This window comes from Halostagnicola kamekurae (assembly GCF_900116205.1).
GTDB lineage: Archaea > Halobacteriota > Halobacteria > Halobacteriales > Natrialbaceae > Halostagnicola > Halostagnicola kamekurae.
Genome location: NZ_FOZS01000008.1, coordinates 1 through 48,751, shown reverse-complemented (window position 1 = coordinate 48,751; position 48,751 = coordinate 1). Strand labels below are relative to the sequence as shown.

Below are 48,751 nucleotides of genomic sequence, written 5' to 3'. Positions count from 1 at the left end.
TTCCCCCGAATCTCTGCTGGCGAAACGATTGGACTCATTCACAGTGCCACTATGTAGGTCCAACCCAACGCCCTATGGCGATTCACCAGAGCCGAGATATTTCACGACCGTATACAGACCCTCTCATAGCCCGTGAGCGCTGAAACTGGCTCGAACCTAATGGACGACGAGCTCTACGTATCCGGTATTGAACCAACAAAACATCTCTTGGGGTACACACTCTTGGCGACGTTCTTAGAGGGACGTCCCAGCCAACATAGACTCGAGTTATTACGTACGACAATTTATATAGGAAAGTGCAGCCAGACACCTCCATGTCCGGAGAACGAGACGACGATCTCCTGATCGCAGTGGCACTGACTCGGTTTTCCGTCCAGTTCGAAGAGGCAGATCTCGAGTTGAGTGAGTATGCATGGCAGTTAGCCGCTGACCGGCTCATTGAGTATGATGTGGAACCGGTTACTGCGATTGAGGAACTGCAGATCGGAGACCACTAATTGATGAATGCGCTTTCAGCCGAGGCAAAATTGGGCGGCAGTCAGCCCAGGGAAGATGATTCTGCTCTGTTTCTGCCCGTTAGAATTCCAATAGTATAAGTGACTACCCGACAACAATCAAGATGGAAACTGCGCTTCAACCAGTCGCCAAGGGGCATGCGCTGAAATGCCCCGGGTGGTGAAGCACCCGAGGCGCGGTTTCTAACCCGATACGGGTTGAAACCATGTTTGCGTTGATTCTACCGAGATATAAACGTCTCGCACGACAGCCGTACCGCTATCAGCTAGCCGGCGCACCCAAGAAACTGCGCGTGGGGTGTCGATGAGCGACCAGCCACCAGATACAGACGAGCGCAAACCGTCGTTTTTGCCGCGGTGCCCGCGGTGTGACACCCCGGTTACTCGAGTCACAAGCCGTGGGCCAACCGAGCACATCTGCTCGCCGTGTGGCTGCCAGGTTGGTTCACCTGACCTCTAAGTAATCGCTCGAGGCTAATTGATTACCCTCGAGTGGTTTCGTTTGTATTATCCCTGACAGGAGATGATTGTACAGTATGTACTTCCTCGAAAATCTGAGGGGGACAATTGTGGATAGCGACAATAGGCGTGAACTACTGGCGTGATTGGGTACTGATGAAGACTCACTCCGATGCAGTAGTAGATTCATCGAGTAGGACAGTGACGGTATCCGGTGTCACAGCAATCCGAATACCTTCAACGGTGAATCTGACTTCAGGGTTCCCACTCGAGGTAGCGCACACTTGCTTGAGTGCCTCGATGTCGACGTAATCGTACAGTTGGTAGGAATAAGGATCGAGACCACATGCTTCCAGAGTGTCGACGATTTCGACGACTAGTTCGGTTGATTGTTCGTCTCTACTTGCCGATGATCGTTCCATTGAATCGATCTAGACTTAGAATTTGCGATGGTTAAAGGTTTGGAGTTAATTGTGGAAGCGATAAGATCCTATGGTTGACGGAACGCATCGTGGATAGTGTCGGCGCAAGCAGCAGTGAGTATGCGCTTTGATGCCGACTGGATGTCACGCGCCGATGATCGGATTCTCGAGCACCTCGCTGATGATGGGCCTGATACGCCCAAAGAGATGGCTGACAGCGACCGTGTGCGCTTCTCCCGGCAACACATCAACGCCCGGTGTAAGAAACTCGTCGGATATGGGCTTCTTGTTCACCTCGGGAACGGTGTCTACGATATTACTCGTGGGGGAGAACACTATCTCGCTGGCGAACTCGATGCTCGAGACCTCGAACTCGAGTAACGGGGTAGCTATCAGCATAGTTCCCATAACCTATGGGAATATGATAGGGGGCTGCGGAACCTGCGGAAATAGTGGTGTGTCCTCCGGAACCTCCGGAAACGGTGGTGTGTCCCAATTAGCAGAATCGAGTTTAGTGAATCGTCATATGGCGTCAGGTTAGACTCTCATAGTGACGCTTCGACTGAGTCCAAGCGCTTCACCATCAGAGATTCGACGGAAACCAAAGCCAGAATTATCCAAGAGTAGTACATTGAGCTGCCTGATATAGAGTCGGAAGTCAATGATGAGTTGGAAGTGTTGGTTTGATAGTGGTTCGCTGGAGAGACTGTTGTAACATGACTACACCAACCGAGACAATTACCATCGAAAACGTGGTTGGATCAACAGGTATTGATCAAGAACTCGATCTCGAACAGTTAGGTGAAGATCTTACTGGAGTCAAATACGATCCTGAACAATTTCCTGGGCTTGTCTATCGGACACAGGATCCAAACGCTACTGCACTCATTTTCCGGTCTGGGAAAATCGTCTGTACTGGTGCAAATAGCGAAGAAGAAGTCCGAGAATCACTCTCCATTGTCTCCGAGACTCTGCGAGAGCTCGGCATCGAAGTCACTGAGACACCTCCCATCGAAATTCAAAACATCGTCGCAAGCGTCGACTTCGGCACCCGGTTTAATCTCAACGCGATCGCCATCGGACTTGGTCTCGAAGACGTCGAGTATGAGCCAGAGCAGTTTCCGGGATTAGTGTATCGTCTTGAGGATCCATCGGCGGTCGCACTCCTTTTTGGTAGTGGAAAAGCCGTTATCACTGGTGCGAAGACCACCGATGCAGTAGCCCACACAACGAACGCCGTTGAAACAAGACTCACAGACCTCGGTTTGTTCCAGTAACTACGATCCCGACATTCACTTGCACTTGCTCTCGAGGGCATCATCTACTCGTATTGCCTGAGATACTTCTCGCTTCACTACTCGCATCTACGGGTGGGGCTTGTTTGTGGACTCCCAGTCTGCTGATCCGGATAGGATCGGATAGGTGCGTCCCGTTCTTGGTTACCGTTCCAGCTGCAGGGTGAGTTGACTATTACCCACTTCGAAGGACGTTTGCCTTCAGGTACAGTTAGGCAGTGTACATATGCACTGCTCAGTTATCGTTCAGTGCAACAAACGAGCCGTTCCCACAGCAGCAAACTGATCTATTTCCTGCTCGCGTTAACTTTCCACCAGGGAGTCGGAGCGCTGGATAGATCGCCCCACACTGTGCGCATCGTATGGCAACCTCCTCTATACGACTCTGCTCAGTCATCGTGGATGGATTGAGCAACATCAAATAGGTGTATAGAAGTACTGGTGATCCATGATTTCTGATTTGGTGAACCCTCTCGAGATCAAGCATTGAGGGAATTCCCCTCGACAACCTGTAGAGAAGACAAGGACTGAATTCCGACAGTCAACAGTCCGATTTGGTCCGAACTGAGATGTTTGTCACCCCTGGAAGGCTGAGGGGCGTTCGCTGAATGGTGCGTCCCTCGTCGAGAACAATGACTTCGAGCGACAGCTCAGTGGTATCCTTCGATGAGTCGGATACCAGACGAGACGAGATGCATAGCACGATGGAAACCTGGGCGGAAGACCTTGTCGAGCAGGTCGACGAGGTAGTCTCGAGCGATCAGTTCCAGGAGTGGCTCGACGTCCAGAGCCACTTCCATGATTACTCTTATCGCAATACACTCCTCATCACTCGCCAGTGTCCAAAAGCGACTCGAGTCGCGGGCTACCGAACGTGGCAAAGTGAGTTCGACCGGTACGTGAAAGAGGGCGAAACAGCGATCTGGATCTGGGCGCCGATCATCGCCAAGCAGTGTCCCGAGTGTGAGAACTCGCCGTCGTACCACGAACGGAGTGAGTGTGAGTACGATGAGACGCCATCCGAAGCGTGGTCGAAAGGCCTGGTGGGCTTTCGGCCTGCACCAGTATTCGACATTTCTCAGACCGAAGGCGAGCCGCTTCCGGAACTCGAGACCGACGCAACTGGCGATGCTGATGAACTGGTGCCAGCACTTCTCGAGGGATCGAAAGCACTTGACGTGGATGTCGAAGTCATCTCCAAGCCGGCGTGGACACATGGCGACGCAAAGGGCGTATGTCAGTACCGATCTCCTACAAAACAGCCACTCGTCGAAGTGCAAAATCGTGAGAACAGCGCAGCTTTCGCTGTCACACTCGTTCACGAGTACGCTCACGCACTCTTACACGGTGACGTCGATAGTGAGATTGAGCGCTCGAAACGCGAACTCGAGGCGGAAGCAGTGGGCTACATCGTCGGGCGGTACTTCGGGCTGGATACCAGTGGATCGGCGTTTTACCTTGCGGCGTGGGAAGGCGACGAGCCAGAAGCGATTCTCGACCGCCTCGAGCGGATTAGTTCGACAGCGGGGGAAATCATCGACGCCGTCGACGAGGTGGGTGCGGATGAGTGAACGACAACTGCTCCTCGAGATCGTCGATGCACTCGAGAAGCAGGGACTCAACCCTGATGAGTTCCAACTTTACCAGTGGGTCGATATTGAAGCGCTCGAACGGCTCTTTGACTCATCAGATGCCGATCTCGAAGTCCGGTTCGCGGTAGCTGAGTTCCATGTCCTCGTTACGCAGTCCGAGGTGCAGGTAGTTTCGAGTTCAGAAGCGGAACTCAATCAAAGAAATCGAGGCGAGGAGAGTTGTTGATAATCCCGAGAGACCATAGTTCGCTTCCGCGTTAGTTCTCGGGTATCGTTACCCGGAGTTCGTCATTAACCTCGTAGAGATAGCCGCGATCAATGAGTCGGGACACTGCATGAGTCGCATCTCCCGTTTCGAGATCGAGCTCTTCAGAATTCCGAAGCACCTTGAGAGCACGCTCTCGTGAAATTGACTGTCTATCTTGGGATTCCGTTGTGTTGTGACTGTTTGCAGCGAGGAGTTCGTAGGCGTCCATAATCCACCCTGATAGCGGTGGGCGTGGATCAGTGAGATCGGTCATCACAACGTCGTACCACATCTTCACGCGCAACTCGCTTAAGAATATTCCCCGATAGTATGTAGAATTGACTCTCAAGAGAGTCAACGAGTCTCGAAAAGCTGGGTGGTACACTGGAAACCTCCATCAGGAGTGAGAACAACAGCGGCATCTGATCACTCGCTACGAAAGGGTTTTTGTGCGCCTGAATGGCTGAGGCGCATTACTGGCGCCTCGAGATAACTGATGAGTACAGACCAACCAACTCAGCGTGGTCACTACCAAGGCCACAAGCATAACTATCCCCACAGTAGCCAGCGAGAACGACAGCATTCCGGTGATATCGCACAATTGAACGGACACGTACTCATCGCTATCGACGAGTGGCCGCCGGGCACAGAGCCAACACCACACGAAGGCAACTTACCAACGGGCTTGAGTATCGAACACGATACTGGAGCTGCCGGAACTGCGGCCACGAACGAAATCGTCGCGACAACTTCAACATCCCATGTGAAACCCACATCTACCAACACCCTTCAAAGCGTGTGACTACTCCCTCGAGGAACTGAAGGCGGCGCCGGGGGCGATCGTGCCCATCGCGGACGTGCCGGACGTCCTGGTCGATGAGGTGACGGTCGAAGGCGAGATTACCCAACTCTGGGATCCGAGTGATACGTCGATTTCTCAGGTCGGGTTGATCGAGGACAACAGTGGGAAGATCAAGTTCACCATCTGGGACGTCTCTCGGAAGACGGTCGTGAGCGAAGGTGAGACGGTCCGGTTCCGGGCCGTCAAGAAGAACTGATACCAGGGGCGGTGCAGCATCGCCATCACGGGCTGGAGCAGGATCGAATTCCCAGAGCGCGGTTGGTGGTGGGAAGAGTAGGCGAGCGCGACACCGTTCTTTTTGCTGTGTGCCGGACCGACCCTAGCCCCGCCGCCCCACCCTCCGGTCCGTGCTCGCTTCGCTGCGCGCGCAGCCACGACCTAGAGTACTCGCGCTTAAATCGATATCATAGGATTCAATTGAGATACCACTCAATTGTCCAAGTCTATTGAGGCGGTCGGTGATTCCTCACCCGCGAACGTCTCCAGCAAGTACAGCACGCTGAACCCGAGGTTCTCATGGATCCAGTCCTGATTCGAGTAGATGTCCGTGAAGTCGCCGGTCACGAAGTGGCTGATACCGATTTCCTCCTTCAGGAACACGGCGTCACAGATCAACGCGATATCTGCGTTGTTCTTCATGTGGACTGGCCACTCCTTCAACCGCTTCTCGACGTCGGGATACTCGCGGTCCCGCATCGGTTCCAGATAGACACGGGCCTCGATCTGGTCCTTGTGCTTGATCGACCGCTCCATCAAGACGTCCTTCAGCTTCCGAGCAGCCTCCCGAGCTGTCCGCCGAGTGAGCTCGCCCTCCTTCTCGAAGTACCACTCAAAGTACTTCTGGAGCCGAGGCCGCACCTCCTTCTCCTCGGACTCCTTCATGTCGAACCGGTCGACGTACTCGTCCATCACCGTCTCAATATCGAGCTCGTCGTCACTGTAGGTTTGCAGCATCTTCCCGAACTGCCTCAGCTTCAACCGGAGCTTCGCCCGTTTCTCCCCGTATAGGCCTTCGTCCCGGTCTAGCCGGATGTCGGCGGAACGCCGACTGTTGTCCCCGGTGCTGGAGCAGTACTCGTAGACGGCGTTCTTCCCGGTGTAGATCGTGTTGTCGGTGTCGAACAATCGTTTGGCGTCAGGGTACCACCGGTCATTGATGAAGGTGAGTCCGAGCAGGCAGTTGGTGTCTACGAAGTACCGGGTCATGGAGGGGGTTTGGTTAGGGGGCGGGTGAGAGACCGAGGAGGGCGATTGCGACTCCGTCAGCGGCTTCGGACACTACTTGGTTCTCTTCCAGGTCTGTGTGTAGCCGGGAGCGTTCTCGCTCTATCAGTTCGAGTTCCTTCCGGATATCCTCTTGTCGGCCTTCGAGGTCCTGCGTGTCTAGTTCCTCGGCGATCTCTTCGGGGGTCAACCCGGTGTTTTCGCGTTGGGCGAGGTCGATGCAGAAGATGGTCCAGAACAATTCAGAGACCTTCAGGGCCTTCTGCGGCCGGTACTCTTCGGCATCAAGTTCAGCACTTACGACCGAGTACCAGAGATCCAGGTCCTGCTCCAGCCACGGGTAGTCGTCGACCGGGAAGGTATCGATGATATCGAAGACCGTGTTGATGACTGCTTCCCTGCTGGAGTCTACTTCGGGGTAATCTGGTTTGTCGTCGATAGCGTCACTGAGCTGTTTGTCGAGTCGTCGGTAGTGGCGTTGGACGTCGTAAGGCACGTCCTCGTACATGTCATCGGTCAGCCCCTCCGTATTTTGTTCGTACAGACGGTTGAGTGCTCGGGAGAGTGCGAGACGGGCCTTTGTTTCTTCCTCCTGGGGAAGGCTAACCTGGGAAGCCGAAAGGCTACAGCGGACTTCTCGGCCGCCGTCACTCCAATCTACTGTAACCGGGGACCCACTGGTCTTCGCCATCGTTCCGAACTTGTACCAGAAGTGCTGGATGTCCGTGTCCAATCCGACGTCGTCGAGTTCCTTGTCCGCGAAGTAGAGCAGTTTATAGAAGGTTTTAGGGCGTAACGGGTTCGAGTAGAATCTCTCATCCAAGAGAAGGGCCGTTACCTCCCCTACGCTCAGTGTAGAGGTCATGCTTATTCGAAGCTAACAGCACCCCATCTAATTACTGTATTGAAAACAGTGAATATGGATCATGAACCCCCCAAAACCGTGGCCAGGCATCCAATTCTCGGCCTGAATACGAAACCGTTCACTGCGACGAAATGATTTAGGTACTCCATTGCGAGGTTCGACATAACGTGGCGCTCACCAACCTCCTAGGCGAACGCGAGGCCCTCGCTAAAAACTCGGAAATCTACGGTGACAAGGTCCAAGAGTACATGGAGGCGATGGGATACTACATCACGGAAACATCGCCCACCCATGGCGGGCTTGTCGACCAGAAATACGAACTCCCAGAGATCAGGGGCGACCGGGAGGTCTGGGTCGAGCTGAAGTGGACAGACCAACGCCGTCATGGGAAGAAATTCCTTGAGGAGATGGGGAAGTACTTCCTCCACTACATGGACCGGCCTCCTGAGAAACGGTTCGATGTGGCCATATTCGGGCGGAACCTCGAGAACTTCAAAGAGTGGCGGAAGATCTTCGACGTCACTAAGCAGACCGACGAAGCAATTCAGGAGTTTTACGAGCGAGTCTGCAAGAACGACAAACTCTCGGAGGACCACCGGAGGAAGATCAAGAGCTATCCGATGGACGATTTCGAGGAGTTCCTGAGTGACACCCACGTCTACCAGGCCGACTACGACTCGCTCCTGATGAAGATCGAGGAGTTTGAGAAAGACGACCGGTTCAAACCCGACTTCTTCCAGCGTGAAGCCGAACCCATCACCGACAGGTCAGAGCTGACCACCAACCTCGTCGAGATAACAGAGTACCCTGAAACTCTGTACATCGGAGATCAGGTGGAGGGAGCGACACAAGAGGTCGCATTCAAGCTACGCCCCTTCACGGTACCGACGTGGTTCAAGTCGAACAAGGTGTACAGCCTGTTGCCGCCAGAGGAAATGCCAAGAGCGGTCAAACAGTTCATCGACCCGGACACGGTCGAGGAGACCAGGTTCCGGTCGTGGGTAGAAGCCGACCAGGGGAACGCGGATATCGGGAAACGACTGATCCGAGCCGTTGTCCTCTCCAAGGGTGAAGACCGTGGCTGCATCGCGATAAACTACCGTAGCGACTACCACCTCTACTTCCCACACGAAGACCCCGAAGCGGAGGTCCGAGAAGAAGAGGGACGACAGGTCACCAGGTACTTCGGTGACGGAGATTCCCCGTTCTATCGACACCACTCACTCCGTATCGGCATCCTCGAATACTCGGGGCAGTACTTCCTGACCCTGAAACCAGCTATCCTGTTCACCTCCAACGGGAAAGAGAACCGGATCACCGGGGAACAAGCCAAACCGTTACACGACAGGTTCAGCCCCAGCCGACATGGGAACAACCGGAAAACACGGAGCCGGATCAACCACTGGTGGAAAATCCTGGACTACGGCGACCCCAAACAGGACGAGCTGGATATCGGGACAGAACCCGTGATGCTCAAAGTCAACAAAAGACCGCCCAGAGACACCGACGAACGGGACGACGCCATGCAGAACAAGTGGCTAGGAGAGTTCCAATGAACGGGTTCACAGCCGAAGTCCTCGACGAACCAGGCTTGATGTTCGCCAACGGCGAGGAAGCCATCGACCCCCGAGTCGGGCTAATGGAGTACGGCCCGAGAACACCGTCCGGCAGATCCGAACACCAAGTCATCAACATCGGATACATCGGATCTGGCCGGTCTCTCGGCGCAATCGAGAAACTGTTCAAGGACATGGAGCTGGCGATCACCGCCGACGAAGACAAGTCGAAGCGGTGGAAACCACCGTTCCCTGGCCTCGGCGAGCGATCGTCGCTGAACTTTACGTTCAACACGCAGAAGCGGTGGCGGCAGACGATTACTCGAGGCGAGATCCGGGACTTGAACCAGATCCGCAGCCGGAAAGACCGGTTGGAAGAAGCGGTCGAGATCATCAAGATCAACCTCGAAGTCCTGTACGCTAAGGAGACGCCGCCTGACGTCGTGTTCATCGCGATTCCCGAAGCGATGTGGGACGCATGCACTCCATCCCACCAGGACCATGCCCGGATGCAGTCAGAGACCAGCGACTTCCATAACCGAATCAAGTTGCTGGGGATGGAAGTCGGGTTGCCGACCCAGCTGATGCAGCCGAAGACCCTCCGCGGTGAGGACGTCCAGGACAAATCCGAGATCGCCTGGAACATCGCGGTCGGAACACTGTACAAGGCGCAACGCGGCCATCCCTGGAAACTAACTGAGCTGGAGGACGGAACATGCTTCGCCGGGATCTCCTTCTACAAAGAGCGAGGCGGAGACCAATCCCGGACACGGACAGCTATGGCCCAAGTCTTCCTGGAGACGGGGGAGAACTTCATCCTTCGAGGTGACCCCGTCGAAGGAGAGAAACACGGTCCGGGGAACAACCATCTCGCGGAAGACGACGCCGAGCAACTGGTCAAGAAGATTCTCAGGCACTACCGTAGCCACAAGAAGACTGAGCCGCGACGGCTGGTGCTTCACAAGCGGTCGGAGTTCTGGGAAGAGGAGCGAGGGGGCTTCATCAAAGGTGCTGGGAACATCGAGTTGATGGACTTCGTCACGGTCCGAGAGCGGCACCCAGTCCGTGCCTTGAGTTCCGGGATTTATCCGGCGCTTCGAGGCACAATGGTCTCCGCACCGAACAACGAGGAGCACTACCTGTACACGAAGGGGTACATCCCGGCGTTGTCGACGTATCCAGCATCGAACATCCCGGAGCCGATCGTGGTCAAGCCGGATCCGGAGGTCAGTGATTCATCGCCACAGAAGCTGTGCCGAGAAATGCTGGCGTTCACGAAACTGGACTGGAACACTTCGGATTTCTGCACGAAGCTTCCGGTTACAATCGGAATCTCAGATGCCGTTGGGAACATTCTGGCTGAAGCCGAAGCTCAAAACACCAGTCTGGACATCCATTACTACCATTATATGTAGAACATCAGCTGGATTGTGTTCTAGTTGACTGGAGTACCGATACCTTCGGTTTCTGTCGGCCCCTGAATAGCTGAGGGGCTCGCTGTAAAGGCGAGTTCCCTGAACACGGTGAGAACGATGGCAACCAGAGATATCTACGAAACTGGCTTCGACGAAGACGTCCGAACGGAATCGAGTGCGAACCAGTGTCCGGAGTGCGACGGCCGAGTCACCACGAACGCGGTCGAAACGGTCTGCGAGGACTGTGGCCTGGTCATCGACGAACAGCGTATCGATCATGGGCCGGAGTGGCGGGCGTACGACGACGAGGAGTGCGAACGAACGGGTGCCCCGCTCACTGCGGCTCGCCACGATCGCGGCCTGTCGACGGAGATCGGTCGCGGCACCGACGCGAAGGGGAACGAGATCTCCGGGCAGAAGCGACGGCGACTCGCACGGATGCGCCGTGAGCAGACCCGGGGTCGCTGGCGGTCGAAAGCGGAACGAAATCTCGCCCACGGACTGGGCGAAGTGCGTCGGCTGGCGAGCGCGCTCGACCTCTCCGATTCGGTTCGTGACCAAGCGTGTCAGCTCTTCCGGAGCGCCCAGAACGAGGATCTGCTTCGAGGCAGGTCCATCGAGGCCATCGCCGCGGCCAGCGTCTACGGGGCCTGCCGGTGCAACGGCCTCTCGCGGTTAGTGGACGACGTCAGCGAGATGGCCCACGTCGCGGAGTCACGGGTCACGAACGCGTACAAAACGCTGAACGAAGAGCTGGGCCTCCCCGCTGAGCCCGTCTCCCCCAGCATGTTCGTGCCGCGACTCGCCTCGGACCTCGAGTGTCCGGACGAGATCCGACAGCGGGCCCGAGCCCTCGCGGAACAGGCCGAGAAGCGCGGCGTCACGACGGGCGTCCATCCGGCTGGGTTCGCAGCGGCCTGCCTCTACAAGGCTTGTCGCGAAGAGGGGCGATGGTTGACGCAATCCGAGGCCGCGGACGTGGCGAACGCCTCGAAGGCGACTGTCCGGGCACACCGGGATACGTTGGAGGAACAGGTCGCCTAAGGCTGATCACGGTCTCTCCGTCTGTACTGCACATCGTTCGATCCACGCTACGATTTAAACACGAAGACGAGCCATGTTCTCTGTAGACTGCTCTATGAACGGTCGTTATTCCGACTTTGAGGAACTGCGGCCGACCGGCGAGGCGTCCCACATTCCGGACACGAGGCTGGACGACGGGTGTGAGGGTGCCCCCCGGCGGCAGCGCGTCGCGACGAGCGCTGGTGGCTACCCTGATGCGCCAACGGCCGCCGACGGCGAGTGCCGGTCCTGTGGGGCGTCAGTCCCAGACGGCCAGACGAAATGCCGGTTCTGTCTCACCAACCATCTCGGAAGTGACACCACTAGCACGAACGAGTCAGCGTCGACGACGTTCCTCGGCATCGTCCACCTGGTCGTCGAGTCGACCACGTTCTACGGCGCCGTTGCGAAGGGCGGCGCCGCGGCGAACCTCCTCTCCGCCAACGAGGCGGAGCCGGCCGTCGACGACTACACACTCCTCTACGACCTCGACGAGGCACCGGCGCGCCAGCTGGCCGAGCAATGGCCCTCACTTCCCGACGCGGTACAGGTGTCGTCAGAGGAGGGAGAGCGGCTTCTCAGTGTCGCCCGTGACCGTGCTGGGTGGCACGGGCAGGGAACATCGGAGCGTCAGGAGCAGGCCCCGACGCGACTCTACGACCAGCGTGGGGACGGCATCCGCGACGCGTCGCGTCTCGACGCGGTCCTCGACGACGCCGACGACGCGGTGTGGCTGGTTCCAGCGATAGCGCTGACCGAATCCACTAACGAGGCTGCGGCTGATCACCAGGAGTCGTCGGTACCGACGACGCAGGAACTCGAGTGTCAAACCTGTGGACGGGCGACCGACCATCGGTTCAAGACGCATGAGTCGGTCCCGGATGCGGCGTGGACGGGGCAACCGATCTGGGAGTGTCGGGTGTGTGACTCAGCTCGCTACGGCCCCAATCTCGAGTAGCCCCGTGCTGGGCGTCGATTAACCAACAGCCTGCGAGTACCGTCGAGGTCCGTTGGTTAAGGCCGCGATCTCCTGCGAGCCCGACGCCAGTCTCGATGGTGGGTCTTTCCGCGCCAGCGAGCGGTGAGGCGCTTCCGATGGAGCAAGAGTTCAAACAGGGCTACCGGATGCATCGTATACTCAGCAATCTCAACCGACTCGACGTCGACCGATTGGACGACGCGGATCGAGAGCGAGTCGAGACCGCGAGAGACCTCCTGGAAGAGGTGAGCCTTCTCACGCGGCCGAGCGACGGAGCCGGGGCGGACGCCCACGCAGATTCCTAACTGGAGTCCCGGCCACGACCAGGGAGGCAACTCTCGCGTCGGTTTATCGCCCCCCGACAGGGGTGCGGGGGCGACCCCGTGAAGTCCAGACATGGCGACACTGCAAGCTGCGACGACGTCGACTGGCGCGATCGTATCGGATCCACAGGCAGTCCGCGAGCTCTGTGAGAGCTACTGCTTCGGGACGCTCAACTGGGAGGTGACCGAAGACGGAGATCTCACCATCTGGGGGTACGACGATTTCGAAGTGTACGAGGCGCGGGAGAACGGCCTCCCGGACTACGAGGGCGGCATCGTGACCCACGAATTCCTGCGAGAACTCGCCGACCACCTCGAAGCCGACGAAGAGTTCGATATCCAGACGGCGGGGTTCACCAAGTGCCGCTTCCCAGTCTTGGCGAAGAGGTACGTCGTTCGCGACGGCGAAGTCCTCCACGCGGACCTCAGTTCCCCCGACCCGATCGACGAGTAGCAGTAGTTTCCGATACTGTTTCTTTATTTAGAGTGAGAGCTGAAACAGCTGGTCAGTACAGAGCATAGATGCATCAGAGCGGTCACTACAGGGACGTGAGCAAACGGAGTGAAAACGATCTCCGGCAGTTATATTGGATTAATTAACATTTTCGGCGTCTTTCCACTGGTTCATAATGTCGTTCCTAAGACGGCCAGAGTCGTACTGGAAGCGTTTCCCCGTTTGGACGCCTTCGGCGACCTCTTTTACGTCATCGGCATAATCCGGGTCCCAGCCTTTTTCAGCGACTAACCAGGCTCTGATTGCTTCAGGATCGAAGCTGATGCCGTTGCTATGGAGGGTTTTGAAGATCTCGATACAGGTAGCACGATCTGACGAATGCGTGATCCCAGTCGAGGTGTTGACCAATGCATCGAGCGTGTCGACAGCTTCCTTGGCGACCGGATCATCGATTTCTGGTGCATCGCCACTCGCATCTGATTGGAGTGCTGACGCGCCCCAGGTATCGATCCAGAACTGGACGGTGTCCTTCGACCAAGGCACGACGAGCACATCGGTCACACCATACATTCCGTCAATCTTGTCCAGCAGGTCTTTGTCTGGGTAGATAGCAAGGACAGGACCGCTTTGCCACCCCGATGGATCAATCCGTTTCGTCATCAGCTGGATCTCTGCTTCACCGACGCCGACCGGCTTCTTTTTATTCAACGCCTTTGCTGCCTGGTCACCGATCACAGTAGATACGACACCGTCCAGCTGCTTTTTCGTGTTTACTGCCAAGACAGCATCTCGTTTCTCTCCATGCTGCTCACCGAGCTGTTGCACCCACGCGAAGGCCAGTTCGACAGCCTCCTCATTTGGCCCCTCGGAATCGATGAACCAAGATGTCCTGTCGTTTTGACTCATAATTCGGTACTTCTCAGCAACTCTTGAAAAATCAGGTGGGTATGTCTGATTGAGGCTGCTCTCCTACGACTTATAATACTGGTCTGTGAATACTTGCAGTGATAGGATGTCGGTTGGGCAGTACGTGACTGAGCGGTTCATCGGGAAGCTCATCCTTGCCTGGCTTGCTGCCTTGATTCTCGCAGGGATCGGAACCGTCTATACACCTTTTTCGCTCGTGGAGATTGCTGGTGTGATCGGTATGTTAGGCACTCTGGGTATTCTAGCGATCCAAGTCCACAACACGTCGAACAATAGAGTCGAGCCGGAGGGCGCTGGCGAGTACGTGGACGGGACTGATCGGTCCGATACCAGTGACGATGTGGTGAATGGGGATGGAGATGGGGCATCGACGGAGCATGACGTAGGTGCGACAGAGGGGTTATCGGCGACCGAGCGGCGGGTCCAGAATGAATTGATCCGTGAGTCATATCGTAGGTTTACAGAGCAGCCGTTTACGTTCTGGCCGAGTCCACAAGGTGAACGGCTACGCAGCTATCTCAACGATGAATTCGAGGACGTTGATGAGGACGTGATCGATAAGGTGTGGCGGTTCTCAAAGGATGATGGGTTCTTCAAGCGGCGGCCAGGGAAGCGGTCACTGACGATTACACCGACGACGCTGTGGCGAGCAAAAGAGTTGGGTGAGGAACTCTTGTTGGATGACGCGGTTCAGGATGAAATCCTGGACGTGTTACTCCAGTCATACCGATCGGATCCTACCTATCCACGGGTTGATCGTGACGAGTTGATTGAGGCAGTGGGCCGGTCGTCAGACGTCGTGGATCATAACCTCTGGTTGCTCCGAGAGAAAGGATACGTCGAGACACAAGCCTACATCAATTCGAGTGACGGCGGGTACAGTGAGGTGGAAATCACCAAGCTCGGGCGGCAGGTCAGTCAGTAACCCACTTCAGTTGAATTGACGTTCAAGGAACCGCTGAGCCGCAGTCTGAGACATAACTTCCCACGATGGGAAATCCGTGTGCTCGTCGACATAGGTATCGAACTCATCCTCCGGGATGCCCTCGAAATCGTCCTCGTCCTCAACATCCCATTGACTTGCCTCAAGCAACGCTTCGAAAGAGTCGAATTCTGTGTACAGCTGCATGAACTCCTCTGTGAACAATTGCTCGAGCGGGATCTCATTCTGCTCGTTCATCCGGAGCCCTGACTGCTCCTCTAACGCCTTCTCTATGTTCTTCTTGAACTCGCCGGCGTCAATGTCCATACACGCATTTACACTGACTTCGTTCAAATAACTAAGCAATTCTACTTACCGATTTAGCCGCCCCGAATTCACTACTCATCCCGAATAAAGAAGCCTCGATAGCAACTACTGGTAGCGTTGTTCGTCCCCCGGGAGGGGTGCGGGGCGGTCCAGTCGCGGTCGCCCCGTGAGGTGATTGCTCGATGGGACACCGCGCACTCGTTGCGTATGAACGCACAGACGGACAGTACACGCTCCACTACAGCCATTGGGGCGCAGCGAACCTGAAGCTCAAGCACCGAATCTCGGCTGAGTCGCCGTTCGGTGGCGACGACACCGACTCCAAGTGGGCGAAACAGCTGCTGGCGGAACTGGCCGATGGCCTCGAGGCAGATGCGGTCGACGGCTACCTCGCCGGCGAGGATCGACCGTCGACGGTCGTCGAACCGAAGCCCCGCGCCACCGGGCTCACCCTCGACGAGATCGTCGCGGACCATCTCGACTACCTCCACCACGAGGCGTTCTTCGTGGTGTCGACGACGTTCGAGGTGACCGCCTACCGGACGCTGTGGTTCGGGCTCCAGTACGACTCGGAGACGGTCGAACAGGGAGAGACGGTCGGGAACGGCGCGCTCGCGACGGTGCGCTGGTACGACGGCGAGCCGGTCGGCGACGGCCACCTGCAGGGCCAGTTCGCGGCCCTCAAAGACGTCGTCGGCGACATGCTCGACAAGGGCGTCTTCACGCCGTCGACGGCGAGACAGTACCTGAAACGGAAGCTGGCCGAGCGAGTCGGAGACCGACAGGAGCTGCTCATTCCGACCGGAGAGTCACCCTTCGAGAAGGCGAGCCTGAACCACTCCTAGTTCGATCTGCTTCGTGGCAGGTCCTGTTTTTCAGGGGTCAGAATGGGTGAGCCCCACCATAGGCTCGTGATTCGATGACCTCAGACGACGACCCGTTTCACGACTGCGAGTTGGATCTCGAGGCGATCCTCGGGACACACACCTTCAAAGACGTCCTGTTCACCGACGAGACAGAAACCCCGGTGAACGTGCTCACCGGCGAGACACCGGCACATTCGCAAGCAACCGTCGAGGAAGCGAAGGAGTTCGCTGCGAGTATCGACACGGAGACGCCCCAAATCGCACTCCCCGCATCCGTCGAGTCGCAGGTCGAAACACAGGGCAAGCCCTACACGGCGGCCGCTTTCTTCCACTTCAAGGCGACTGGCTCGATCGAACGCCACCGCGCCTACCACGCCGCCTATAAGACAGACGCATTCGTCGTCAACTTCGAGGCTGACTACGAATCGGCCGACCTGACCATCACTGTCGAACGAGCGGACGAGGCCTGAGAATCCACCGTCACGAGCAGGTTTTTCGAGCGCCGGCGATGGGTGCCGGCGCAGCTGGAGCGAGCAGCGACCCCCGGTGCGTCGGCGTTTCGAGGTGTTCGAGATGCATATGGTCATATACACACTAGTAGAGGAATCGACCCACGGCGACGCGCTGGCCACCGGAAAGACGGTGTTCGACCGTCTGGTCGGTGCGGACCCACACGCCGGCGCCGTCTACGACTACTACGTCACGTTCGACGAGGAGGACACGTCCGTTGCGGGGAAGGCGCGATGGGGTGAGCTCCCGACTACAGCCCCCGTCGACTCTGATGACGGCGAAGACCTGCTCGAGCGTGGCTGGGAGGCGACGAAGGAAGAGTTCGAGCGCAATCTCGACCGGGTGAAAGAGGCCATCGACGAGCTCTCCGACGAAGAGATCATGCGCGGCGAGGACCTCGCCCGGCACGCCTTCCATCAGGTCGGTGCGTACGACGGCCCGACGATCTTCCTGTACACCGAACACGGAACCGGCATTCGCCACCGTGGACAGCTGGATCGACTCCTCGAGGAGAGTGAAGAGCTCTGGATCGTGCCCGCTGACGTCCACTTCTAACCAATGCCCAGAATCACTAACTGGCGACGTGAGAGCCGCTCGCCGGCACTCGCGTATCGAAACACCGAGACCAGTGCGCGAGCCGTCCTGCATCGAGCGCCGGACTCATACCGGTACAAGTGGCGTGGAGCCATCCTCGTCGACGGCTATCCGGTCTGGTCGCGGGGGTACGAGACGAAGGACGCGAAGTCATTCCGTGACGAGCTCCGGGAGCGGCTCGCTCCGGACCTTAGCTGTCCGGAGTGTCCGAACGACGACGTTCGCGTCGGCGAGAAGGCTGCAGAGGGGGCGAAGGTCCAGCGGTGGTACGGACTGCCCCGACTGTGGGTACGAAGCCCCCTCACGCATCGTCTACGGCGCCGAACGGTGAGAGGGTGAGCGCCAGGCGCTGTTTTTCAGCCGGGCACAAGGGGTGGCCCGGTACGACCGGGTTAGTCAACCAATGACCCTTGAAGTACTTGACCGACACAGCGAGGCACTGTTCGAGTTCCTCTGGTGCCCCGTCTGCGGGCAGGAAGTGTTCACCCACATCCCCTTCGAGGGGGTGTTCTGCAAGAACTGCAACACCCAAGTCGAACTCCAAGAGTCCCGAGAGACACGCGGCTACGAGGAGGCCGTTCTCGCCTGCTTCGATACAAGCACGACCTGGAACCTTCACGTCGACGAGAAACTGCGACGCGACCTGCCTGATGGGTCGGCGCGCGTGAAGATCCTCGGCGCACCGGGCGCCTACGAGGCTGACTGGTGGAGCCCGGAACCCGGTGAGGACTGGGAGCCTGTCGACCGAGGCGAGTTCGACGACGTCGAAGAACCATCAGAGGTGTCGCACCTGGCGTAGAGCACGGTTAGTAGTTGTCGCAAATATAATTCCTTGATTTATACTATAGGTAGAAATATGGAAATCATCCTCCACTGAACTAGACTGGAAATTTAATCGGCTGAGAATCGACCGATTCCTTATAATTCGCCTAGGGTGAAGGAAGCATCTCGTAGTGCGTTATCCAACTCTTGATTCAACTCGGATACAGAGTAGTCATTGGATGTGGCTCTTAGATAAGCTAAGATAACATTAGCGAGAAGTTCCCGGAGCTGGGTGAGATATTCTTCGGGATGTACAAACGACTGAGAGTCTCGGTCAACACCGGGGTTCAAGATATCAGTAAGGTATTCGTCCTCATGAACCAGCTTGCCACGATGTTCATACGCCGTTTTAATGCGCTCTCTCGCCTCTTGTCTATCAATTCCTGCAAACTCATCGAGTAAGAGACTTGCTCTCAGGCTCATTCGAGATCTCTTGGTTCCCGGGTGCGGCCCTCGAAGAAGTAGCCCCTCACACGCAATCATACAGTCAAGCAATCTATCACCTGGGTATGGCTTCACGTACATTTCATTGAAACGCCGAAGTGAGGTTGAGAGTTCGTACTCGGGGTCCAGCCGGATGTCACTACATAGCTGGGACCACAAATTTTGAAAGTCCTCTTGATCGTCTTCTGTTAGAGAGTAACTTTCCCGCGAAAGTGATGGTTCTCGTTCACCCTCATCAAGACCAAGAACCTCGGGAATACCAAGGCGATACGTTTGCCACCCGGACGAAACCTCAAACGCTCGATCGAATCCGACAGACCCTTTTTTTGGCCCGAAAAGTCGGAGAGCCGTAACAATCCGTTTTCCCAGTTGTTCCCCTGGTGCGTCCATCATCTCATGTGGGATAGCAGTATTATCGGTTGATGAACTTACTTCTGCGTGGATAACCCATTGACCAGAATGAATCAAATCGGAGGGATTCCGATGACGGTAGTTATATTCAAATGTTCTCAGTGCATTTGCAGTGTCCTCGTTTAGCGTAGAGAGAGATACTGAATCTACCCGGTGATATGTTCCTCGGTGGTGAATCTCGATATCAGAGTTCAGTGGGATATTTTCATCCGAATCAAATCCCCTCGGCCCAGTAAAGTTAATTAGCGGAATGATGATCTCGTAACTGCGTAGACCAGTTTCGTAGTTGGGTCGAAATTCGTTCTCGAATGCTACATTGAATGCCTTTTCATCAAATTCGACATCACCAACGTAGTTCAACACATCTCCGGCAAAGTTGAAAACAACATTCTCATGGTGAAGAACTCGTGACTCCCGTTCTGAGGGTAGATCAGCAGGATCTCCGAGGACCGTGGTGGGGATCTCCTCATCGTCAATAGAATCATCCTTCGGAAATGCATTTCCAGAGTCAATTAGCCATTCCGCGACGTCCCTGAAGAATTCGTCTTGGCGGTTCGAATACAATGTAATCAGTTCTCTGGGAACAGAGATCTGGTGTACATCAGGCGTCGATTCGTTGCTCAACAATATTTCCTTCTCAGGAATACGATACCCCTCTGATACGACATCCTCGGCTACGCTTTCAATAAATTCCTGTGCGGCCTCACGAATGTGTGGCTTTACTTCATCGATATCAACATCGGTCATATGATAACCAGAGCTCTGCTACATTGATAATTGCTGTTTTAGCTGTGTTGCGGCGCTATTTGCTCGGTGAAGTTGCTTCTTTATGACGTGTTTCCCTCGAAACGGATAGTTCTGGTAGCCGAGGTTGCGGAACACGTCCTCCATCACGTCCTCAAACTCGAACCCCAAGAGATCGTCCAGTACAGCCATCCTCAATTATGTGGACAGTACGTTGCAACTGCCAAATACGTTGCCGAACGCTACGCCGTCCTGTTTGTGGAACCCCTGAGAGGGGTGCGGGGGTCACCGAACCGCCCGCGAGCAACGAATGAACAGGAATGTACCTGTAGCAAGTTCGGAATCGGTTCCAGTCGCATCGCCCGGTCAGTCTCACCGAGACGCAGTCGAGTACGTCGGCTTCCGCGTCGACGGCCAAGCCGTCGTGCTGAACCTCTCGGAGCATCGGCGACTCCCCTCGAGCGCAGTCTGGACATCGTCAACCACAGTCCAAGCGGGTTCGAGTGGGGGTACAGTGGTAGCGGGCCCGCCCAACTTGCGTGCGCGCTCCTTCTCGACTACTACGACGATGAGCAGTTCGCCCGTGACCACTACATCGCGTTCCGGAATCAGGTGGTCTCACAACTGGAGTGCGACGATGCAGCGGCGTGCTGGCATCTCACTGGCGAGAAGATCGACGCCGCGATGGCGACCCTTACCGACGACGTCGTCGCGATCGACGATGTACTCGCTCCCCGAGTCAGTCGTCACCTCGTACATCCCGTCAGCGTCCCAGACCATGCCCGCATCGTCCATCACGGTCATGGGCGTGGTGAGCGCTTCCGAGTCCCGCTCGTCGATGACCTCGAGGCCGGTTGACTGAGCGACCGCCATTATAGCTCCAGCACCCCGGTTGACTCGCCGCCGCCGAAGTCCGCGGGTTCGGAGCGCGTCGGTTCGTCACGAGTCTGTTCGTGTGCGTGTTCTTCGAATTCGTCCGCGGCCGCTCGAAGCGCGGCCGCAACCTGTTTCGGATGGACGCTGCGTCAGAGCGGGTTGAGGAGTTGACTGAAGAAAGCCTTGATGCCGGTATTCTGGAGTTCAGTGATGCGTGGGAAGAAGCGTATAACGAGATGAACTCTAACCTAGACCTAGAAATCAGCGTCAATGAGGAAGGACGGGTGCAGTTCCCAGGCAGGAATAGTCTCCGAGAATACGATCGAGGCGGCAATCTCAGCGGATCCGAACTACAACTACTGAACATCTCCTTCGTCTGTACACTAAGCCGGTTTGCTGTCGAAAACGATGTTACCCAGTGGGAAACGATCGTGCTGGACGAACCACTTTCGAACCTTCAGGAAGAAGAAAACCGGGAAGCTGCAATAGACTACATCACTGGCCTGGACCAGCAGTTGATTGTCACAACATCTAATCAGGACTTGGATTCAGAGTTCAACAAGGTAGAAGTCCTGCAGCGTTCGCCGCTTCAAATGACTTTAGGTGATTACCTATGACCGATGAAGACGGGGTATTCCATCCCCGATTGATGATGCTGGCCGACTTCGATGGGGAAATTGAGGGACGGCTGAAGTTTCACAAGTCTCTCTACCAGTACCGGAACTCCGAATCAAGCTCTGAGGACTGGGCGTTCAGGAGAGAAGAGCACGGCCCTCTCGACCCTGGATTCTCCAGCCGAATGCAGGCCTACGAGGACTTAGATCTGGCAGAGGTTGACGAGGACGAAGAGCCACACCGCTTCAGCATTACGTCCAAAGGCAAGCGGTTTGCACGCGGATTGAGCAACGGCCTGTCCAAGCTCCGTGACGGGTTCGACGAACAAAGAGACTCCTTGAAAGACATCGCATCTCGAAACAAGGACCGAACAGGTTCAGAAATCGAACAGGACGAAGACGTACAGGAGGCCAAGGACGAACCGTACCAGACAGACGTATGATTCTGCGGCAGCCCAGCCTGTCCCTGTATGAACTACTTTTCCCAAATTAACTCTGCAATCTCTTCTGCCAGTTCGTCAAAGAATTTATTCAGGGAAAAAGTAGATTGGCCGGCTTGTTCTGCTCTTTTCTCTTCCCGCCTACCCCGGTTGGAAGCCTGTCGGTAGTAATTTTTTATTAGTAGAGTCCAAATGCACGACAGAGTGAGTTACAAGCAGTCTACATTAAAGAAGCTCTGGGCAGCGTCAGGGAATCAATGTGGGTATCCTGACTGTGAGAATGAGGTCGTGGATATTGAGACGGAGACAGTGGTCGGTGAAATCTGCCATATCCGTGCTCAAAGTGAGGGAGGGCCGCGATACGACCCTAGTCTAAGCGATGAGGAGATTGATGAATATTCTAATCTCATTCTTCTATGTCCAACTCATCATACCCATATCGACAAGAACCCGGAAGACTATCCTATTGAGGAGCTTGAACGGTGGAAGAAAGAGCAGGAGGCGATGTCTACCTCTCCGACGGAGCTCTCTGATCAGCTTCTGACTGAGCTCCAGTTAACGGATTCTAAATTTGAGACGGAAGTAGAGGTCACTATTTCGAACGCTAAAGACCGGTATAATCCTGAGCTGCACGTTGATACGGGTAATTCCGGCATTTTCGAACCTTTGGGACGGACGGATGAATTTGATGCAAGTGTTCAAAGCCGGTTGGATGACCTTGATGAAGAGGCATCCAGCCTGTTTACTGAGCGGTACAATTCAATTCTGAAGGATGTTGATAAAGATGCTTTCCAGGATTTGCGTGAGGCCGTAGACAAGATTCCGGAAGTCCTTGAGAGTATAGACGAGGTGTCTGCGAGGATTCCATTTGATGACCTTCAACAGGCTCTTGACCAGGCTGAGGAGAGTATCCAAGATTTAGAGCCCGGTCTTAGGCAGAAAGACGAAGAAGCGTCGATGGAAGATCCTGGAAATCATATTCTATATCACTTCCGGCAGGTACGAACTGAGATATATAATCTCCAAAATTTCGTGGAAAGCCGGGAGCTACGGGTAGCTGAGGCTTCTGGGTTGAAACTGCTTGGAGACGCTGGCATTGGGAAGACTCATACGCTTTGTAACGTGGCCCGGTCTCGTGTTGAGGAAGGCTATCCTACGGTCTTCCTTCTTGGTGAGAATTTCGCGGACCAGGATATTTGGACGCAGATTATTGACCGGTTCGGGTTGAATTGTACGACAGACGATTTCTTGGGAGCTCTCAATTCACTTGGTGAATCTTGCGGTGTTCGTTCTCTGATTTTGATTGACGCACTTAATGAGAGCCCGAACCCGAGAATTTGGCCTAAGCGCCTCCCCGGCGTATTACGGAAATTACAGGAGTATCCGTATGTTGGGATTTGTGTGAGTTGCAGGTCTGGTTATGAGGATTTGGTCTTGCCGGACGCCATAGGCGAAGACCAGTTGGTAGAAGCTTGGCATGGCGGATTTAGTAAAGTCGAGTATGAGGCGGTCCGCACCTTCTTTGATGCTCATGGTATTGAGCACTCTTCGATTCCCGTTCTTAAGCGCGAGTTTCAGGTACCGCTGTTTCTGAAGTTGTTCTGTGAAAATCTGGAAAGAAAAGGAAAGAGTCGGGTTTCACACGGTTCGGAAGGGTTGACTGAGATTTTCGAGGGATATATTGATGGTGTGCATGAACGACTCTGGCGAGAGTTGGACTACGATCCGGGTGTGAACAAGGTTCAGCAGGCAGTTGATGACTTGGCCCGGGAGATGGCTGAGCGTGGTAATGGAACAAAGCGGTTGCCGAAGCAAGATGCCAAAGAGATTGTTGATGATCTGCTACCTGGCCGATCCTACTCTGAGAGTCTCTATCGGCATCTGTTGAGCGAAGGAGTGATTTCTGAAGTAGCTTCATTCAACGAGGATAACGGGGAATCTGTGAGGTTTTCTTATGACAAATTTGCCGACCATAAACTTGCTCAGCAGTACCTCGATTTATACGTAGATGAAGATCTTGAACGTGATTTCTCCGAGAATGATGAATTGCAGGAGTTATTCGACAACCCAGATTTGTACACTGGCCTGATTCAGGCGTTTGCGGTTCATCTGCCTGAGCAGCATGATGTAGAGCTTTTTGACTTAGTTGAATTGAGTGAGATTCTGAAGCCTGTGATCAAGAGCTTGGGTTGGCGGGACCCAGATTCGCTAACTACTCCAGAGGGCGAATTAAGGGAGGAGGTTCACGATTATCTGTGGAGTGAGATCCAACTTCTTGATGAGGTAAATGAGTTATGGCGAGTTCTTCTTACTTTGGCGACAAGCACTGAGCATCCACTGAATGCGGAGTACCTTCATGAAGTGCTGTGGGATCAGCCAATTGCTGGACGCGATAACAACTGGTCGAAGTTTCTTCATGAAGAGTTTGATGAGGAGACCTCCGAAGTCTTTCGGCTCATCAATTGGGGGTTCTCTTTGGAGCATGAGTCAGTAGAATCAGAGGAATTGAAGAGACTGATGTCGATCTCTTTATCTTGGTTTTTCTCTTGTCCGAATCGATATGTCCGGGATCGAGCAACCAAGTCACTGGTCAATGTGGTAGGGTCTGACCTGCGGGTGTACATTGATCTGATTGAACGATTCCAAGAGGTGAATGATCCGTATATTCTGGAGCGGGTTTACGCAGCAGCTTACGGCGGGGTTCTCAGGAACAGGCAGCAAGAATCGGCGGCCGAAGTTGCAGAGCTTGTTTATGAATCAGAGTTTGAAAACGGAAACCCAGTACCTAATGTGTTATCTCGGGATTATGCGCGTGGAATTATTGAGGCTGCTGTTAGTCTGGACAGGGATTTTGAGGTCGACATTGAAAGGGTTAGGCCGCCCTACAATAGTTCATTCAGTATCGATATACCGGATTCTGAGGAGTTAGAGGATTTGGTCACGGAGCGGTTGGAAGATGCTGATTATGAGGTCGAGGCCAATTTTTGGTATGGCTTAGCTGGTTCAGGGTTCGAGGGAGATGGACGCAGTGACTTTGCCCGATATGTTCTGGACACTAACCACGACAGTTCCCACGTTCATGGGTATGACATCTCGGGTGAGGAGGCGTTACGTTGGATTACAAAGCGTGTATTCGAACTTGGTTGGGATCCAGATCTCTTTGGCGAGTTTGACCATTACCTGAATCGATGGTCGAATCATGGTAGAGGAACGAGGAAGCCGGAGAAATTCAGTAAAAAATACCAGTGGATTGCTTATCACGAGTTGATCGCCTGGGTTATCGACAATTGCGAAATCGCTGATTCATCCAGAGAAGAGCCATACAACGGGCCTTGGGTTCAATGGGATAGAAATATCGATCCCTCAGTATTGGACCCCGAACTTGACGCTGAGCTATCTCTCGATGATGTGGTTGAGTATAATTGCCGCATTGAGGAGGAGCCGATTGAAGAGTGGATTCAAAATCACGATGGGTTCCCTCCGGTGGATTCGATGCTGGATATTTCTGTCGATGGGGAAGGATGGGTCCCGCTGTACGGAATGTACAAGTGGAAAGCAGAGGAGGGTAATGATTCGGAAATTGAGCGGGACGTGTTCTGCCGAATTGATCCGGTGATTGTCGATCAGGAGGATAAACAAGAGTTGGTTGATTGGATTAAAGAGGAGTGGGTGAAGAGTGATGAGATGAGAAGTACGCTGGGTTCTCTTCCAACTCTGACGCAGGTTTTCAGAGGCGAGTATCCGTGGCATCCCATAGTTGAGGATCGATGGGAAGGAGACAGCTCAATAATAATCGGAAGTCCGGTTGATATCGAGCATACGGCAATCGACCTTTTCTGGGAGGCAGAATACGACTGCTCGATAAATGATAAGTACGGAATGTATGCCCCATCCCCCTATCTCGCCGATTTACTTGATCTCGAATGGAACGTAGGCACCATGCAGTTCACTCAATCGGGTTCCGACCCTGTTTGTGTAGCTGATATTTCTGAAGCACAGGGAGTTCATGATAGAATTAATTCTATGTCGATGATTGGTGCGAGCGATACTATCCTAGATGAATTGGAGGCGGAGGGTTTGGAGATCGTTTGGCCTGTCCAGGGAGAAAAACGTGTTATCTCGACCGGTATGGGCGGGAATCAGATGGGTAAGTCACAGATCAGGGCAGTGTACTATTTGAACGATGAAGGAGAATTCACTGGGACCGTAGAGACCGACTTTCATAGTTGGGACTAAACACAAATCTAGTCAGAGCCGTTGCTGAATCTGGTTCCGGAATACCTCGAATTTCTGCTCCAGTTCTTGAACTTGGTTTTCGAGGCGTGGGCTCTCTCTACGAGTGTGGCTCAAGTTTCCGTAGTTGTCCGGGGATTCCTGTTCGGTCTGTTTGAGGTACTGTTCTGCTTTCTTGGTGATTCCCCCGTTTGGGTGCTTGGGACACCCGTTTCTGGCCGTCGATGACGCGTTCGACCATTCCGCTGGGTTTTCCACTTGAATTAGCCCGAGGTCTTGGGGTTTTTCGAAGCTATATGTGACGTAATGATTTTCGAGGGTGGTTTCTGTGGTGATTTTCTGGACGTCGTCGTCATCCTCTTCGGCAGTGGCAAGCTCTTCATTACTGGTGGGACAGAAACGGACGAGACACAGCAAGCTCTCATCCATGTGCGGGACCGGCTTTCCGAACCCGGACTACTCGACTAAACCACCAAACCGGAAGCGAGGGGCATTCTATTCTCCTAGCGAATCACCGCTACCGGGAATTGCTGTAGTTCCTCAGCTGTTCGCGGGCGGCTTCGGCGTCGAGTACGAGGGGCCGAGTCCTGCCGGTCTTGGAGACGCCGCCTGTACCGAGTGCGGGGCGAACGTCTGGCGAACTCGCCGCGGCCCATACGTCTCCGAATACGATACAGGCGCAATCTGTGGATACTGCAGCTACGAGTGCTACTTCAGTCACCAGTACAACCTGTATGAAATCGCCGGCGAGCAGAGCGTCTACCTGTCACCACCGTGAATTCACGTTTTGACGCTGATAGATGCGATCGGAGAGTGGCCTCCAATGTGGTTAGGGATGTCCAATCAGCTCGTCTAACCTGTCGACGAAATCCACGCCGACATCCTCTTCGAGGAATACCTCGTCTCGGATGTCCGCATAGACATCTTGTAACTGCTCCGCATACTGTGGGTTCGCTCGTCTACCCGTGAGCCGCTCTTCAATATTTGCGAGCAACAGCTCACTGTATTCCCACGGCAACGACCCCTCCCCATGGTTTCGGAGTTCGACCCCGGTCAGGAGGATTCTCTCCGTAATGTCTCGTTTGAACCGATCCGGGATTTCGCTGGTGGTCAGTATCTCCACGTTGCACGATACCAAGATGATTCCGGTCATCTTGGGGATGCTGGCAGAATCACGCCCAGTGTATGAGCTCCGAATTGTGAGGAACTTTTCAAATACGTCCGTATCACCCGTTTCGTCCTCGATACTGGCGGTTTCACTAGAAACTGAACTCTTGTCTTTATCTGTGGAGGTCCGGGCGGCGGACGTCGCTGCCTCTTCAGGTGCGTGTAGTGGCACATCACAAGCTTCGGTATCGCTGGTTCGTGAGACCACCTCTGCCTGCATCATCCGCATCCAGTCACACATATTCCCGACCATCTCGTTCAGGAGCCGAGAGTAGTCGTTTGGCACTGAAGCATCTGGGTCACTGTACTCCGTTATTTCGTAGTTCCGGCAGATCTCTTGGGTGAACGTCTCATAGTAAGAGAGCCACACATGCCACGAAACCTTCTGATGGAACGCCTCTTTCACCAGCACGTCGAAAAACTGGATGCCGATGAACACCGGATCTCGAAAAATATGGTCGTCTGAGATTCTCGTATCAGTTAGACTTTGATCATTGTACTCGTCGAATTCTTGCCTGCGCTGATCTACAATTATATCCCGGACGGCATCACCGACCGGCTTGTATATATCTAAGTCCTCAACTCGATCCATATCCGAAAACAAGGCGTGAATGAGCCGATTATCTTCCTCGATTTTGTATCGATACATTCCGTCTGTGCTGGTGTTATTCTGCAGATCCCGATACAGGAGACTGTTCTCGGTCTTTACCAACGTGCGAAGATATCGATGAACAGCGTTCCGTCTTTGAAAGCCCTCCAGAGAATCATCACGAATCAATTTTACTCCAAGATCGGGGTCGATCACCGGATACTGCGCACTGAATTCTGGATCAAGAAACAGGGTTTCAGTGTAGGACGACGCCTCCGGAGCAGTATCTATCAACCAATAATTAACCAGCTGAACATAGTATTGAGCCCGGTACCACCGGATTACCCTCTCTCTCAGTGAATCAGGCTCATCTTCCACCTCCTCTCTCAGTTCTCGCGCGTAAACCTCTGCTAAACTGGGCTGCCTCTGTGGTTCCTCCGGGTGGTGAACAAGAGGCCGATAATGGTTCTGAATGAGATTGACTAGTGTGCTATAATCGCCCTGATTATTCAGATCACGAAGAATAGACACTATTTTCTCTTCGTTCTTCACCCTGATAGATGACTTCAGAAAGACCCCCAAGAACAATCCGACAATCCCTAGCACGGCAACTAATTGGAGAGATTCAACCAGCAGCGGGGTGACCTCCACAGAACCAACCCCATAGCTAACCGGTACGCTGGCCGCCTCAAGACTCTCCAAATAGATTGAGAGCCAATACGATCCGATAATCACCAGGAAGGCGATCAAGATATACGCGAATCTGGGCTTCGTCCATAGATTGTATCGAACACGGAGTTGGCGGTGTCGAGGAAGTATAGAATAGACGGCAACGATAGAGGCGAGAAACGTGAAAACCAATAATTCAGCCATAAATTCTCTGTCTTAGTCTGGTCCCATAACACTTGCCGAGAAAGAGTGTGCCACCCCAGACAGGCAGGCGCAAGGGACGGGATTCCTCAGGGCGTCAGATTACATGTACCATATCCAATACAGCTTTGAAAACCAATTACTAGTATAGAAATCCGCGTGCTGGTTTTTCACGCCCCAGAGAGGGCGAGGGCTCCATCAAGAGTCCTCAGAGGTAACTGCCTGTGAGTCAACAACAGAGTCCCGACAACGTCTCGATCGACGACATCCCAGTCGATATCGCAAACACGCAATCAGAGGAGATCAATCCCGCCGATGTCCCTGACGAAATCGAGTCTATCACCCATGGGCTCGCCGGTGAGCAGCCGCCGACGAATCCCATAGTGGTTCTCAAAGCGGCTCGCTGGTGGTATCTACACGGCAAGGGCGGCACGGATCCCGCCTTCCAGTGGGCCATTGAGTGGGCGCATCACCTTGCGACCGACACTCCTAGCGACGTCGAGCGGTTCGACGAGTTCCTCGAGTACCTCGTTACGGTCGGCTTTGCGGACGAACGTCACGAGCTCCGCTGACCGACAGAGCGGTTTTTTGGACGCCCCTGAGGGGTGCGGCGCGGTCTGAACAGACGCAGTCGCTGTAAATTCGATTCGGTGAACACGATGTCTACGACCAGAGAATCGTCGGTCTCCTTCGACCAGACCGACACGCGATCAGACGAGATGAACAGTACCATCGAACAGTGGATCGACGAGCTCGTCGCCGGCGTCGACGACGCGCAAGCCAGCGCGGAGTTCCAGGAGTGGCTGGACGTCCAGAGTCGTTTCTACGACTACTCCTACCGGAACACGCTCCTCATCAAGCGGCAGTGTCCCGAGGCGAGCCGGGTGGCGGGCTACCGGACGTGGCAGGAGAAGTTCGACCGCCACGTCAAGGAGGGTGAGTCGGCCATCTGGATCTGGGCGCCGATCATCACCAAGCAGTGCCCGGAGTGAGAGAATTCGCCGAGCTATCACGAGGATAGTGACTGTGACTACGATGAGACATCGCCCGAGGAGTGGTCCGAGGGCCTGGTCGGGTTCAAGCCCGCGCCGGTGTTCGACATCTCCCAGACCGAGGGCGAGCCGCTTCCCGACCTGGACACAGAAGCAACCGGGGACGCCGGTGACCTCGTTGAGCAGTTGACTGCCGCCGCTGACGACCTCGGCGTGACGGTGCGGATCGTTCCAGCCGAGGAATGGACCCACGGCGAGGCGAAGGGTATCTGCGAGCAGCTGAGCCTCGTCGACGTTCAGCCGCTCGTCGAGGTGTGTGATCGGGAGAACGAGGCCGACCTCGCGCGGACGCTAATTCACGAATACGCCCACGCTCTGCTCCACTTCGACGTCGACGACGACACCGAGCGGGCGAAACGCGAAGTCGAGGCCGAAGCCGTCGCATATGTCGTCGGGCGGTACTGCGGGCTCGACACTAGTGGGTCGGCGTTCTACCTCGCTGCGTGGGAGTCGGAAGATCCCGAGGCCGTTCGCGAGCGCCTCGGACGGATTAGTCGAACGGCAGAGGAGCTCATCGACGTTCTCGAGGACCAATCTCCGTCCTCACTCAGTTAACCAACAGAGTGATGGGTTCCTTCCGTTCTGTTGGTTAAGTTTTTCAGCGCCCGCCGAGGGGCGGAGGCGCATTCAGACCTCCGTCGAATGATGACGGAACCCTATCTCACGACGGTCCTTGAGGAAGCCGAGCACGTTGCCGAGCAGCACGACCAGGTCGCTCGTACGACAGACAACCAAGCCCACGAATACCTCCGATACGCCGTTCTCCGGGTGCTTGAAGGAGAGGGGGATCACCTCCCGGAGGACTGGACGCCGGTCGACGGCGTGACCGTCGGCTACGGGAGCGATGAGGCAATGTTTGATAGCTGGGGCTCCAGCGAAGACTGGTGGGAGACCGTCCCGCCGCAGGAGGCGTGTACCCGCTTCCGGGTGTTCTTCCCAGACGACCACCAGACGGTTCCCCGCAACATCGTCGACGTGATGGCCGCGCTGGGTGCCTGGCGAGTGTGGACCGGGAGCGCAGCGGCGTGCGGCTCCTACGACCATCGCGAGCGCCGCGAAGTCCACTACCTGTGGCCGGAAGGCCATCCGGTGGAGGAACTGCTCCACGAGCGGCTCAGTGGCCCTGCGGAATCCGTCGCTCCGGATGGTGGCCGAACGGGCGACGTTCGCGACCGACTGGTGGTTGACGAGAACGCACAGTCGAAGGACGATCTCGAGCCCCGCACGAAGCGTTCCGTCGCCGAAGCGATGGACGTCTCGTTCCTCTCGAAAGGTGGCCGCTACGAGGTGCAGTCCGCGTCCGGCAACAGGTACGAAGTCGACGTCATCGACGAATCGTGTACCTGTCTCGACTGGCAGCAGCGCTCACCCGAAGGCGGCTGCAAACACCTGCGTCGCGTCGATCACGAGATCAAACGAGGCCGTGTTCCCCGACCGGATGGCCGACTCCCAGCTGAGCTAGCGAAGTAACCACCCCGAACCAGTGGTTACAACACGGGACAGTTGTAGGCGGGCGTTCCCGCGTTATAGACTGAACCGCTCGCCGTCCTCGGGGACGTGTACATCTTCTGTCTCTGCCCGCAGTTCCTCTCGCGACAGCAAGCAATGGTTGATTGCCTCCATATGGACGACCACTATTTCGGCGTCAGTGGCCTCGCGGACAGCGTTGATGTCGTCGACCCCCATCGTGATGGGCTCGTCCTGATCGAACTGCGCTTCGCCGCCGTTGAGAACCACCAGATCGGGTTCGTACTGGTCAAGTGTCTCTTCGACCGGCTCGTACCAGATCGTGTCCCCGGCGACATACACTGTCTCGTCGCCCTCGAAAACGAAGCCCGAAACCGGACCCATTCCCTCGGCGAGCTCGCCGTGCCCGTGCTGGCCCGGCGTCCGGTGGATAGTGACCCCCTCGAAGGTGGTTTCGTCGTCGACGGGGCGAACATCAGTGAAGCCCTCGTCAGTGAAGGCGTCGGCCCCCTGGGGCTGACAGAACAGCGGCACGTCGGCATCGAGTTCCTCTCTGGCCGCCTCGTCCCAGTGGTCGGGGTGGCGGTGCGTAACGACCACAGCGTCGTAGGTGAGGTCAACGTCAGGCAGCGGAACAAGCGGATTCCGGTCCTGATTCGCCGTGGTGAGGAACTCCGGAACTGCCGGGTTGTCTGTCACCGTCGGATTCTCGCCCTGCGGTGTGAACATCGGATCCACGAGGAACGTCGTGTCACCGACGTCCAGGAGGACAGTCGCGTTTCGAATCAGCTGAACACTCGCACCAGTCGTTGCCATACCCGGGCCTACGAGAGCCGTCGGGGTGGGATTTACTTCGACATATTCCAACCGTCGAGGAGTTCGACGTGCTTTCTACTGGATGAACTCGATGTCCTCGGGATCGAGATCCACGTCGAGGTCGACGTCGAGTGAATCGGCGGCGAACTGTTGTGCCAGCCACGCCTCCGCTCGGTTGAGACGGTACTGGAACGTCGACCGTGACACACCGACGTCTTCAGCGATTTCCGCGACCGATTGCTGCCGTGGCTCTTCGTAGTACCCACGTTCGATTGCAGCCTCGAGTGCTGCCTTCTGTTCGGGCGTGAGCGTTTGCTGGACGCGACCGTCTTCGAGCAAGCACGGCGGCGTGCCAAGTCGTTCAACAGTAAGTGACAACCCCTCTCGCAGATTCGCTCGGACCTCCTCGTGAATCGCTGATACTGTCCCGTCGATAAGCATCCGCCACCGGTATTGGTCACCACGTCGCTCCGTGCGCATTATCAACCCCTCGCCGATGTGCTTCGCCGCGACCAAGGGAATCGACCGTGAACCATCACCTTCCCGCCGAAGCCAGTGAATCTTCCGTGATTCCGCATTCGACGAGAGGATCGTGTATTCGTATTCGGTCACGGGTGCCCCACACATTCCGGTTATGCCCGGAGAATCTGCGACGCGTTCCAGTGCGTCGTCGAACTGGTCGAGGACAGCAGCGGGGCCGACGATCTTCTCAATACCCCACACCGCCTCGTTGGTCGCACTGATCTCCATCGACCGGGCATACAGATCCGGGTTGTCGATGAAGAGATCCATCACCCCGTCAGCCCCCTTCTCGTATTCGACTGTGAAGACGAATTCCCGCATGATACCGGCCGTTCGGGCTTGCTGGATAAAACCTGCTTGACGCAACCCGTGAATCATCTGTGACGACAGCCGCCATCAGGTGCCGATTTAAGTGACGATATTGTGAGGAACCTACTCCACGGGACGGACTGTGTCGCCATCCCGACGGACCCGGTCGAACGTTGAGAGATACGCGATCCGGTCGTGAACCTCGTCGGCATCCAGCTCCAGTTCGGCGGCCAGTTCGTCGACGGTTATCGGCTCGTCGAGTGCCTGGAGGACTTCGAGCCCCCGGTAGTACCTATTCGTGAGCTCCTGGACGCGGGCTTCGATCGGCGTGGTCACCCCGTACCGCTCCTCGAGTTCGACCAGGGCCTCGTTCGCGAACGTGGCGAACTGATCGTCCCCCAGGCGGTCGATCTGGGCTTCGAGTTCATCCCGGACGACATCGTAATCGAGGCCGGCCTGCACGAGCATATCCATGTCCTCGATGTCGTCGTCGCGGCCTGCGATCGCCTTGAACAGGAAGATATCTTCGTTGCTGACCAGCCGGACCGTCAGTCGATCCGTGTCGAGGAACGGCTCGCTGCGCTCTTGCACCCCGTCGGTGAGCACAAGTTTGTTCGCGACCTGCTGGTTGAAGATGTCGAGGCGACACCCATCGTCGTTCTCGACGCAGCTCGTCGCGCCCAACGCCCGGTAATCTGGATCCAGCGACTGGACCTCCGCATACCCGAGATCCATCAGGACGGCCCACAGCTGGCCGTGCGCGTCGCCATCCGGGACGACCAGGTCGATATCTTTCGTCGCCCCCTTGAGGTCGCGTAACGACATCGCGCCACCACCGATCAGGTAGACCGTGAGCGGTTCAGATAGCCCGTCTCCGATTCGCTGAAATTCGTTCCCGATATACTCACGTCCGAATGTTGGTCTCATTGTGGTAGTGGCACCTCGTAGTCAGCCGCCAGCTTTTGGAACTCGTCCCACTCCGGGAGCCGGTCGTCGTCGACCTCGCCGTGCGTCTCGAGGTAGCGCAGCAAGGCGTCGATTTCGTCTTCGAGGCCATACTTCGCCGCCTGCTCTCGGAGGTCTGCCTCGTCGACGTCGACGTGGCTGAGCAGGAGGAGACAGTACGAGCGGTGGCGGCTGCCGTCATCGATCAGCAGCGTGTGACAGCAGAGCTCCGCCGGCGAGACTGCGTCGAGGTCTTCGGAGTAGACGTAGTAGCGGTTGCCGGTGAGCAGGAACTGGAGGTCGAAGGCCGCGAATCGAGCAAGACCGGTTTCGTGGAACCCCTCTGCATCGATTTCCGTCTCGGTCTGGGCGAGGAATTCGTCGTAGTCCTCCCAGAGAATCGTGCCCTTCGGGGCGACGGCTTCGAGGCGTTGACGATGCAGATGGTGTGCGAGTTCACGGGCGAACTCGTGGAGGCGGTCGAAGTCGGCGTTGAACTCGTAGCGGCCGTCGGCCGTCCCGACGAGCCCACGGTCGCGAAACCGCTTGAGGACGCGGTTGACCGTGTTGCGGTAGTTATCGCTCAGGTCGGCGATTTCAGAGACGGTTCGCGGCTGGTCAAGGTAATACAGCACCTCGAGTGCCTTGCCCGTCAGCAGTTCGGGGAAGTCGATGTGGGAGTGCTGGCGGACGAGGTCCTGGTAGCGTTCGACGGCGCGAGCATCCGACGGGACGACGCGTTTTCGCCGCCCGTCGCGTTCCGTGTAGACGAGCCCCTTCTCGCCGAGGTCGGCGACGGCACGAGAGAGGTAACTCTCGCTGTGGTCGAGCTTCGTCGCGAGTTCGGAGATCGTGTCGCCGCGGTCGACCGTGGCGAGGACCTCGAGTTCGATGCGCCGAAGCACGGTGTAACATAGTACGAAACTTGAATATAAATAAGTTTCGAGTAGTGTTACATCCAGCAATCGCGAGAACCGCCTCCATCGTATTAACCAACAAAACTATAGATTCGTGGGCCGTGTTGGTTAACACGAGAGTAGCCGATGTCCTACGAACCCCCGACCCCACCGGCGAACCTCCCAACGGAGATCGTCAACACGCTCAACGAGACGAGCGCGGAGCAGCTCCGAGACGTTGCAACGTACGCCGAAGCGCTAGCCGAGCACAAGGAACGTGAGGGCCGTCTCGAGGAGTCGGCTGGCCAAGAAAAAGTGGAGGAGCGACCAGACGACCTCCCGGACGATGTCCCTGCTAAAGCGACGATCACAATCAAAGAAATCAACGATAATCGCTACTACTACTGGCAGTGGCGGGAAGGCGAGGAAGTGACCTCCAAATACAAAGGCCCGGTCAATCCAGACGAGTAAACTCAAACAGGTAGACATTCATCCCACGTTTCCGTCGTTTCTCCATGACGTCCTCTCGATTCACGCGTTCGAACTCAAGCAACGCGATTGGAACAGGCAACCTCGATCACCGAATGATGGAAGTTGATCACATCGAACGGATCGCGGACGGCAGTCACCCGCTCGAGGAGTCGAACCTCCGGACGCTCTGTGCGGACTGTCACAGCGAGAAGACGGTCGACGAGAATAGCGGTCGAGATCCAGCGTTGAACGTGATGCTTACCAACTATCTGGATCTCGAGTCCTAATCCGTGTCCACACCCCACCGTGTCCAGTGTCTTCTCATAATCTGCGAATCGAACTGCACCCCACTATGTCCAGTGTCTCGGATAGCTCGAGAGTAGCAGGCCACCCCACCGCGTCCAGTGTCCAAATCACCAGCAGGTGGGGAGAATACACCCCATCGTGTCCAGTGTCTTTCGGGTATCAGAGGTCCAGATCGAGACGCTGCTGAACGGCGTCGGTTACCCCACCATGTCCACTGTCTCGTCGAGAGCTTCGAGTAGGAGATCGGGTTTCGTGTCGAGGGCGTTCGTAGTACCGACCACCCAGTTCACCTCTGTTCCGCTCTGTACGACTCGCAATCCCCAACATCGAGAGTTCGCCGAGATGGTCACGCATTCGTCGGGGAACTAGCGAGTCAACTGCAGTTCGACCACAGATAATTTCGTATCGATCCTGCACGTCACGCGTCCGAATCGGTGCATCACCCTCTTCGTGTAACATCAGGAGGGCGTACAACACGAGATGTCCCTGCTGGGAGAGACCAGGCAACACCGTCGACGATCCGACTCCGCTCGAGGGACTGAACGGTGCTCGAGAGCAAGCGACCGAACGCTTAACCATCCACCGAGCATATCACAGCCTATGAGCACTGATATTGGCTCGAACGGTGCCCCCGAGCCCGAGACGACGATCACGCTCACCGAGGAAGGCGAGTGGTGGGTCGCAACGGACGAAGCGACCGGCGTCACCAGCCAGGGCAAGACGCGAACGGAAGCGCTCGAAAACCTCGACGAAGCGGTCGCTGGCTACAACGGCGAGGGCCGAGAGCCAACAGACGCGGAACTCCGAGACCTCGGTGTCGATCCCGAAAAGAACGTCTCTGGGGAATCACTGCCAGAGGAATTTCAGTAGGCCCGATTTCGAGATGTCGAGGCGGACATATTCTGGCGACGACGTGATGAAAGTCCTCGTAAATCACGGCCCATTTTATCTCGACCGGATCAAGGGCGATCACTTTATCCTCCGCTGGGAGCCACCCGACGACCATGATTCGGATGCGCGGACAGTCCCAGTACCTCGACACGATGAAGTGTCGACAGGGACGCTCAAGAAGATCGGCGAACAGGCGGGCATGAAAGAGTTCCAGCGATTCTTGGACTGGCTCGATCGGAACTTGTGACACCCCTCGCGCGATAACTGGACGCTGGGCAGCACTGATCACCGATCGAGTGAAGGCATGCTCGAGAACAGCGACGCGTCTTAACCAACATTTCTAAACGGGGCTTCGGAAATGTTGGTTAACGACGAACAGCCCGATCGCCAGGGACTCGAGGAGTTCAACGAGAACAGCGGCTAAACGCGAAAAGCAGCTACGACGTATCCAGCACGATCCCGCCGGGCGTCTCGAGGCTCACGTTCGAGACGATCTCCGACCCAACGAACCGCCATTCATCGTCCCGTTCTTCGAACTCTTCGCGATCATACCCGCCGGTTGGGCGTGGCTCGAAGACGAACTTCCGGCGGCGGGCGTTCGGCGGCGTCCACTCGATCGCGAACGGGGATCGTGAGCTCATCGTTCCACCTGAATCTCTCGCGGACAGTTCGGACAGGTCACGACCGGCGCATTGTAGGGGTTTGTCACGTCGTCGGCGCTGGTTCGGAGCAATGCCATCCCGAACTCGTTGCAGTCCTCGCCAGTCAGTTCTTCACTCATCTTGATCGACCTCATAGGAGACGATCGAGACCATCCAGCCGCGGATCTCGCACCACTCTGCGAATAGTGGATCCTCCGTAAAGGTCGTGAACCCGTCGTCGCTGACCTTCCAGACCGAATACTCGCTCATTCAGACCACACCGGGTTTCCGGAGGCAACATGCGCGCCCAGCTGGTCGTCGACGTCGTCGTGATCGACCCACGATGGAATCGCCCGCTCGCCGATGGCGAACTTCACACGCCGCGCGTGCTTGCATTCGACGCCTCTGTACTTGTGATCTGGACAGAGGCACCGGGCACCAGTAGGCGCATCGAGATCGACGATGTACTCGCTCCCCGAGTCAGTCGTCACCTCGTACATCCCGTCAGTGTGCCGGACCATGCCCGCATCGTCCATCACGGTCATGGGCGTGGTGAGCGCTTCCGAGTCCCGCTCGTCGATGACCTCGAGGCCGCTTGACTGAGCGACCGCCATTATAGCTCCTGTACCCCAGTTGACTCGCCGCCGAAGTCCGCGGGTTCGGACCGCGTCGATTCGTCACGGGTCTGCTCGCGTTCGTGTGCGTGTTCTTCGAGTTCGTCCGCGACCGCTCGAATCGTAGCCGCAACCTGTTTTGGATGGACGCCAGCGTCGATCGCGTCGTAGCCGTAGTCGACCACGAAGTCCTCGACGTCTGTCCTGCTATCTGGCTCATAGTTCACGCCGGGCGTCCAACGCATCATCTCGTCGGACATTATTCGCTCACCTCCTCGCCGCCGTCAGTCCGGACTGCGTGTTCGGGGCCGGCGACTGCCTTCGCCTCGCGGCGCGTCTCGAGTTCGCGTTCGGCTTCACGTTCTTGGGCGTCTGCTTTCCGTCCCGTGTGCTCGCGCTCGCACTCGAGACAGTTGCCGCCGACGCGGTAGATCACGTCGTGGCGCTCGCAGTGGGCCAGCATATCGTCCGGCGTGCCGACCTCATCGCGACCGTCGGGCGTGTCCATGATCGACTCGACGGATATCATCGGTGACCTCCGTCGCGTTCGAGATCGCCCTCGACAGCGCCGAAAATCGTCGCCGTGAGGTTCGTCGGCGTCGCGTCCCAGCCGAGATCATCGGCGACGAAGACCTCCCAGTCGTCGACGTCGAGGCCGTCGTAGTCGTCCATGTGTTCGACGCGGACGATGTCGCTGACGCGGAACCAGAAGACACCAGCGCCGTCAGGCAGGAACCGTTCTTGCTCTGACTCGCTGATGTAGACCGTATCCTCGGATTTGTCGTAGTGGTGGAAGCGACCGGCGGCGTCGCGACCGAGCCACTTGTAGAAGCTGCCGGATATCTCGGCAGTAACCTGCCTCTGTTCGTCCTGCTCTTCCGATACGCTTTCGTCGGTTGGCGTTTGTACGCTCATATGCTGGAATCTCCAGCGAGGTCGAGGGTGTTGGACCACCCGTCGGCCATTTCGTTCTGAGCCGAACTCCCTCGCATACTACATAGTCATAGGGCCATCCTATTAGGTGTTACGTTGTAACATCTAATTACACATATATCATAACAACTATTGTCCTAGAGAATGTATCATAAGTTGGATGGCACAACAACTACACCGTTCCGACATGGTAAACGAAAATTTCGAGCCGTCGGATCGACAGGAAGCGCTACTTTCAGTTCTTACTGAGGGGCGTAGATCCGGTGATCCGTGGGGTTATGCGACGGTAAAGCGGTTCACAGAAGAAACAGACCTTAGAAAACAGTACGTCAACCGGGAGCTTGAGGGGCTTCTCGGTGCTGGGTGGGTTGAAAAACCCTACCGCGGTCTCTACAAGTATGTAGAGGATCCTCGGGGCGACGATCCTGATGTCTAAAGCAGGGAGCGCAACCCTCGACGACTTTGCCGATGAGCCAACTGGAACGGACTCACCGACCGTTGGCGAGTCTCTCGAGACTACAACCCACCACGCCCACACGCGCTACGCGGCGAACGACGAGCCGGGCGTCGAGGATGGCGTCGACGATCTCGACCGGCGGCTGGAGGACGACCCGGAGATCGCGACCGACGGCAAGACGGACGTGAGAAATCCCTGTCGCGATAATTCTCGCCTCGAGATCGATGACCCAGAACACTGCAAGCAATGTGGCGCGGAACTGCCCGACGTTGACGAAAAGGACGCACAGGGCCGACCGCTGGTGTGGACCAAGGGCCAGTGGGAATCACTCGAGATCTGCGCGGACTGTTGGACGGACCAGGAACTCGAGAAGCTCCGCGGCAGTGCATGGACCGATACGTCGGCGAGTGTCCCGAGGTGTTGTGGGATGTCTAAATCCAGCAACTACAGCGACAATACTGAGCTATCCGTCGAGAATTATCTCTGTCGGCGCCGGTCTGATTTCTCCGGTGATATATTATTGAAGTCAACAATCCCATCCAATTTCTTCAACAACCGAAACACGATCCAGACTCCCACTGCGAGCACACATAATAAAACGAATGCTCCAACGAAAATGGCAACTATCTCTGCATCTGCCGCCATTGATTCCAAAAGTTCGGATCTGGTCATAGTGTAATATTCGTCGACTTCCATTAAAAATAACTGGGGTGGTGTAGATGTCTGAGGGTGGTACTGAACAACACCCTGAGTGGGAAGTTGGCATCCGTGTCTACAGTCCTAACGATGTGCTTGGAGAGGATCGTTGAGACCACTACCACCCAATAGCACCGGACGAGGAGACAGCGAAGGATAAAGCCGTCGAGATGGCGAAGAAGCCCGGAATCAACGCTATTATCGGCATCAGCGACTCCTACGATGTATACCAAGTCGCGGGGCCGTTTCGCAGAAAAAACCGCTCGGCCGGCAAGGGAAGTGATCGATTGGAGGTTGGTCGCGATGACTGAGTCGCTCGAGAGCACGATCGCCATGGACGCCCGGTTGCTCACACGCCGGCGTCGCGAACAGCGTATCGATCACGTCCTCGAGGTCAACATGCACGAGCGCGCGGATCTCGATTGCCCGGCATGTGGCCACGAGTGGACCGCCGGCTACCACGGCCCGATTGAGTCGATGTCACCCTCGTTCAGCCCCTGCTCGGACTGGGACTGTGACGCCTACCTCAAGGTCGTCCACGACGGGAGCGACCCGGAACCGGATCCGGTCTCGGAGGCAGAGCACGAGGATCCAGACCAGACCGCGCTCGGACAGTTCGATGGAGGTGCGGCATGATCTTCTACAACCCGAGGCGGTCAAAGCCATCTTCCGAGCCGTCGTCTGTCACGAAGTCGTACACTGTGACAGCGGCTATGGTGATGGTTGCCAGGGTTCCCAGTGCACTCAGCGCGATTAATATTATGGTCGGTTCCATGATCGACCATCTCCAAGCACCGACCATAAAGGTGACAGGGGGTCACCAAACTGCCACTGACGGCACGTACACAGCGTCTCTCGGGGCCGGTTTGACCCCAAATTCACTAAGTAACACTAAGCCAATTCCCGGAGGTGCGTCGGCGTGAGCACAACCGCGTCCGACGAGATCCCCGAGCCCGAGAAGGCCGATCCTCACTGGCGAGTTGAGAACGCGCTCGAGCGCCTCTACGACGCGCCCGACGAGAAGGCGATCCGAATCGAGAGCAACCCAAACCCGATGTTCGTCACGCTCGAGGACGGTGACCTGGAGTTCTGGGCGCACGACTACACGTGGCGATGCCAGGAACGGTCCGACGTGACGGAGTCGGTGAGCTCCTACGAGACAGTGGTCGACGAACTCCACGGCTACGCGAACGCCGGCTACGGGATCTCGATGGACCGAACGAATCGAATCGACACTGAGCGGAAGCCGAAAGCGACTAGCTTGGGTGACTTTGCATGAGCACACAGACACACCACATCGACTGGCCTGCAGACTACGATAGAACCGATCCCGACGACCGCGAGGCCTACCCCGGAAACATCTCGCTCAACCATCGTCGAGGAACTCGAGCGCTGGGGCAAGACCGACGTCGAGATCGAGACGGCAGCACAACACTACGCGAACGATCCGAACATCCCACACAAGTCTGACACTCCCGACGATGTCGGCGTGGTCGCCTACTATCGCGACCTCGAGGCGCACTCAAGCGAGCAGTCGGCGATCGCCTGTGACCGCTGGGAGAGCCACCGGGAGAACGCCCGTGGGATTCACTGTGGGTGCGTCGGATCCGACTCGCCGAACGGTGCGGTGTCGAGACGGCGAAGGATATCGACGAGATCGCCCAACTGCCGCCCGCCGATGGCGAGGAGATCGCGGCGCCGCCGGTCTCGTCGAACGGCTTCGATCGCGAGCCCCACGAGATCCTCGAGGTCGCACCGGACGCTTCCGCGGAAACGGTCAAGGCGGTCGCTCGCCGGAAGTCGGCGGACGTCCATCCTGACGGCGACGATCCCGACGTCGAGGAGTACAAGAGGATTCAGAAGGCGAAAGAGGCGATTATCGGCGGATAGAAGCCTATGTTACGGTGGTATTGTAATACTACATTCCGGAATTACGTTATGCATAGATTTATTAGTTCTAGTGAATGTGTTTCTGGTAAGACAGTCAATGGTGGCAAAATGTCACCATTGGGTAGGTGTTCACTATGGATGATCGATACGGACGGCTATTCGAGCGCGGTATAGAGGAGTTTGATACCGCTGAGGCTGCTTGGGACGATATCAAAGCGGCCCGTAGTAATACTGATTGGAATACCGATCTGGTTCAGCCTGATGTTGATGTCACGGTTCGACATAGACATTCACACTCAGCTTCTGACGATTGAGTTTTTGGTGTATGTTAATTCTGGACAGCAATGCGTGGATACATGCTATCACCGTAGGGGGTGGTCGGCCTGATGAGTGTATTGATGCCTTTCTGGATGGTAGAGAGTCTTCTGTTGTAGACGCGTACATCTGTGCAGAGGTTATCGAGAATATTGAAAACGATCATACAACTCCCCAGCGGAAACGTGACAGGGCCCTCGAACGATTTAGCGGGTTAATATACCAGTGTCCGTCGATAATAGCTTGCACACAGGATCAAATCGACTGTATTGATCGAGGTGAAGTTCGGTCACGGACTCATAACAAATTAATCGGGCGATTGGCAGATATCCAGCCGAAAGATGCACCGGTATTTAATCTCGCATACGAACACCGTAGTTCGTCACCAACGATAATAACAGACGATGAGGAATTCTCTCAACTAACGCCCAGTGAATACGGTATAACGGAGCTTTCAATCCGCGGTCTCGGCCTGACATGGGAAGCACCAACACAGACTATCGATTGACTATCGGAGTGATTGAAGGCCCTCTGGGCGTATTCAAGGTTACTGAAGATGACTGACGACATCAAAACCTACCCGTGCCCGTCCCCAGATGACTGCGAGTTCACCGCCGGCGGCACAGCCGAGCTCGCAGAACATGTGAATGACGAGCATCCAGGCGAGTTCGCGCGAGATGACTGGCCGGACACGCCGGCTGGCCGGGCGGTGAGAGACCGCGGTCAACCCGGCAAGGAGGATGACGATCCCGATGACGGCTGACGAACTCGAGCAGCTGAAGGAACTCGCCAGCGAGCGGTGGGGCGACCAGTGGACGATAACGCAAAAACACTTCGCGGACGGCACGACGAAACAGACGGCGTGGCGGACGTTCGGCCCGGTCGAAACCGATGACGACGGGCAGGTGTTCGACGTCGAACGCATCCAACTCGACGGTGACGAGGTCCTTCACGACCGCGTCCACCAGCGCAACGACGATGTCGTTGAGGTCCTCGACTACGAGATCTGCGACCCCGACGATATCTCGGGGCTCGACACTCCCGAACACACCAAAAAATAAGGTGTTTCGAGAGCTATTCTCGGATGAATTCCCGGTGACAATCGTCACAAAGCGTGTTGACCGTCTTTGTGCCGGTGTCGTCGGGAATTTGGAACGTTCCAGACCAGTCCCGCATGTTGTCAAACATCCTGTGGAAGGTTCGTTGACAACCGGGGCAGGTCCATTCGTAGTCTGACATCGTTCTAATCTCCGTAGGATTCCACGTTTCCACGCTTCCTCCTACATTCAGTAGTACACACTATGGGTACTTAATAATGTCGCAATAGTGCGACGATACAATAGCAAAAACACAACTGTTATTGTAATGGCCGTGAATGGGTAGGTATGGCAGACTCAGAGATCGACGCCGACGCGGTCGTGGACTTGCTCGCACCAGAAGGGAAGCTTCGAATCGTGGTTGCGGTCCTCGAGGAATCGGGTGACGAGTTCAACCCGGCCCGGATCTACGAGCACGACGGCGTCTCGAAGGACGCATGGTACCGCTACCGGGATGATTTAGAAGCCGCTGGCTTGCTCGAGGAGGCTGGCTCGATCGGGAACAGCCCGCTCTATCGCGTTCCAGACGGGCCGATCGCGAACAACCTCCGAGCAGCGTTCGAGGGTGCGAGTAATTGAACAGCAGATAATAGCACAATTTTCATCTTGAATTAGTCTAGAAACTTAGAGAACTTACTAATAGAGTCGGACCCCATCACATCAACGCTTAAATAACTGCATTTGAACCGGGGGAGATGGGGGCTATATAAGAACAATAGTGAAATAAATACCTGCTAACAGAAAAGCATTGACGAGTTCGTTTTTGATGACTGGTTCTCAGCCACAAGGTTCCGAAGTATACGTCGGTGATAATCCTTAGAGACTTCTGTAAGGCACTTTGCGGTAGTCAGAAAAGCAAAACCCGTTGGAAATACAACACATACAATGAACACTTGATTCACAAAGCTCAGACTACTGAATATCGGAAGAAATGCCAACTGAAGGTCCATAAAACCAAGTGGCACGTTATGAATAGCGCCTTCAGGTACTAGCGCATTAGCCAGAGATTCAAGATTTCCGTTATAAACTAACCACAACAACACAATGTTACTGACAAGGAATACAAGGACTGATGTGACAAATCCCCAAAATGAATACACTAAGTCCGGAAAGTGGCAACGATTGGTATACTCGGAAATTGGTTTGACTTCACTTTCACCTCCCAAACAGACCTCTCGAGAAACACTCACAAAACGTTCGAAGTAAGCACCGTTCTCACAATCATCATCTACATTTGCAACTAACTCTTCTGGATTTAATAACTTCGCCCGAATAGAATCTACGCTCCGAGCTACAAGCAGATAGAAGAAAACCATAGTGAGTGAAAATGGAAAGAGAAAGAGAAGGAAGCTCACATCGGCAGAAATCGAAAGGATAGGAACGAGAATCACAAGAAAAGGTACTGGACTAAGTGTAGTTAGCACCACTTCTCGACCCTCTCGATATATAGTCATATTCAACTGGGATGAGAATTGTGGCCAGTATTAACTTATCGGTACTTCACGAGTTCTCTCTTTATGAAAGGACGTTACGTTGTATCGAATATTGCCCTGTGTTCAGCACGTCAGAGTCGTTGCCACTGATAGCTGGAGAGAGTAACAACAGTAAGTCTGCATACAGATTTCTGTGAAGGGCGCGGACAGGATCACGAAAATAGTGGTGCTGACCTATTCCCCTTCGATATCCGCAACCCGTTCCTCGAGCTCAGCGATCCGCTCCTCTTGGGCTAACAGGATCGACATAAACAGCGGCTCCATCGGATCCATCGCGTTCTGGTGATTATCTTGCCTGTATTTATAAGACAACATCCCGAAGGAAGGGCGTGGAATTGGATTCGCGTGTACAGGTGTTTATTGCGGCTATTCTGGCGGCACTGTTTGGGATCGTAGTGTTCGATTTGCCACCGTGGGTCTTATCCATAGTTTCCTCTATTGGCGTTAGTTATCTCATATCAGGGTTTTTCTATAGCGTTCTCATAGGCGCTGGGTTAGCTCCATTAGAAGATGTCAAATTCGGCCCACTGACCGCCTTGGCCATGCTAGTTCTATTATTGAAACTTATTCTGCTATGATTTCCAAGAATTTGCCCTGCTTGAAAGGGATAGGCCAGTCGGTTATTCCTTCAGATTAGCCTAAACGCATGCCCTAATCAAAAAGGCCGTCCGATTACCCTATTCGATTAGATTTATAGACCTAACCGCAGTAATACATCAACATATTCAACTAAGCCAATCGATTAGGTTTGTTGATTAGGCTAACCATTTTGTCTGACTGACTATTATAATCTCCCAGAACAACCAGATAGGTATGCTCGCATATACAGCCTACAGTGAGGCTGGCGGTGTTGGGAAGTCGACGATCGCTGCGTCGCTCGCGGATGAACACGCCCGGGACGGCCGCGACGTCGTCGTCATCGATCTCGACCCGCAGTACGGATCGATCACTCACCTTCTCGGCGTAGACGCTCCTCGAGACGACGGTGGCGCCGATAACCTCGTCCGGCACTTGGTTGATCGCGCTAGTGGACCATTCGACGAGCTGGTCCTCGAGACCAGATATGGGTTCGACCTCGTCCCGAACCACAATATGCTCGAGACGCTGGGTGATCTCCTCACGAAGTCAGCGGAGATGGCCGACAATCTCGACGAAGAGTTTGAACCACATGACCGTCTTCGCGAGGTCCTCGTCGAGAACGAGGTCGCAGCGGAGTACGATACGATCATCGTCGATCCGCCGGCCACAGCAGGCCCGCATCTATACAACGCCGTGAACGCCACGCGAAGCCTGGTGATTCCGGTTGAGCCCACAGGGAAGGGCATGCAGAGTGTGATTGGCCTGGAAGAACTCGTCGCCGGCCTCGAGGACACACTCAACGCCGAGATTGGTGTCTTGGCAGCGATCCCGAACGGTGTGGGTCGTACGTCCGACCAGGAGGAATATCTTGGTGAGATCCGCGAGCGTGGCTATCCTGCGCCCGTCGCAATCCGGAGCCGTGAGTCACTATTCGAAGGCTGCTGGAAGCAACAGTGTACGCCACGCTACTACGTTGAAGAGCATCGGTCCCGGAAGCGTGATCATGAAATGGAGACGCTCAAGAAGCTCGACGAGCTCGCCGCGTCGATCGAGGAGGTGGCTGACGCATGAAGAAAGGTTCCGCTGGCGACGATGTTCTCGGTCTTGGTGGCGACGAGGACGAAATTGAAACGGACGACGTCGAGGAGCCAGAACTCCAGGAGCCAGCGCCGGATTTCGAGGACGAGCCGACCAATCCAGACTTGGACAGCGCTGACGATCTTGTTGGCGAACCGGCCCACGCTGGTGCTTCGGACAGCGGAGTCCCGTGGGTCTATACTCGAGATAACGTCCAGCAAGATCGGGACATGGTTCAGTTCTATCTTCGACGATTCGTGCAGGAGGCGGAGGGCGACTTCGTCGACGCGGTAGGGGAACAGCTGGGGACCGACGTCTCGAAGACTGATGTTCGCGAGGCCGCGTACGTGGCCGCCATGCGTGATCCCGAGATCGTCGCCAAGGAACTCGAGCGGTGGGGCTTCGAAGGCGAGTAGGGTTTGAATCTACCCTTCAGCTCGTTCGGGAACGCATTCAGGGCATGGATCGTATCCTTTCTCCTCGAGTTCGTCGGCCGACTCTGAGCGCTTCTCGGCTTTGTGGCCAATCATCTGCATAAGGTCCGACTCGCACTCTCGACTGTGATAGAGGTCTCGTGTTGTGAGGTACATACCCTCTATTGTGCCGTCACCACGTAAGAAGTATTGTCTGTTTGAATATCCGGACTACTGAACTAAACAACAATTTAGTGCAGTAGAAACTGCATGAGGGCGAAGGGGTGTCGTCGCGAAGACAAGAAGGGCGATGCTCGAGAGTCTCGGTTCGAAGTTTATAGAGCGCTATTCCATTTATATCGCCGACGGTTCGTTACCAGCACATGTTTGAGAACCACGCACAAAAGTGCGAGAGCCGCGGCGGCGGCCAGTCTCGGCGGACTCTTTACGGCCAAAGTCGGTACAGCAAATAGACCCATCAAAGCGAGTGCATCGAATGCGCTCTCTGGCTGTCTTATCGACATGGATATGATAATCCTCGTGAATTAATAAGTTCTACGGGCTGTTTCGATTCGGCACCCCTTCTTTAAATGCGATACCGCGGCCAGGAAGGCCCGATGCACGACGACACACGTCGCGATGATATCTTGATCGCCATTGCACTGACTCGGTTTAGCGTTCAGTTCGAGGCCGCCGATCCCGAGCTCGCCGATCGGGCCTGGCGGCTCGCTGCCGATCGACTTGTCGAACATAGCGTCGACGCTCGCGAAGCTGTGGAAGCACTTGATCTAAAAGAATAGAGGCTTCTCGAGCGGCTCAGAAACCGACCGTGGCCGCGTACGTCCCGATTATGCCGATCGCAATTCCGCCTGCAATCAGCAGCCGGTGCTTTCTGATGTCTTCGTCCGATATCCATTCCCCTTTTGAGTTTCTTGGTCGTGACATGTCTCAATAAATGAAGTTCATTTATTGTAAGTCTTTCCCGGTTACAGTGTAACGCTGTATACGCAGTATACATCTATACGCCACTTTAGCCTCATAGATGCTATAGCGTCACCACTGATGAGTAGGGAATTGTAGGATTTCAAGACCGACAAAAGCGCGAAAAGTGAGACGATAGATCACACAACCTCCAATCGATAGAGAGCGAGTATAATTCCGATTGCTATTACAAGAATTATTATGTAAGAGGTAGTCGCCTTCTCCTGTGGTAAAAGCGCCACTGCAGCTTGTATCATACTCGCTGCTAAAAGACCAGCTGTAAGTACGACTAGTGCAAAATTCGTATGATGCTGGGTAGAATCGATTTTTCGCTGATGCATGACCTCGAATCCATTTGGCGTGATCCCCATTCCTACCCCTCTATGACGGCCATCTTTGGTGACCCCAACTAATCCTTCATGACCAGTACGGGGCACATCAGCTTCCATTCCAATCTTTGTCCGGCCAATCAGTCCTGCTTGGGAGAGAAATGCAAGCCCTTCTTGTACAGTTTCAGGGTCCATTTCAGTAGCCTCTACTACTGGATGGTCTTTGTCGTAATCCTGTTCGTATTCCCAATAGATGTCCTCTTCATATATCGTCTGGAGTATCTGTAGCCCATTACTCTCTTCCATGACTGGTTATTACACCCACGACTGTTGATAGTTAGCTGTCTTAGATAAATCTGGTCTCACTCAAGCGAAGAAAAACACACGAGATAGAATCAGATCAGGTCACTCGCACTCGAGAGTTGGCTCTGGATCTGCGAGACCGTCTCGTCGACTGGGTTGCAGTTCCCAAGCCGGCCCTGTAACCCGCTCTCGGCACTCTCGTTGTTAATGTTGCGGATGACCCCTCCTCGCCGGGGACACCCTCGAAATCGAGCGTGTCGGTCAGTTGAATATCCTCAGCGCCCTCATAGGCGAGGGTAAACTCTACCTCCCAGCGCGAGACTGAGGCCTCGTCGGCGATGATTTCGCCACCTTCTCGTAGGCTCGTTCCGAACGCGCTGCTGGGATTGAGAAAGTCCGATCCTCACGAGTATCGCCATCGTAGTTTGCGAGCTCGTACGTGCCAGTGACTGTATAGCTGTAATCAATTTCGAGTGGGTCGCCCGACGAGACAGAGCCCTCCTCGAGGACTGTGATCCCGCCATCAATTCCGTTGAGTTGGCTCTGGTGAATCGCTAGACTCCGGCGACTTTCAACTCTATATCAGGTGCTCGATGCACTACTCTTGGACAATTCTGGCTTCAGTTTCCCCC

General features: G+C 55.5%; 61 protein-coding genes and 5 pseudogenes. 42 read left to right on the top strand and 24 right to left on the bottom strand.

Features of this window, described 5'->3' with window-relative positions:
- Window positions 1-314: 314 nt before the first annotated feature.
- A complete protein-coding gene (locus tag BM348_RS19610) occupies window positions 315-497 on the top strand; it encodes a hypothetical protein (RefSeq protein ID WP_092907663.1) in 183 nt (60 codons plus the stop codon).
- A gap of 641 nt (window positions 498-1,138) precedes the next feature.
- Here BM348_RS19610 and BM348_RS19605 read toward each other — a convergent pair.
- Window positions 1,139-1,396 (bottom strand): HalOD1 output domain-containing protein, encoded by a 258-nt coding sequence (locus tag BM348_RS19605; RefSeq protein ID WP_092907661.1) that lies wholly within the window; start codon window positions 1,394-1,396, stop codon window positions 1,139-1,141.
- A gap of 120 nt (window positions 1,397-1,516) precedes the next feature.
- Between BM348_RS19605 and BM348_RS22090 the strand changes: the two genes are divergently transcribed.
- The 4 genes from BM348_RS22090 (at window position 1,517) to BM348_RS19585 (ending at window position 4,509) form a co-directional block, all read left to right on the top strand.
- Window positions 1,517-1,777: a MarR family transcriptional regulator gene (locus BM348_RS22090; protein ID WP_092907659.1), complete on the top strand. Its 261-nt coding sequence runs from the start codon at window positions 1,517-1,519 to the stop codon at window positions 1,775-1,777.
- Window positions 1,778-2,112: 335 nt separating this feature from the next.
- Window positions 2,113-2,673: a TATA-box-binding protein gene (locus BM348_RS19595; protein WP_092907657.1), complete on the top strand. Its 561-nt coding sequence runs from the start codon at window positions 2,113-2,115 to the stop codon at window positions 2,671-2,673.
- Window positions 2,674-3,323: 650 nt separating this feature from the next.
- Complete coding sequence (locus tag BM348_RS19590; RefSeq protein ID WP_092907655.1) at window positions 3,324-4,262, top strand: ArdC-like ssDNA-binding domain-containing protein; 939 nt, start codon at window positions 3,324-3,326, stop codon at window positions 4,260-4,262.
- Window positions 4,255-4,509 (top strand): HalOD1 output domain-containing protein, encoded by a 255-nt coding sequence (locus tag BM348_RS19585; RefSeq protein ID WP_092907653.1) that lies wholly within the window; start codon window positions 4,255-4,257, stop codon window positions 4,507-4,509. The genes BM348_RS19590 and BM348_RS19585 overlap by 8 nt, the downstream gene beginning before the upstream one ends.
- Window positions 4,510-4,540: 31 nt before the next feature.
- On the opposite strand, the gene BM348_RS19580 is transcribed toward BM348_RS19585, so the two are convergent.
- Window positions 4,541-4,804 (bottom strand): hypothetical protein, encoded by a 264-nt coding sequence (locus tag BM348_RS19580; protein WP_092907677.1) that lies wholly within the window; start codon window positions 4,802-4,804, stop codon window positions 4,541-4,543.
- A 517-nt stretch (window positions 4,805-5,321) separates the two neighbouring features.
- Between BM348_RS19580 and BM348_RS19575 the strand changes: the two are divergent.
- Window positions 5,322-5,669 (top strand): annotated as a pseudogene (locus BM348_RS19575) (DNA-binding protein); the annotation flags it as partial.
- 152 nt (window positions 5,670-5,821) lie between these two features.
- On the opposite strand, the gene BM348_RS19570 reads toward BM348_RS19575, so the two are convergent.
- Entirely contained in the window at window positions 5,822-6,598 is a 777-nt protein-coding gene (locus BM348_RS19570; protein WP_092907651.1) for a hypothetical protein, read from the bottom strand.
- Window positions 6,599-6,611: 13 nt separating this feature from the next.
- On the bottom strand, window positions 6,612-7,481 hold the full coding sequence (locus BM348_RS19565) for a hypothetical protein (protein WP_092907649.1): 870 nt from the start codon (window positions 7,479-7,481) through the stop codon (window positions 6,612-6,614).
- Window positions 7,482-7,648: 167 nt separating this feature from the next.
- Here BM348_RS19565 and BM348_RS19560 point away from each other — a divergent pair, with 167 nt between their 5' ends.
- The 6 genes from BM348_RS19560 (at window position 7,649) to BM348_RS19535 (ending at window position 13,270) form a co-directional block, all read left to right on the top strand.
- Complete coding sequence (locus BM348_RS19560) at window positions 7,649-9,037, top strand: hypothetical protein (RefSeq protein ID WP_092907647.1); 1,389 nt, start codon at window positions 7,649-7,651, stop codon at window positions 9,035-9,037.
- Window positions 9,034-10,452 carry an argonaute/piwi family protein gene (locus tag BM348_RS19555; protein ID WP_092907645.1) on the top strand — a complete coding sequence of 473 codons (1,419 nt, stop codon included), beginning with the start codon at window positions 9,034-9,036 and terminating at the stop codon, window positions 10,450-10,452. Before BM348_RS19560 ends, BM348_RS19555 begins: the two co-directional genes overlap by 4 nt.
- 117 nt (window positions 10,453-10,569) lie before the next feature.
- Window positions 10,570-11,496 carry a transcription initiation factor IIB gene (locus tag BM348_RS19550; RefSeq protein WP_092907643.1) on the top strand — a complete coding sequence of 309 codons (927 nt, stop codon included), beginning with the start codon at window positions 10,570-10,572 and terminating at the stop codon, window positions 11,494-11,496.
- A 94-nt stretch (window positions 11,497-11,590) separates the two neighbouring features.
- Window positions 11,591-12,472, top strand: coding sequence for a biosurfactant protein 1 (locus tag BM348_RS19545; protein WP_092907641.1), 882 nt, complete (start codon window positions 11,591-11,593; stop codon window positions 12,470-12,472).
- A gap of 137 nt (window positions 12,473-12,609) precedes the next feature.
- Complete coding sequence (locus tag BM348_RS19540) at window positions 12,610-12,798, top strand: hypothetical protein (protein ID WP_006183366.1); 189 nt, start codon at window positions 12,610-12,612, stop codon at window positions 12,796-12,798.
- Between the two features lie 91 nt (window positions 12,799-12,889).
- Window positions 12,890-13,270, top strand: coding sequence for a hypothetical protein (locus tag BM348_RS19535; RefSeq protein ID WP_092907639.1), 381 nt, complete (start codon window positions 12,890-12,892; stop codon window positions 13,268-13,270).
- 138 nt (window positions 13,271-13,408) lie between these two features.
- Here the strand turns inward: BM348_RS19535 and BM348_RS19530 are convergent, their stop codons facing one another.
- Window positions 13,409-14,176, bottom strand: a complete 768-nt coding sequence (locus tag BM348_RS19530; RefSeq protein WP_092907637.1) for a DUF1889 family protein — start codon at window positions 14,174-14,176, stop codon at window positions 13,409-13,411.
- 106 nt (window positions 14,177-14,282) lie between these two features.
- On the opposite strand from BM348_RS19530, the gene BM348_RS19525 reads away from it, so the two are divergent.
- On the top strand, window positions 14,283-15,122 hold the full coding sequence (locus BM348_RS19525; protein WP_139231255.1) for a hypothetical protein: 840 nt from the start codon (window positions 14,283-14,285) through the stop codon (window positions 15,120-15,122).
- A gap of 6 nt (window positions 15,123-15,128) precedes the next feature.
- Here the strand turns inward: BM348_RS19525 and BM348_RS19520 are convergent, their stop codons facing one another.
- Window positions 15,129-15,446 carry a hypothetical protein gene (locus BM348_RS19520; RefSeq protein WP_092907633.1) on the bottom strand — a complete coding sequence of 106 codons (318 nt, stop codon included), beginning with the start codon at window positions 15,444-15,446 and terminating at the stop codon, window positions 15,129-15,131.
- Between the two features lie 182 nt (window positions 15,447-15,628).
- On the opposite strand from BM348_RS19520, the gene BM348_RS19515 reads away from it, so the two are divergent.
- The 5 genes and pseudogenes from BM348_RS19515 to BM348_RS19495 all read left to right on the top strand — a co-directional run bounded on the left by BM348_RS19515 (window position 15,629) and on the right by BM348_RS19495 (window position 18,215).
- A complete protein-coding gene (locus tag BM348_RS19515; RefSeq protein WP_092907631.1) occupies window positions 15,629-16,291 on the top strand; it encodes a DUF6735 family protein in 663 nt (220 codons plus the stop codon).
- A 74-nt stretch (window positions 16,292-16,365) separates the two neighbouring features.
- The gene (locus BM348_RS19510; RefSeq protein WP_092907629.1) at window positions 16,366-16,782 is read left to right on the top strand and encodes a hypothetical protein; all 417 of its coding nucleotides are present in this window, start codon (window positions 16,366-16,368) and stop codon (window positions 16,780-16,782) included.
- Window positions 16,783-16,885: 103 nt separating this feature from the next.
- A complete protein-coding gene (locus BM348_RS19505) occupies window positions 16,886-17,377 on the top strand; it encodes a hypothetical protein (RefSeq protein ID WP_092907675.1) in 492 nt (163 codons plus the stop codon).
- Window positions 17,378-17,380: 3 nt separating this feature from the next.
- Window positions 17,381-17,747 (top strand): annotated as a pseudogene (locus BM348_RS19500) (DUF7568 family protein).
- A gap of 72 nt (window positions 17,748-17,819) precedes the next feature.
- Window positions 17,820-18,215: a DUF7567 family protein gene (locus tag BM348_RS19495; RefSeq protein WP_092907627.1), complete on the top strand. Its 396-nt coding sequence runs from the start codon at window positions 17,820-17,822 to the stop codon at window positions 18,213-18,215.
- 119 nt (window positions 18,216-18,334) lie between these two features.
- Here BM348_RS19495 and BM348_RS19490 read toward each other — a convergent pair whose 3' ends face one another.
- Entirely contained in the window at window positions 18,335-19,840 is a 1,506-nt protein-coding gene (locus BM348_RS19490; RefSeq protein WP_092907625.1) for a HEPN domain-containing protein, read from the bottom strand.
- 307 nt (window positions 19,841-20,147) lie between these two features.
- Here BM348_RS19490 and BM348_RS22085 point away from each other — a divergent pair.
- Window positions 20,148-20,560, top strand: a pseudogene (locus tag BM348_RS22085) (DUF6166 domain-containing protein); the annotation flags it as partial.
- On the opposite strand, the gene BM348_RS22535 reads toward BM348_RS22085, so the two are convergent.
- On the bottom strand, window positions 20,456-20,710 hold the full coding sequence (locus BM348_RS22535; RefSeq protein WP_175507270.1) for a hypothetical protein: 255 nt from the start codon (window positions 20,708-20,710) through the stop codon (window positions 20,456-20,458). The pseudogene BM348_RS22085 and the gene BM348_RS22535 overlap by 105 nt on opposite strands.
- An 80-nt stretch (window positions 20,711-20,790) precedes the next feature.
- Here BM348_RS22535 and BM348_RS19480 point away from each other — a divergent pair, with 80 nt between their 5' ends.
- From BM348_RS19480 to BM348_RS19470, 3 genes are all read left to right on the top strand, one after another.
- Window positions 20,791-21,330: a hypothetical protein gene (locus tag BM348_RS19480; protein WP_217642051.1), complete on the top strand. Its 540-nt coding sequence runs from the start codon at window positions 20,791-20,793 to the stop codon at window positions 21,328-21,330.
- Entirely contained in the window at window positions 21,327-21,770 is a 444-nt protein-coding gene (locus BM348_RS19475) for a hypothetical protein (protein ID WP_092907623.1), read from the top strand. The genes BM348_RS19480 and BM348_RS19475 overlap by 4 nt, the downstream gene beginning before the upstream one ends.
- 201 nt (window positions 21,771-21,971) lie before the next feature.
- Entirely contained in the window at window positions 21,972-26,003 is a 4,032-nt protein-coding gene (locus BM348_RS19470) for an HNH endonuclease (protein ID WP_245779557.1), read from the top strand.
- A 12-nt stretch (window positions 26,004-26,015) separates the two neighbouring features.
- Here BM348_RS19470 and BM348_RS19465 read toward each other — a convergent pair whose 3' ends face one another.
- Window positions 26,016-26,429: a hypothetical protein gene (locus BM348_RS19465; protein ID WP_217642050.1), complete on the bottom strand. Its 414-nt coding sequence runs from the start codon at window positions 26,427-26,429 to the stop codon at window positions 26,016-26,018.
- Between the two features lie 127 nt (window positions 26,430-26,556).
- Here BM348_RS19465 and BM348_RS22080 point away from each other — a divergent pair.
- Window positions 26,557-26,778, top strand: a pseudogene (locus BM348_RS22080) (DUF6610 family protein); the annotation flags it as partial.
- 51 nt (window positions 26,779-26,829) lie between these two features.
- Here BM348_RS22080 and BM348_RS19450 read toward each other — a convergent pair.
- Window positions 26,830-28,629 carry a hypothetical protein gene (locus tag BM348_RS19450; protein ID WP_092907619.1) on the bottom strand — a complete coding sequence of 600 codons (1,800 nt, stop codon included), beginning with the start codon at window positions 28,627-28,629 and terminating at the stop codon, window positions 26,830-26,832.
- A 221-nt stretch (window positions 28,630-28,850) separates the two neighbouring features.
- On the opposite strand from BM348_RS19450, the gene BM348_RS19445 reads away from it, so the two are divergent.
- The 3 genes and pseudogenes from BM348_RS19445 (at window position 28,851) to BM348_RS19435 (ending at window position 31,148) form a co-directional block, all read left to right on the top strand.
- Window positions 28,851-29,198: a hypothetical protein gene (locus tag BM348_RS19445; RefSeq protein ID WP_092907617.1), complete on the top strand. Its 348-nt coding sequence runs from the start codon at window positions 28,851-28,853 to the stop codon at window positions 29,196-29,198.
- Window positions 29,199-29,285: 87 nt separating this feature from the next.
- Window positions 29,286-30,233 (top strand): annotated as a pseudogene (locus BM348_RS19440) (ArdC-like ssDNA-binding domain-containing protein).
- Between the two features lie 90 nt (window positions 30,234-30,323).
- Window positions 30,324-31,148: a hypothetical protein gene (locus BM348_RS19435; protein WP_092907673.1), complete on the top strand. Its 825-nt coding sequence runs from the start codon at window positions 30,324-30,326 to the stop codon at window positions 31,146-31,148.
- Window positions 31,149-31,202: 54 nt separating this feature from the next.
- On the opposite strand, the gene BM348_RS19430 is transcribed toward BM348_RS19435, so the two are convergent.
- The 4 genes from BM348_RS19430 to BM348_RS19415 all read right to left on the bottom strand — a co-directional run bounded on the left by BM348_RS19430 (window position 31,203) and on the right by BM348_RS19415 (window position 34,642).
- The gene (locus tag BM348_RS19430; protein ID WP_092907615.1) at window positions 31,203-31,961 is read right to left on the bottom strand and encodes an MBL fold metallo-hydrolase; all 759 of its coding nucleotides are present in this window, start codon (window positions 31,959-31,961) and stop codon (window positions 31,203-31,205) included.
- Window positions 31,962-32,036: 75 nt separating this feature from the next.
- On the bottom strand, window positions 32,037-32,804 hold the full coding sequence (locus tag BM348_RS19425) for a helix-turn-helix domain-containing protein (protein WP_092907613.1): 768 nt from the start codon (window positions 32,802-32,804) through the stop codon (window positions 32,037-32,039).
- 111 nt (window positions 32,805-32,915) lie between these two features.
- Window positions 32,916-33,719, bottom strand: coding sequence for a DUF6036 family nucleotidyltransferase (locus BM348_RS19420; protein WP_092907611.1), 804 nt, complete (start codon window positions 33,717-33,719; stop codon window positions 32,916-32,918).
- Entirely contained in the window at window positions 33,716-34,642 is a 927-nt protein-coding gene (locus tag BM348_RS19415; RefSeq protein WP_092907609.1) for a helix-turn-helix transcriptional regulator, read from the bottom strand. The genes BM348_RS19420 and BM348_RS19415 overlap by 4 nt, the downstream gene beginning before the upstream one ends.
- A gap of 138 nt (window positions 34,643-34,780) precedes the next feature.
- On the opposite strand from BM348_RS19415, the gene BM348_RS19410 reads away from it, so the two are divergent.
- Together BM348_RS19410 and BM348_RS19405 are read left to right on the top strand one after the other, a co-directional pair.
- Window positions 34,781-35,104, top strand: a complete 324-nt coding sequence (locus BM348_RS19410) for a hypothetical protein (RefSeq protein WP_092907607.1) — start codon at window positions 34,781-34,783, stop codon at window positions 35,102-35,104.
- Between the two features lie 44 nt (window positions 35,105-35,148).
- Window positions 35,149-35,391, top strand: coding sequence for an HNH endonuclease signature motif containing protein (locus BM348_RS19405; protein ID WP_245779555.1), 243 nt, complete (start codon window positions 35,149-35,151; stop codon window positions 35,389-35,391).
- Window positions 35,392-35,569: 178 nt separating this feature from the next.
- Here BM348_RS19405 and BM348_RS19400 read toward each other — a convergent pair whose 3' ends face one another.
- Entirely contained in the window at window positions 35,570-35,869 is a 300-nt protein-coding gene (locus tag BM348_RS19400) for a hypothetical protein (RefSeq protein ID WP_245779559.1), read from the bottom strand.
- 141 nt (window positions 35,870-36,010) lie between these two features.
- Here BM348_RS19400 and BM348_RS19395 point away from each other — a divergent pair, with 141 nt between their 5' ends.
- Together BM348_RS19395 and BM348_RS19390 are read left to right on the top strand one after the other, a co-directional pair.
- Window positions 36,011-36,280, top strand: a complete 270-nt coding sequence (locus BM348_RS19395; RefSeq protein WP_092907603.1) for a type II toxin-antitoxin system HicB family antitoxin — start codon at window positions 36,011-36,013, stop codon at window positions 36,278-36,280.
- Window positions 36,281-36,326: 46 nt separating this feature from the next.
- Window positions 36,327-36,548, top strand: coding sequence for a type II toxin-antitoxin system HicA family toxin (locus BM348_RS19390; RefSeq protein ID WP_245779554.1), 222 nt, complete (start codon window positions 36,327-36,329; stop codon window positions 36,546-36,548).
- Window positions 36,549-36,738: 190 nt separating this feature from the next.
- On the opposite strand, the gene BM348_RS19385 is transcribed toward BM348_RS19390, so the two are convergent.
- From BM348_RS19385 to BM348_RS19365, 7 genes are read right to left on the bottom strand one after another with little or no spacing between them, the layout of a single operon-like run.
- Entirely contained in the window at window positions 36,739-36,942 is a 204-nt protein-coding gene (locus BM348_RS19385; protein WP_092907599.1) for a hypothetical protein, read from the bottom strand.
- On the bottom strand, window positions 36,939-37,082 hold the full coding sequence (locus BM348_RS21580; protein ID WP_175507269.1) for a hypothetical protein: 144 nt from the start codon (window positions 37,080-37,082) through the stop codon (window positions 36,939-36,941). The genes BM348_RS19385 and BM348_RS21580 overlap by 4 nt, the downstream gene beginning before the upstream one ends.
- Window positions 37,075-37,212, bottom strand: a complete 138-nt coding sequence (locus tag BM348_RS21575; protein WP_175507268.1) for a hypothetical protein — start codon at window positions 37,210-37,212, stop codon at window positions 37,075-37,077. The genes BM348_RS21580 and BM348_RS21575 overlap by 8 nt, the downstream gene beginning before the upstream one ends.
- Window positions 37,209-37,556 (bottom strand): hypothetical protein, encoded by a 348-nt coding sequence (locus BM348_RS19380; RefSeq protein WP_092907597.1) that lies wholly within the window; start codon window positions 37,554-37,556, stop codon window positions 37,209-37,211. Before BM348_RS19380 ends, BM348_RS21575 begins: the two co-directional genes overlap by 4 nt.
- On the bottom strand, window positions 37,556-37,816 hold the full coding sequence (locus BM348_RS19375; RefSeq protein ID WP_092907595.1) for a hypothetical protein: 261 nt from the start codon (window positions 37,814-37,816) through the stop codon (window positions 37,556-37,558). Before BM348_RS19375 ends, BM348_RS19380 begins: the two co-directional genes overlap by 1 nt.
- On the bottom strand, window positions 37,816-38,085 hold the full coding sequence (locus BM348_RS19370; RefSeq protein WP_092907593.1) for a hypothetical protein: 270 nt from the start codon (window positions 38,083-38,085) through the stop codon (window positions 37,816-37,818). The genes BM348_RS19375 and BM348_RS19370 overlap by 1 nt, the downstream gene beginning before the upstream one ends.
- Window positions 38,082-38,471: a hypothetical protein gene (locus BM348_RS19365; protein ID WP_092907591.1), complete on the bottom strand. Its 390-nt coding sequence runs from the start codon at window positions 38,469-38,471 to the stop codon at window positions 38,082-38,084. The genes BM348_RS19370 and BM348_RS19365 overlap by 4 nt, the downstream gene beginning before the upstream one ends.
- Window positions 38,472-38,649: 178 nt before the next feature.
- Between BM348_RS19365 and BM348_RS19360 the strand changes: the two genes are divergently transcribed.
- From BM348_RS19360 to BM348_RS19350, 3 genes are all read left to right on the top strand, one after another.
- Window positions 38,650-38,925 (top strand): MarR family transcriptional regulator, encoded by a 276-nt coding sequence (locus BM348_RS19360; RefSeq protein ID WP_245779553.1) that lies wholly within the window; start codon window positions 38,650-38,652, stop codon window positions 38,923-38,925.
- A complete protein-coding gene (locus tag BM348_RS19355; RefSeq protein ID WP_092907587.1) occupies window positions 38,918-39,625 on the top strand; it encodes a hypothetical protein in 708 nt (235 codons plus the stop codon). Before BM348_RS19360 ends, BM348_RS19355 begins: the two co-directional genes overlap by 8 nt.
- 320 nt (window positions 39,626-39,945) lie before the next feature.
- Complete coding sequence (locus BM348_RS19350; RefSeq protein ID WP_092907584.1) at window positions 39,946-40,278, top strand: hypothetical protein; 333 nt, start codon at window positions 39,946-39,948, stop codon at window positions 40,276-40,278.
- Between the two features lie 4 nt (window positions 40,279-40,282).
- On the opposite strand, the gene BM348_RS22265 is transcribed toward BM348_RS19350, so the two are convergent.
- Window positions 40,283-40,417 carry a hypothetical protein gene (locus BM348_RS22265; protein ID WP_281244723.1) on the bottom strand — a complete coding sequence of 45 codons (135 nt, stop codon included), beginning with the start codon at window positions 40,415-40,417 and terminating at the stop codon, window positions 40,283-40,285.
- Window positions 40,418-40,561: 144 nt separating this feature from the next.
- On the opposite strand from BM348_RS22265, the gene BM348_RS19345 reads away from it, so the two are divergent.
- The 9 genes from BM348_RS19345 to BM348_RS19310 all read left to right on the top strand — a co-directional run bounded on the left by BM348_RS19345 (window position 40,562) and on the right by BM348_RS19310 (window position 47,306).
- Window positions 40,562-40,921 (top strand): hypothetical protein, encoded by a 360-nt coding sequence (locus BM348_RS19345; protein ID WP_217642049.1) that lies wholly within the window; start codon window positions 40,562-40,564, stop codon window positions 40,919-40,921.
- Window positions 40,918-41,112 (top strand): hypothetical protein, encoded by a 195-nt coding sequence (locus tag BM348_RS20895; RefSeq protein ID WP_139231254.1) that lies wholly within the window; start codon window positions 40,918-40,920, stop codon window positions 41,110-41,112. The genes BM348_RS19345 and BM348_RS20895 overlap by 4 nt, the downstream gene beginning before the upstream one ends.
- A gap of 126 nt (window positions 41,113-41,238) precedes the next feature.
- Complete coding sequence (locus BM348_RS19340; RefSeq protein WP_245779552.1) at window positions 41,239-41,532, top strand: J domain-containing protein; 294 nt, start codon at window positions 41,239-41,241, stop codon at window positions 41,530-41,532.
- An 871-nt stretch (window positions 41,533-42,403) separates the two neighbouring features.
- The gene (locus BM348_RS19335; RefSeq protein ID WP_092907667.1) at window positions 42,404-42,610 is read left to right on the top strand and encodes a hypothetical protein; all 207 of its coding nucleotides are present in this window, start codon (window positions 42,404-42,406) and stop codon (window positions 42,608-42,610) included.
- Entirely contained in the window at window positions 42,600-42,908 is a 309-nt protein-coding gene (locus BM348_RS19330; protein WP_092907582.1) for a hypothetical protein, read from the top strand. Before BM348_RS19335 ends, BM348_RS19330 begins: the two co-directional genes overlap by 11 nt.
- Window positions 42,909-43,232: 324 nt before the next feature.
- The gene (locus BM348_RS19325) at window positions 43,233-43,523 is read left to right on the top strand and encodes a hypothetical protein (protein WP_092907580.1); all 291 of its coding nucleotides are present in this window, start codon (window positions 43,233-43,235) and stop codon (window positions 43,521-43,523) included.
- Window positions 43,524-45,250: 1,727 nt separating this feature from the next.
- Entirely contained in the window at window positions 45,251-46,087 is an 837-nt protein-coding gene (locus BM348_RS19320; protein ID WP_092907578.1) for a ParA family protein, read from the top strand.
- Window positions 46,084-46,509, top strand: coding sequence for a hypothetical protein (locus BM348_RS19315; protein ID WP_092907576.1), 426 nt, complete (start codon window positions 46,084-46,086; stop codon window positions 46,507-46,509). Before BM348_RS19320 ends, BM348_RS19315 begins: the two co-directional genes overlap by 4 nt.
- Before the next feature lie 614 nt (window positions 46,510-47,123).
- Window positions 47,124-47,306, top strand: coding sequence for a hypothetical protein (locus BM348_RS19310; protein ID WP_092907665.1), 183 nt, complete (start codon window positions 47,124-47,126; stop codon window positions 47,304-47,306).
- Window positions 47,307-47,627: 321 nt separating this feature from the next.
- On the opposite strand, the gene BM348_RS19305 is transcribed toward BM348_RS19310, so the two are convergent.
- Window positions 47,628-48,122 (bottom strand): hypothetical protein, encoded by a 495-nt coding sequence (locus tag BM348_RS19305; RefSeq protein WP_092907574.1) that lies wholly within the window; start codon window positions 48,120-48,122, stop codon window positions 47,628-47,630.
- Between the last annotated feature and the right edge of the window lie 629 nt (window positions 48,123-48,751).

Bases quoted from the DNA above. Each gene is read 5' to 3' on its own strand.
- BM348_RS19610 (WP_092907663.1), top strand. From the start codon at position 315: ATGTCCGGAGAACGAGACGACGATCTCCTGATCGCAGTGGCACTGACT.
- BM348_RS19605 (WP_092907661.1), bottom strand. From the start codon at position 1,396: ATGGAACGATCATCGGCAAGTAGAGACGAACAATCAACCGAACTAGTC.
- BM348_RS22090 (WP_092907659.1), top strand. From the start codon at position 1,517: ATGCGCTTTGATGCCGACTGGATGTCACGCGCCGATGATCGGATTCTC.
- BM348_RS19595 (WP_092907657.1), top strand. From the start codon at position 2,113: ATGACTACACCAACCGAGACAATTACCATCGAAAACGTGGTTGGATCA.
- BM348_RS19590 (WP_092907655.1), top strand. From the start codon at position 3,324: ATGACTTCGAGCGACAGCTCAGTGGTATCCTTCGATGAGTCGGATACC.
- BM348_RS19585 (WP_092907653.1), top strand. From the start codon at position 4,255: ATGAGTGAACGACAACTGCTCCTCGAGATCGTCGATGCACTCGAGAAG.
- BM348_RS19580 (WP_092907677.1), bottom strand. From the start codon at position 4,804: ATGACCGATCTCACTGATCCACGCCCACCGCTATCAGGGTGGATTATG.
- BM348_RS19570 (WP_092907651.1), bottom strand. From the start codon at position 6,598: ATGACCCGGTACTTCGTAGACACCAACTGCCTGCTCGGACTCACCTTC.
- BM348_RS19565 (WP_092907649.1), bottom strand. From the start codon at position 7,481: ATGACCTCTACACTGAGCGTAGGGGAGGTAACGGCCCTTCTCTTGGAT.
- BM348_RS19555 (WP_092907645.1), top strand. From the start codon at position 9,034: ATGAACGGGTTCACAGCCGAAGTCCTCGACGAACCAGGCTTGATGTTC.
- BM348_RS19550 (WP_092907643.1), top strand. From the start codon at position 10,570: ATGGCAACCAGAGATATCTACGAAACTGGCTTCGACGAAGACGTCCGA.
- BM348_RS19545 (WP_092907641.1), top strand. From the start codon at position 11,591: ATGAACGGTCGTTATTCCGACTTTGAGGAACTGCGGCCGACCGGCGAG.
- BM348_RS19540 (WP_006183366.1), top strand. From the start codon at position 12,610: ATGGAGCAAGAGTTCAAACAGGGCTACCGGATGCATCGTATACTCAGC.
- BM348_RS19535 (WP_092907639.1), top strand. From the start codon at position 12,890: ATGGCGACACTGCAAGCTGCGACGACGTCGACTGGCGCGATCGTATCG.
- BM348_RS19530 (WP_092907637.1), bottom strand. From the start codon at position 14,176: ATGAGTCAAAACGACAGGACATCTTGGTTCATCGATTCCGAGGGGCCA.
- BM348_RS19525 (WP_139231255.1), top strand. From the start codon at position 14,283: ATGTCGGTTGGGCAGTACGTGACTGAGCGGTTCATCGGGAAGCTCATC.
- BM348_RS19520 (WP_092907633.1), bottom strand. From the start codon at position 15,446: ATGGACATTGACGCCGGCGAGTTCAAGAAGAACATAGAGAAGGCGTTA.
- BM348_RS19515 (WP_092907631.1), top strand. From the start codon at position 15,629: ATGGGACACCGCGCACTCGTTGCGTATGAACGCACAGACGGACAGTAC.
- BM348_RS19510 (WP_092907629.1), top strand. From the start codon at position 16,366: ATGACCTCAGACGACGACCCGTTTCACGACTGCGAGTTGGATCTCGAG.
- BM348_RS19505 (WP_092907675.1), top strand. From the start codon at position 16,886: ATGCATATGGTCATATACACACTAGTAGAGGAATCGACCCACGGCGAC.
- BM348_RS19495 (WP_092907627.1), top strand. From the start codon at position 17,820: ATGACCCTTGAAGTACTTGACCGACACAGCGAGGCACTGTTCGAGTTC.
- BM348_RS19490 (WP_092907625.1), bottom strand. From the start codon at position 19,840: ATGACCGATGTTGATATCGATGAAGTAAAGCCACACATTCGTGAGGCC.
- BM348_RS22535 (WP_175507270.1), bottom strand. From the start codon at position 20,710: ATGGCGGTCGCTCAGTCAACCGGCCTCGAGGTCATCGACGAGCGGGAC.
- BM348_RS19475 (WP_092907623.1), top strand. From the start codon at position 21,327: ATGACCGATGAAGACGGGGTATTCCATCCCCGATTGATGATGCTGGCC.
- BM348_RS19465 (WP_217642050.1), bottom strand. From the start codon at position 26,429: ATGGATGAGAGCTTGCTGTGTCTCGTCCGTTTCTGTCCCACCAGTAAT.
- BM348_RS19450 (WP_092907619.1), bottom strand. From the start codon at position 28,629: ATGGCTGAATTATTGGTTTTCACGTTTCTCGCCTCTATCGTTGCCGTC.
- BM348_RS19435 (WP_092907673.1), top strand. From the start codon at position 30,324: ATGACGGAACCCTATCTCACGACGGTCCTTGAGGAAGCCGAGCACGTT.
- BM348_RS19430 (WP_092907615.1), bottom strand. From the start codon at position 31,961: ATGGCAACGACTGGTGCGAGTGTTCAGCTGATTCGAAACGCGACTGTC.
- BM348_RS19425 (WP_092907613.1), bottom strand. From the start codon at position 32,804: ATGCGGGAATTCGTCTTCACAGTCGAATACGAGAAGGGGGCTGACGGG.
- BM348_RS19420 (WP_092907611.1), bottom strand. From the start codon at position 33,719: ATGAGACCAACATTCGGACGTGAGTATATCGGGAACGAATTTCAGCGA.
- BM348_RS19410 (WP_092907607.1), top strand. From the start codon at position 34,781: ATGTCCTACGAACCCCCGACCCCACCGGCGAACCTCCCAACGGAGATC.
- BM348_RS19405 (WP_245779555.1), top strand. From the start codon at position 35,149: ATGACGTCCTCTCGATTCACGCGTTCGAACTCAAGCAACGCGATTGGA.
- BM348_RS19400 (WP_245779559.1), bottom strand. From the start codon at position 35,869: ATGTTACACGAAGAGGGTGATGCACCGATTCGGACGCGTGACGTGCAG.
- BM348_RS19395 (WP_092907603.1), top strand. From the start codon at position 36,011: ATGAGCACTGATATTGGCTCGAACGGTGCCCCCGAGCCCGAGACGACG.
- BM348_RS19390 (WP_245779554.1), top strand. From the start codon at position 36,327: ATGAAAGTCCTCGTAAATCACGGCCCATTTTATCTCGACCGGATCAAG.
- BM348_RS19385 (WP_092907599.1), bottom strand. From the start codon at position 36,942: ATGAGCTCACGATCCCCGTTCGCGATCGAGTGGACGCCGCCGAACGCC.
- BM348_RS21580 (WP_175507269.1), bottom strand. From the start codon at position 37,082: ATGAGTGAAGAACTGACTGGCGAGGACTGCAACGAGTTCGGGATGGCA.
- BM348_RS21575 (WP_175507268.1), bottom strand. From the start codon at position 37,212: ATGAGCGAGTATTCGGTCTGGAAGGTCAGCGACGACGGGTTCACGACC.
- BM348_RS19380 (WP_092907597.1), bottom strand. From the start codon at position 37,556: ATGGCGGTCGCTCAGTCAAGCGGCCTCGAGGTCATCGACGAGCGGGAC.
- BM348_RS19375 (WP_092907595.1), bottom strand. From the start codon at position 37,816: ATGTCCGACGAGATGATGCGTTGGACGCCCGGCGTGAACTATGAGCCA.
- BM348_RS19370 (WP_092907593.1), bottom strand. From the start codon at position 38,085: ATGATATCCGTCGAGTCGATCATGGACACGCCCGACGGTCGCGATGAG.
- BM348_RS19365 (WP_092907591.1), bottom strand. From the start codon at position 38,471: ATGAGCGTACAAACGCCAACCGACGAAAGCGTATCGGAAGAGCAGGAC.
- BM348_RS19360 (WP_245779553.1), top strand. From the start codon at position 38,650: ATGGCACAACAACTACACCGTTCCGACATGGTAAACGAAAATTTCGAG.
- BM348_RS19355 (WP_092907587.1), top strand. From the start codon at position 38,918: ATGTCTAAAGCAGGGAGCGCAACCCTCGACGACTTTGCCGATGAGCCA.
- BM348_RS19350 (WP_092907584.1), top strand. From the start codon at position 39,946: ATGACTGAGTCGCTCGAGAGCACGATCGCCATGGACGCCCGGTTGCTC.
- BM348_RS22265 (WP_281244723.1), bottom strand. From the start codon at position 40,417: ATGGAACCGACCATAATATTAATCGCGCTGAGTGCACTGGGAACCCTG.
- BM348_RS20895 (WP_139231254.1), top strand. From the start codon at position 40,918: ATGAGCACACAGACACACCACATCGACTGGCCTGCAGACTACGATAGA.
- BM348_RS19335 (WP_092907667.1), top strand. From the start codon at position 42,404: ATGACTGACGACATCAAAACCTACCCGTGCCCGTCCCCAGATGACTGC.
- BM348_RS19330 (WP_092907582.1), top strand. From the start codon at position 42,600: ATGACGGCTGACGAACTCGAGCAGCTGAAGGAACTCGCCAGCGAGCGG.
- BM348_RS19325 (WP_092907580.1), top strand. From the start codon at position 43,233: ATGGCAGACTCAGAGATCGACGCCGACGCGGTCGTGGACTTGCTCGCA.
- BM348_RS19320 (WP_092907578.1), top strand. From the start codon at position 45,251: ATGCTCGCATATACAGCCTACAGTGAGGCTGGCGGTGTTGGGAAGTCG.
- BM348_RS19315 (WP_092907576.1), top strand. From the start codon at position 46,084: ATGAAGAAAGGTTCCGCTGGCGACGATGTTCTCGGTCTTGGTGGCGAC.
- BM348_RS19310 (WP_092907665.1), top strand. From the start codon at position 47,124: ATGCACGACGACACACGTCGCGATGATATCTTGATCGCCATTGCACTG.
- BM348_RS19305 (WP_092907574.1), bottom strand. From the start codon at position 48,122: ATGGAAGAGAGTAATGGGCTACAGATACTCCAGACGATATATGAAGAG.